Genomic DNA, 57,671 nt, shown 5'->3' with positions numbered 1-57,671 from the left:
GTCGATGGTAAGAAAATCTCAAAATTTGACGATTTGCTTGATAATATTGCTTCGAAATCTCCGGGAGAAATTGCTAAAGTTAAAGTCTTCAGGGATGGGAAGTATATAGATTTTAACTTAAAGGTTACTGCAAGACCGAGTTCTGATGAACTTGCAAAAAGATATGAGGAAGGAGATTCAAATCAATCGACACAGAAAGAGTATAAAGGCGTAATTGTTAGTAATAATCCAAATGGTAATGGAGTAGTTGTTATTGATGTTAAAGAGGATAGTAGTTTTAGCGGAATACTCCAGAAAGGAGATGTAATCATAGAAATAAATAATCAGAAAATAGATAACATAAGTGATTTTGAGAAATTTTCAAGAAATAATCAGAATCAGAAAAGATTCCTTATCAAATTTTATAGAAACGGTATGTTGATGATAAGAGGTTTTTCAATTAAATAGGAGGCAAGTTATGGATGTTAAACCTTTGAGTTTTGAGACACCAATTGTTGAAATGGAAAAAAAGATAGAAGAAATGAAAAATTCATTAGGTCTTGATGATAACGCTCCGGAAATAAAAAATTTATACAAACAGTTGGAGGACATAAAAAACAAGGTATACTCAAATCTTACGGAATGGCAAATAGTTGAGATATCGAGGCATCCTGAGAGACCTACTTTTGTTGATTATCTTAATAGCATTTTTAAGGATTTTATTGAACTTGCAGGTGATAGGTATTTTGGTGATGACAAAGCGATAATAGCAGGTTTTGGTAAGTTGGACGGGAAGAGCGTATGCATAGTTGGGCAGGAGAAGGGAAAAACAGTTGAAGAGAAAATAAAGAGGAATTTTGGTATGCCTCATCCGGAGGGATACAGAAAGGCTTTAAGGGTTATGAAGTTAGCTGAGAGATTTAGAATACCTGTTATAACATTTATAGATACTGCTGGAGCATATCCTGGTGTTGGAGCAGAGGAGAGAGGTCAAGGTGAGGCTATAGCGAGAAATCTCTTTGAGATGTCGGGACTCAAGACACCATTGATTGGAGTTGTCATTAGCGAAGGAGGTAGTGGCGGAGCTCTTGCGATAGGAGTCGTTGATAGAATTTTTATGTTGGAGTATGCTATATACTCTGTTATATCTCCAGAAGGATGTGCTTCGATACTTTGGAAAGATGCTTCGAAAGCACCTGAGGCAGCAAAAGCTCTTAAACTAACTGCAAAGTGGTGCAAAGAATTTGGTATAGTTGATAAAATTATCAAAGAACCTCTTGGAGGAGCACATAGAAATCCAGAATTTGTTTTCAACAACCTAAAGTCAGAACTAATCAAGGAAATTGATACCCTGTCTAAGTTTTCAAATGAACAACTCATAAAGATGAGATATTCGAAATTTAGGAATCTTGGAGTTTACGAGGTAAAGTAAATTTATGATAAAATATTTTACATCTGGTGAATCTCATGGTAGAGGTATATCTGTAATAGCTTATGGTTTTCCTTCAAATATACCAATAGATGTTGATTATATCAACAATGAACTCTCGAGAAGACAGAAAGGGTATGGTAGAGGCGGTAGAATGAAAATAGAGAAAGATACTGTCGATATAATAGGTGGTGTTAGAAACGGTAAAACGATAGGTAGCCCTATATCGATGGTTGTATGGAATAAGGATTGGGAAAATTGGAAGGATAAAAATCCTCCTAAAGTTACTAAACCTAGACCTGGACACGCAGATTTGATAGGAGTCTTAAAATATGGTTTTGATGATATAAGAGATGTACTTGAGAGAGCAAGTGCTAGAGAGACATCAGCAAGAGTTTGTGTAGGAGCATTGGCAAAGTATACTCTTGAGAAATTTTTTGATGTTAGAATATTTTCGCATGTTGTTGTTTTTGGTGGAATTAAGGTTGATTTAAATGGGCTTACATACAAAGATATAATTGAAAATTCTCTGTTATCTGATGTTGGTATTGGAAACCCTGAATTTGAAAATGAGATAAAATCTTACATAGACAAAGTTAAATCAGAAGGAGATACTATAGGTGGTATCATAGAAATAGTTGTCCTGAATCCTCCAATAGGTTTAGGTAGTTATACACATTGGGAAGATAAGATAGATGCCAGAATTGCGTATGCTGTTATGAGTATTCAGGCAATAAAAGGAGTTGAGTTTGGAATGGGATTTAAGATGGGTATGGTAAGTGGTAGTCAAGTGCATGATGAAATATCTTGGAATGGTAGAAGATTTGTAAGATATTCTAATAATGCTGGTGGAATAGAGGGCGGAATGACAAATGGAGAGCCTATTATATTAAGAGCAGTTATGAAACCAATTTCTACTCTCATGAAACCTAAAAAGTCTGTTGATATGGTTACGAAGGAAGAATTTCTAGCACATGTTGAAAGATCTGATGTGACTGCTGTACCCTCTGCTGGAGTTGTAATTGAGTCTGTTGTTGCTATTGAATTGCTCAATGCTTTATTGAAAAGATATGGTGGAGATGATATAAGGCTTATAAAAAACTCATTTGAGTCGGATGATATCCAGAAGCACAGAACAGGTTTGGAAGTATTAGAATCTTCTTATCATTCTTGTTATTTTGATGCTTAATTTTGAACTAGTCATAGAATTTTTCAAAGTCTATTTAATCTAAAATCCTTTGAGAGAGTTAGTGTATTTTTTGTATCAGTTAGTAAATTTTTGGATCTTAATGTATATATCTAATTAGGTTTTGGTTATTTGGGTATTAATTTTGGGGTAGTTGTTATCTGTCATTCTTAATTGTAAATCTAATTTGAAATGGTTATATATTAGCATATACTATTAATCTAGATGTCTAAGGTTGTTTTAGTTACTGGAGGAAGTATAGGTATAGGTAGAGCGATTTGTTTAAGGTTTGCTAAGTCGGGGTATAATGTAGTTTTCTCATACTATAAAGATGCAGAAGAAGCAGAAAGAGTAAAAAGAGATTGTATAGATTTAGGGGCTAAGAGCGTGTTTTTTTATTATCTCAATTTAGTTGATGATAATAGTATAAAGAAATTTGTAGCAGAGGTTATAGGTAGATACAGTAGAATTGATATATTAGTAAATAATGCTGGTGTTATTGCTTGGAAAAAACTTGAAGATCAAACGTTTGATGAGATAGCTTTGCAGGTTAGAGTTAATCTTGAAGGACTTATCAAGATAACTAAAATTTTACTTCCATATGTTAAGGATAAGATAATCAACATATCGAGTGGGGCAGGTAAAACAGGTTTTTCTGAATTGACTACATACTGTGCTACTAAGTTTGGAGTGAGAGGTTTTACTCAAGCGATTGCTAAAGAATTACATAACATAAAGGTTATATCTGTCAATCCTGATATGACGCAGACAAGAATGACTAATTTTGTTGGTAGACCACCTGAAGATGTAGCAGAGATAGTATTTAAAGTTGCTGAAAATATTATAAATGTTTCTTCTGGAGATGATGTTGATGTTTGGAAATTTGCTTGATTAGGAGGAATATATGAAAGTTTCAATAATGTATGTTAAGGCTGGTGCAGGACACATATCTGCAGCAAGAGCATTAGCAGATGAACTTAAAGCATTGTATCCTGAAGTTGAACCTTTGTTGTATGATGGGCTTACGGGTGCTCCTAATTATGTAAGAAATATAATTGAAAAGGGATATTCAACAGCATCGAATTTCTTTCCACCTATATGGAATTCTATATATGCTATAAGTAAACTCTACCTAATTAGAAAGATTGAGGTTGATTTAGTAAATCTGTACATAAAAAAGCATGTAAAAAATTATATTCTAACAGAAAAACCTGATAAGATTGTTATTGATCACTTTTTTGTAATAAAGCCTGTTTATGAGATAGTTAAAGAAGAAAAGTTGAATACAAAAGTTTTAGTTATAGCAACAGATCCATTTACTTGTCATCCAATATGGTTTACATATCCTGATATTGATCTTGTAGTGTTTAGTGAAAGGATGAAAAACTATGCGATTAGGTATGGTGTTTCACCTGATAGGATAGCAGTTTTACCAATAATCCTCAATAGAAAGTTTAACTCAAAACTTCCAGATGATGAAATTAGAAAACTCAAAGATAGATATGGTTTTTCACTAGATAAACATCTAGTTTTGATTGCTGGTGGAGGTGAAGGGTTACCAAACGGTGAGCTTTTTTTAGAAGAGATTGCTAAATCTGATCTTGATGTTGAGATAGCTATAGTTTGCGGTAGAAATGAAATTCTTAAGCAGAAAAGTGAAAATATTGCCAAGAAATATACTAACAAAAGAGTAGTAGTATATGGGTTTGTTGATTTTATGTATGACCTTATGAATATGTCTAGTGTAGTTATAACTAAAGGTGGGCCTGCAACAGTAATGGAGACACTTATTCTAGAGAAACCACTTATAATAACATCCTATATATGGGAACAGGAAAAGGGTAATGTAGAGTTTGTTGAACAAAATTCTCTAGGCTTCTATGAGACTAAGCCTAGAAAAGTTGTTGAAAAAGTGAGAAAACTTTTGTTTGATGAGGATCAGGTTAGAAGATTCCAAGAGAATATCAGAAAAGCTAATATAAAGAATGGTACCACCGACATAGCTAGGTTTATATACAATTTTTAGCTAAACAAGACCTTCTTTCTCATCAATACTCATCATAATATTCATATTCTGAACTGCTTGTCCTGATGCACCCTTGATAAGGTTATCAATTGCTGAAAATATAACTATTCTGCCATTTCTCTCAAGATATTTTACACTTATCATACAGTTATTTGTGTTTGAAACCCATTTAGTTTGAGGTATTCCATCTACTAGATGGACAAAGTATTCATTATCGTAGTATGATCTATAAAGGTCTTCCAACATTTTTTGTGATACTCCTTCTGCTGGTATGTATATAGAGGAAAATATTCCTCTATCCATAGGTATTACGTGTGGTACAAATAGAATATTTACTTTTTGATTAAACTTGAGGTATACAAACTGCTCTATTTCTGGAGTGTGTCTGTGTAACGGTAATCCATATGCGTAAAAGTTCTCGTTATGTTCTACGAATAATGAATCTTCAGATACTTTTTTGCCTTTCCCTGAGATACCTGACTTTGAGTCAATTATTATATCATTTAGATTTATTTTCTCCTTTATTTCTACGAGAGGATAAATTCCTAAAGATATACTTGTTGGATAACATCCAGGGTTTGCAATTATTTCTCCATTTTTGATTTCATTTCTGAATACTTCAGATAAACCCCAGACTGATTTAGCTAATAATTCAGGGTATGGATGGTGTATTTTATATGCTGTTTCAAATACATCTTTATTTTTGAATCTGTACGATGCACTTAAATCTATTACTTTTATACCTTTAGAATTTAGTATATGTGTTATCTCAATAGCTGGTTCGTGTGGTAGGGTCAAAAACATTACATTGACATCACTTTTAGATATACTTTTTACAATTTTTTCTGTGTCAGAGAATGTTATGTTGAGATGTGGTAACTCGGGAAAAACCTTATTTGCTTTTTCCCCTACGAGTGTTCTTGAGGTAATAAAGGATATTTCTACGTATTTATGTTTACTTAGGATTTTTAAAAGTTCAGCTCCTGTATATCCGCTAGCACCTACTACTCCAACTTTTATTTTATCCATTCGGAGAGGGTGGGATTCGAACCCACGGTTCTCCCAAAGGAGAACAGCAGATTTCGAGTCTGCCCCAATCGTCCGCTCTGGCACCTCTCCAATCAGCAAAAATTCTGAAACTGAAAAGTGATTTCTTTCTACTTGAGTGGATCAAAAGCCTTACCACCACCTCTGAAAAATTTAGTAAAGAATTCATAGAAACTTAGCCTTAGAGCTTGTATACCAACTATTAATCCTTCAAAACCTATTATGAATATTTGTCCAAAAACTATTATAAACAACGCAATGATATCACCTATAAATCCACCTTTTACAACTTCTGCTATTGAGAAGAAAGTGATCATAAGAGCAGTGTGATTAAGTGCGAAACCTGCTATTCGGATGAATGATATTGTATTGCTTACAAATGATATGAAAACTTCGAATAGCTCGAAGAATATTGCAACAGGAGATATGTCATGGTTATGTTTCTTTGCTTCGATAATACTTTCAATAACAAACATGAGCAAAGGTATTAGGATACCTAAAGCCATTAAATTTGTGTTTAAACTGCTACCAAAAACAAGAGCATAAATAGGATATCCTATCAAAAAGGTATAAAAAACTAGACCAGGAATTCCTTTACTTCCGAGTAACAGTTTAGGTAAGTTATGCTCTATTACTGTATTTACGATGTTGAATAGAAGTCCTATGAATATAACTATAAAACCTATTAGTATAGATACTTTCATTAACTTCAATACGTCGTGTAATGGAGAAGTCCACATGGCGGGTATTATTTTTTCTTCTACACCAAATACAGAACCATATAGAAATCCGAATAATGCTGCTGATAATCCAACTGCTATCCCAAGTCCTGCTACTACTCTAAAACTTTTGAATTTCCAGAAAAGTAAGGCAGATACAACTGATAAGACAAGTCCTTGTCCTACGTCACCAAACATCATCCCATAGAATATTACATACAAGACTGCAAATATTACCGTAGGATCTATTTCATAGAACCTGGGTATAGCATATAACTTTACGAGGGATTCAAATGACCTTAGCATTTTAGGGTTATTTAACTTAGTAGGTATTATTGTATTTTTATCTTCTTTAATGAGATTCTTTGCATTTTTTAACTCAATAACTGATATATCATTTGTTATTCTTTTTAGTTCTTCGACTACTGTTTTTGAGTGTTTTTCGGGGATCCAACCTGAAAATATTATAAACTTTCCTCCTTTAATTGATGCGTTTTTTATCCTCATTGAAGAGTTTACAAACCATAGTCCTTTGTAAAGAGTTAGTATCTCTTCAGTGTGTGTTTCGATGATCTTATCAAGAGTCGAGGTTAGTTTTTTCTTTTCTAGCTCTATATCCTTTAGTTTTTCTTCAATATCTTTTATGTTTACATCTTCTGTTATTACATTTGCAATATCAATAAACTTTATAAAAGAAGTAGATAGTTTTATTATTTCACTTTTATAACCCTGAGGTAGAGCAACTAGTATTATTGATAGATCTCCAAAGGTTTCAATTTCTTCTATTATACTTGGTAGAGATGATAAGTTTTTGATGATAGGTCCTGCATCATATTTGGTAACCACTATAACTGTTACAAAAAATTCTTTTGGTATATTTTTGAATGATAATTCTTTAGTTATTTGATGGTTAAGTTTCTTTATCCTAAGTTCTAGTGCTTCTTTTTCAATTTTCTCAATCGCTGATGTTACAGTATAAAAATCGTTTTCTATTTTTGAGAGTCTTCTTTCTATATCTTCTATAGATAAAGGTTCTCTTTCTTCGATTGTTAATTTTATTTTGTTTTCGTCTATCTTCATTGCAAGGGAGAGTTTATCGAGTCTTGTCTTGAGATTTGAGAATTTTTCATTTTCGTTGTTGTCTTTAGGTTTGAGTTTAAGTAGTTTAGATGCATTTTTATCTGTGACAGTTTTAACTTCAAATTCGCCGAACTTAATAAGATAATCAGATATAGGTTTCAAAAAATCATCAACAGTTAGCACAGTTATTTCTACCATTCTTTCGGGGAATAACATATCTTCCTCCTATAGTATTAACATTTGTCTAACTTTTTCAAAAGAAAAGCCGCTTTCAAAGCCACCAATTATAGAAAAGTAGTTTTTCATATCTATTTCTCTTAGTATTATCATTGCGACTATTGTTGATGGATCTAGGGGGTTTCCTATGATAATATTCTTTGCTTTGTTTTTGAGTATGATATTTTTCATCTTGTCGATATCGTCTATATCAGTTACTATAAAGTTTGGTGGTATGACTTTTAAGTCTATACATTTTTTAATGAAACTATCTCTATCAGAAACAAACAATTCGACTAATATGTTTTGTCTGTCTTCTAAGAATGTTAGAGAGTGTATATACCCTTCTACGTCGATTCCAGATAAAAACTTCATTTTAGCAAGCATTAAGGCAATTTCATAGAATGCTTTTGTAATCACAAGAGATGTGAAATTGTGCCCAAATTTAACTTTCTTTGATAAAAGGTTCTGATAGTACTCGATGCTTGAATATAGAAGTAAATCAGATACACTTGATAATGTTAAAGTTTTGACTGTGTTGTATAGATTTTTATTTTTTAGTTTGTGGTGTATCATTATCTTGATGTATAGGTTTTTTATATCTTCGATTTTTTCTAGTTTTCTTATTTCTTCTACAGAAGATGTTGAAGAGTAGTTGAATAGAAACAAATCACTTTCATTATGTCCACTTAGTTTTGCTCTTAGCATAGTGTTTAGGTTGTAGAATTCGTAGTATAATAAATATGCTTCTATTAGTTCTTTTATGTCAGGATCCCTTGTTATCTTTAGTATCTTTTTTGAGAATTCTGTCGGAAGGTTAATAATGTACTTTTTTATATCTTCGTAGTCTAGTTTTTGTTTTTCGAACATATGAAACGTTTCTAATATGTTTTCTCTACTAAAAGAGGAAAGCGTATCAATTATACTTGTATCAATTGTTTTATAAAATTCTCTTCTTATATGATACATTAACAAAGCCATTGTGGTTGAGTAACTCATAATACTGAATTATCAGCAGTATAATTGTAATATTTCAAATTACAGCGGGATAGCTTGATGAAATTTAGATTTTGTTTATATTATGAGTTTTAAGTTAATTTTTGGGGACCTATAATGTTAATATTTTTTATTTCCATCTTTTAGAATATTTGTTCGGAACTCTATAAAATACCATCATTATTAATATTTTACCGATTTAGTTACTAAACTGACTGAATATCTTGAATTCTATAGGTATATTGATTATAATAGTGAAGCATGGAAGGAGGATTCTATGGGATTGATTGTTTCTAGGAGCTACTTCTCAATGATTTCATACGTGTTATTGATACTTATGGTTAACAGTTTTTCTTTCGCAAGAGCTGGTTTAGGCACATCTTACGATTATTCATCTACTTCAACTAGGTCAGTGGTTAAGGACTATGATCCAGATTCATCTCTGAATTTAAGATCTTATGATGAGCTCAAATTGGAAATAAGAGATAATCTTCTGAAAGTAGGAGTGTTTGCTAATGCAAAAAAGAAAATAGTAATATATGTTTGGGACTTTAATAACAAGAGTGGTTACAGAGTTGGTGCTAGTAAAATAAAGGATGATATATCTACAATACTTTTAGAAACTGGTAAATTTAGATTGGTTGAGGATGTTGTTGTTGAAATGGCTCTAAAAGAGATGAATTTATCATCAACAGGTTTCATAGATCAAAATGACATAAAAGAGTTTGGTAAGAGACTGGGAGTTGAATATATTCTTTATGGTTCTATAAACAATAATCCGTTAGCTGGTGGAGAACCTAATATATCTTTGGTACTAAAACTTATAGAAATTGAAACTACTCAAGTAATTTGGTCATACGAAATAGGTATGAATAGGAAGGACTTCAAAACGAGTTTAGACGCAGTAATAGATGAAGCTATATACAAAAATCCAAATTCATTACTTAGTAGTTGGAAGTCAATAAATGAGGAGGCAATATCTTCTTATGGGAAGGGTATAAAATCTATATCTGTATTTTTCATAAATACAGGAATGGGGATAGATGATACAGCTGCTGTTGATAAAATGACTAGTGCTTTAGTGCAAGCGAATATACCTGGAGTTAGGGTTGTTGATAGGGCAAACTTGAGTAGAATAATTGATCAGATAAGTAAGGAAGGTTATAAAGAGTCAGTGTTTTTTGCGACTAGAAAAGAATTTGGTAAATTTTATAGTGTTGATGCGTTTTTGTACGGTGTGCTGGTGAAAGATGAAAAAACTGGTAGAACTGAACTAAATCTTAAGCTTGCAATGGTTGAGAGTGCTACCATAGATTGGGCTAGAAAATTCCAAGCATATATGACATCTGCTGAGAGAGAATCTATAGGCAAAATGCAGCAAAAAGAATTTTCAGAGGGTGTCTCAAAAACGGTCAGTGCTACTGTGGGAGCAGTAGGTGAGGTTCTGGGATTTATATTGTCAGCACCCGGAATAGGTGTGAGGCTTGGTGGTGGATGGTTGGGTGGTTTTACTACCCCAGGTATGACTTCAAAATCTCTATACAATAACTACGAACTATTCGAAAATGCAACTCAAATTCTATCATTTAACTTTTCTATCGACTTTCTTAGGTTAAGAATATGGGAAGGTACTTTTATTGAAACAGGTTTTAAATTATGGTTTGGGAGTTATACGCCGCTAGATGATTCATCTAAAGAGGTAAAGCTTACGTCAGCTAGTTTCAATGGTAGATTGTTATATACTGCAATTAGATATGCTGAACCATCGTTTTTTTTAAGAGTCTCTATATTTCCTTTGATCGAAGGACTCTCAATAATAAGCTCAAAGGTATCTTACCAATATGATTATATTTACAAAATATCAGATACCATTGAGACCAAGGTGCCAAATGGAGTGGTGTTCTCTCCATGGAATTGGCCTATAGAGTTTGAATTTGGAGTTAGTGTTGATGATGCTCCACCTTACATATCGTTTATATTAGGATTTTGGGATCCAGGGGATTACATGAACAACATAAGTGATCTTGAATGGGAGTTCGGTATAAATATTGTTATACCAATACTCTGGTGGCATCCTATGTCTTTTTTATATGATAAATATTTAACTAGTTACTAATGGAGCTTAGATATGAAAGTGAGTGGTTTGTTGTATTTATTGTTTATATTTATTCTTGTGACTACTCCTGAAGCAGTATCACAGGAAAATAGTAAAATTTTATCTAGCTTGAAGTTTGTGGTTTTGCCGGAAAAAGAATATCAAAATGATGACTATACATTATTAGTAGTAAGTTTGATAAATGACAAACTATCAAGTCGAAATATTGAGTATGTTGAATCTACAATTCTAGAAAAGATAAGAAAAAAGGTAACGAGCATATATGAAGAAAAAAAAGGACAAGGTATGACATTTTCACAACTTCTTGCTAGCGAGGCCGGTGGTAATGTTTATGTTGAAATATCAGCTAAGGTGGAAGATAAAGAGATGCAGCAAATGCAAAACTCTTATCCTGGTGTCCCTTCAGTAAGGGTTCGTCAATTATATGCTAGGATTGTAATAGGTGCTTATGATGTCTCAACTGCTAGAGGTTTAGGTAAAGCGATTATTTCAACTAATGTACTAATAGCGGGTAATACTTCCGAAAAGATAGAGAAAGTAATTTCAAAGCTCTCTGAAGATGGGTTTAATGAAGTTCTAAATAAAGTTGTTAAATATCTGGAGAAAGGAGAAATGGTATCTTTGAGGGTTATAGGGATTAAGAAGGTTTCTAGCGAAAAAGAGTTCTCATCTTTATTAGATAGTTTACCAAGTGTCAAAATAAAGAAGAGAAAAAGTCTTTCGGAAGGATACATAGAGTATGAGGTAGTTGTTGATCCTACAGTTGAAGAATTCATCAATGATTTAAGAGATTCACTGGAAACAACTACCTCTAAATTTGATATTACTACTTCTCAAAACCTTGTTATCGTACAATTTTGAGAAGTTATGTGAGTTAGTTTACATTTACACCATTAGTTATAAGTTATAAATTTGATATCGCTGGATTGGTAGGAAACTACAACTGTATCACCTTCTTTTATTTTGCCGCTTACAATATGTAAAGAAAGTTTGTCAAGTATTTCTCTTTGGATTGCTCTCTTGAGAGGTCTGGCTCCAAACGTCTCGTCGTATCCCACCTTAGATAGGTATTCTTTGACACTATCATCAATCTTTAGTGATATTTTCTTATCTTTTAGTCTTTCAATAACTTTCTCGAGTTGTATGTCTATAATATTGATAACATCGTTCTTACTAAGTTTTCTGAATATTAGTATTTCGTCTATTCTGTTTATGAATTCTGGTCTAAAGAATTTAGTTAGTTCTTTTACTATTTTCTCCCTAATTTCTTCGCTATTTATACTTTCTTGAGGAATAGTAGATACTAAATCAGTTAAGATGTTAGATGTCATTATTATTATTGTGTTTCTGAAATCAACAGTTCTACCCTGTCCGTCAGTTAATCTTCCATCATCAAGTATCTGTAATAGTATATTGAATACATCAGGATGTGCTTTTTCTATTTCGTCAAATAATATAACTGAGAAAGGTCTTCTTCTTACTGCTTCTGTAAGTTGTCCACCTTCTTCGTAACCTACGTATCCTGGTGGAGCACCTATAAGTCTTGCTACGGAATGTTTTTCCATATACTCTGACATATCAATTCTAATCATTGCCTTTTCAGTGTCAAACAAGAACCAAGCAAGCGTTTTGGCAAGTTCTGTTTTCCCTACGCCGGTAGGACCTAAAAACATAAATGAACCTAAAGGTCTATTTTCATCTTGGATTCCAGCTCTAGCTCTTCTTATAGCATTCGAAACTGCTATGACCGCATGATCTTGTCCTACTACTCTTTTCTTTAGTTCTTCTTCCATTTTGGTTAATCTTTCTCTTTCACTTTCCAACATTCTCTTTACAGGAATACCAGTCCATTCAGATACTATTTTAGCAACGTCTTCTTCTGTTACTTCTTCTCTTAGAAGGGACCCATCCTTTTGTAATTCTTTGAGCTTCTGAGTTAGTTCATCAACTTCTTTTTGTTTTTGGGGTTTAAGACCGTACCTTATTTCTGCTACCTTATTGTAGTTTGCTTCTCTTATGTATCTATCTTCGAGTATGGATAATTGATCGATTTCTTCCTTCAGAGATTTTATTCTAGAAATTATTTCTTTTTCTTTTTGCCACTGAGCCTTTAAGGAATTAAGTTTCTCACTAAGATCTGCAAGTTCCGCTTCTACTTTAGCCAACCTGTCTTTTGATTCAGTAGAGTTATCTTTCTCCAAAGCATGCTTCTCAATCTCAAGTCTTGCAATACTTCTGTTCAACTCGTCAATCTCCTGAGGCATACTATCAATTTCCATTCTTATTCTAGATGCGGATTCATCTATCAAGTCTATAGCTTTGTCAGGTAAAAATCTATCTGAAATATATCTATGTGATAGTGTTGCTGCTGCAACCAATGCCTTGTCTGATATTTTAACTCCATGATGTACTTCATACTTTTCTTTTATTCCCCTTAGTATTGCTATTGTGTCCTCAACAGAAGGTTCAGCAACAAAAACAGGTTGAAATCTCCTCTCAAGTGCTCTATCTTTTTCTATGTATTTTCTGTATTCATTGATTGTAGTAGCACCTATAACCTTTATTTCTCCCCTTGCTAATGCTGGCTTGAGCATATTACCTGCGTCAAGTGCTCCTTCAGCTGCGCCAGCACCTACTATCATGTGTATTTCATCTATAAATAGTATTATCTCACCGTTTGATTCTATAACTTCATTCATAACAGCTTTTAATCTTTCTTCAAACTCACCCCTAAATTTAGTACCGGCTATTAGTGCACCCAAGTCAAGAGCTAATATTCTTTTACCTTTAAGACCTTCAGGTACATCGTTATCTACTATCCTTCTAGCAATACCTTCAACTATAGCTGTTTTACCGACTCCAGCTTCACCAATCAATACAGGATTATTCTTAGTCCTTCTAAGCAATATTTGAATGGTTCTTCTTATCTCACTATCTCTGCCTATCACAGGATCTAGCTTTCCTATCCTTGCAAGTTCTGTAAGATCTTTTGTATATCTTTGCAAAGCATTGTATTTTTCTTCGGGTGTTTCATCTACTACTCTCTTATTACCTTTTGTTTCCTTGGTCAAAGTGTAGAAGTTATTGTAGGTTATACCGTATTTATCTAGGATGGATTTGAGTTGTCCATTGGAACTTCTTAAAATACCTAGCATCAAGTGTTCCGTTGATACAAACTCATCTTTCATCTTATTTGCTTCTTCTAAGGCATAATCAAGTGTTTTCTTGAAGTCTCCACCTATGTATGTTGAACTTATCCCTTGTATTTTAGGCTTTTGAGATATCAAATAATTTATCTCTTTACTGAGGTCGTCAATCCTTACCTCCATACTTTTTAGCAATGTATGAACAAAATTCTCTTTTTCAGTTATAAGTGCTAACAAAAGATGCTCGTTATTAACTTCTTGGTTATCATTCTTATCCGCTATCTCTGTTGCCTTTTGTACTGCTTCACGAGATTTTAATGTCAATTTTGATAAATTCATATATCACCTCCTAACTCTATACAATTGATACAAATATTGTGCCAATTTATTTAGTTTTGCTAATTGGTTAAACGAAGTGTATTTTATCTGGAGTTTGAGATTTTGGTACTCTATTTATTATTTATAACAAATGGGATGGTTTTGTGTTTTTCCGAAAGGCCAACAAGATTTTTTGTTCTAGATTTCTACTGTAGTTCAGAGTCATTTTTTGATACTTATAGCTAAAAAGTGTAATATTTATACGCTGTATAATACTTACACAATTTGGTAAAAAATTATACTTTATCAACTTTTAGGGGTGAGTATTGAGTCAGTGGTGATATAAGAAGTATTTCTAAATACTTGTTTGATTAGAGTTTTATATTCATTCTGTTTTTATCTACAAAAATCAATTGGTGACTTGCTATATGTTTACGGTTGTTTTTTGTTCATTCGAGTATTAAAAACTTTAGTTTGTAAAATTGTTGAAAAATTGTATATTATTCTTCACAATCTTTGACAGGAGGTAAGTTATGGAAGAAAATCTCATTGGATATTCAAGGTTTTTATTTATGGGAGATAAGGAAGATTTTGATGATGAAGATTTCGACGAGGAAGATTTTGATGATGAATTTGAGGATGTAGAGGATGAAGAGTTTGAGGATGAAGATTTATTTGAAGATTATGAAGATGAAGAGTTTGAAGAAATAGAAGAAGAGGAAGAGGATTTTGAGGATGAAGAGTTTGAGGATGAAGAGTAAACTAAAACAATATGAACGTACCAAAAATACAAAATAGGGGTTACTCCCCTACAAAAATATCAAAATCTGGAAGTTATAGAACTAATACGTTTTTTTTTGATAACCTACAACAAGAAGTTGGTAGATTGGTAAGTTCAGATTTGGATGAAATACTCAAAAAGCTTAATAAACTTGGTGAGGATACCGAAAAAGGTTTTAGAGAGGATAATATATCAACATATAGAGAGGTATTAAAAGAGCTTATAACTAAAGTACTACAAGTCGTGAGAGTTATTGAGAAGTCATCCAATAGAAATAAAGATAAAATTCTTAAAGTTTTGGTTGTAAATGATGAGAAACTAAAACAAATGTTAGAAGATGTTATATCTTCGGAGCTTAGTAAGCTCAAAGTCAAGGGTATTATAAAGGAACTAACGGGAATAATAGTGTCTCTTAAGGTATAGTTTAATCAGTATTTATTTCTATCTGTCAAGCATTTTTTGTAATGGTTGAAGAGTTGTGTGTACCTGATTAAATAGCTTTATTTGAAGAGATATTAGTCTTGAGATATTAGAGTTTATACATAAGTTTTGTGCATTTTGTAAAATGCACATGGTATGTGCTTAACATTTAATCTTTTGAGATATAAGAGTATATATACTTGGGTATAGAATCAGGTATTTCCTTATCAACAGAAAAGTTTCTGTATTTTATCATAGTTGGGTGAAGTATGAGTTTTAAGTTATATTCTGCGTTTGGGTAAATAGAATTTATCTTTTCAGCATAGTTTTTGGCTTCCCACCAACTCAGCAGAGCATTTTTTACATTATTTTTACTATCTATGAGTATGTAAGCAACTCCTTGATTATTGTATGTTCTTATTAAGAATGAAGTTAGTTCTCTATGTTTTATGATCTTGGGATTAAGAGCTGGTATTTCTTCTAGTATCTTTTGATAACCTTCTATTGATTTGTTATACTGGACTAATGCCATATCGGGTTTACCGAGTTCTAGATATATGTTACCCATAAACTGTGACAGAAGAGGATTTTGTGGATCACGTATGTAAGAGTATGAGAGGTATTTGAGAGATTCATTTAGCATACCATTGTTATAATATATCTTAGCTATGTTGTAGTTTATTGAAGATAAATAGTTTACATCTTCAGGTTCGCCTATTTTTAAACCTTCTAGATAATATCCTAAGGCTGTGGTATATTCCTTATTTTCATAAAAAATGTCACCGAGTTTGAAATATGCTTCTTTTTGTGATGGATCTATGGATATTGCTTTTTTGTAGTTTTCAATAGCAGAATTCTTATTGCCAACTAAATAATCAATATTGGCTAAAAGAATATATGATTTTGCGTGTTTTGGATTTAATTTAAGCGATGTATTGAGATTTTTGATTGATTCTCTATAGTTTTCATTCTTAAATAAGTACCTGGCAAATTCATAGTAATATTCTGGATCTTTAGGATTTATAGTTGATAACTCAAACAGAATCTTCTTAGCTCTACTCAGATCATTTTTATCAATGTAATATCTAGCCATCTCTACTCCAACTGGTTCCGAGACAGCTTTTTCGTCGAGTTTTTTTATATAATCATGTATTTCATCTACTTTTTCTTTCTGATCAAGTCTTATGTATATTGATATCAATCTAAATAGTGAAGGTATATGGACATTATCTTTTGATTTTAAGTACTTCATGTATAGTATTTCTGCATCTTTGTAATAGTTCTTCATTTTGTAGTAGTCACCCATTTTTACGTACACTTGTGCATTGAGATCAATGCCACGGAAACTGTTATCTTCTTTTCTACGAAACTCTTCAGAATATTTAAGTGCTGTTTCGAAGTTTGGTATAGGAAGTTTGGTTAAGGCTTCGACATAGTTTAGGCTAGTTTTATAGTCATAAGGCCATATCTTTAGAGCGTCCTCTAATTTTTTGACGGCTCTTTCAGGTACATTATTATATAAATATCTTTGAGCATATGTATTATACCATTCTACTTTTTTGCCACCTACTTCTTCTGCTCTGGCAAATAATTTCTCTGCTTCATCGTAGTAGCCAGCGTCTATAAGATTAAGTCCCCTATTGTAAAGGTTTTCGGAGTACATCATTCTTGAGACTGTTGTAAATACTACAAAACCAATTATTGCCATGAGACCTATTATACCAACTGCTATTACAGATCTTTTCAGGACTTTTTCAAGTGCTTCTTCAGCTTTACTTTTCTTTGCTGCTATTATAACTCTTCTTGTAGGTTGTTCTTCAAATCTGTAGAAGGGGGCTATACTTATTATGTAATTTTTCAGATCTTTGGGTTGTGGTTGACTGGAAATGAAGTTAAATAACTCTTCTATTTGTGCTTCTGTAATTATACCATTTGTTATAAGATCTTTAACTGCTCTCCTTATATCGCTTGGATACTGCTTAAGTATTGATACTACTTTCGATGGATCTAGTTCAGATGGTTTAGTAGGTTTCTCTACGGGGTAAGATTTGGGTATATATTCTTTTGATTCTTCTACTAATTCCTTAGGATATATTTTTTGTTCAGGAGCAACTTCTGTTATTCTCTCGAAAGGTTCTGCAGTTTCTCTTTGAAGTTCTTCAAAAAACTCATCTGGAGGTGAAGTTTCTGATGAAACTTCTTCGGCCTCTTCAAATCCTTTTATAATCTTTTCTGCTTCGATAAAGGAGTCTTCTGGAGTAAATCTTTCAAGTCCTAAATCTTTACTTTCTCCAAACTCGCTAGAAAACAAAAGACTTTCTTCTTGCTGACCTAGTTCGAAAGGTTTTTCAGGTTCTTCGAAACTGAATTCTATTCTTTCTTCAGGTTTGAATGTATCTTTACTTTCTTTCTCATATTGTTCCCAGGTAAGTTCAGATGTTTTTATACTTTCTTCTTCTTTATCTAAAGATTCTTCGTAGGATGTTACTTTTTCTTTTCTTTCTATTCCCAAAATACTTTCAAGCTCTTCGGATGATAGTTTTTCTTCTTCAACTTCTCCTATTTTAAAATCCTTAAGCAGATCAAGAGGTTCCGAAGATTGTTCGGGTATATAAGTCTCCTTTTCTACTTCTTGTGAGATTTGTGTTGCTTCTTCTTTAACGAACTTAGATTGTATTTCTTGTTTGATTACATCCGGTATTGTTAAATCTTTTATAGTTTCATATGTTGGCAATGGGTCATCAAATACAGATAGAAATTTATCTATTTCATCTCTTTGAGATTCATTAGGTCCTTCTGGAATAGATGATTCTATGTAAGATGTTCTTTCAGAAGATTTGCTACCTGATGTTTCTCCATAGCTTAAATTCAATTCATATGAATCAAAATACTGATTCTCTTTTTGCTGAGTCATTTCGCTAGATTCTTCGTAAGCTTGTTGTTTTGCCTCTTCTATGGACGAGAGTAACCTATCTGGAGTTATAGTGTTTTCTTTACCTAAGTATGAAAAAAGTTTATCGAAGTTCATATATACAGTAAGTATATTATAAGTATAGGTAATGTTTCTAAAATGTTAAGTCTATCAGTTAATCTTTTACAATAATTCAATATAGATTAGGGGGTTGTGATTTATGAAACCAAGGCAGCTACTTAGATTAATTGTACCTATATTTTTATTATCTATACTTGGATTAGTTTATGGTATTATCGTTAATGAAGTAATATTGTATACAATAGTTGGAGTAGTATTTGGTTTTATAACATTCTTTATTGAAAGAGTAGTGACAAATATAAAGTTTGACATAATATATTCTTTTCTTGGGGGTATAGCAGGTTTTTATCTGGGTACGCTACTGGATACAATATTAAAGGATATTTTTTCTGCTCTTGGGTATAAGTCGGATATAAAACCTTTTATCCAGCTTGCTTTTTCATACATAGGTTTCTTTACTCCTATTTTTGTTAAGGGACTAAAACCTTTTTATGCACCCTCGATAGAAAGAGAGATATCACATCAAGAGCAAGAAATATCTCCGTATAGATACAAGATACTTGACACATCAGCAATAATAGATGGTAGAATATCTGAAATCGCAAAAACTGGTTTTCTGGATGGTGTTATATATGTGCCTAAGTTTGTGCTACATGAAATACAAATGTTAGCAGATTCACAAGAAAATACTAAGAGAAATAGGGCCAGAAGAAGTCTTGATATCCTAAATGAGCTTAAAGAAATACCTCATGTAAACCTTAAGATAATCACAAGAGATTACGAAAACATTCACAAGACAGATGAAAAACTCCTTAGATTAGCAAAGGATATAAATGGTGCAATAATAACAAACGATTACAACCTAAACAAAGTTGCCAGAATAGAAGGTATAAAGGTACTTAATATAAACGATCTTGCTGTTGCATTAAGACAAATATATTTACCGGGTGAAAAGCTGACTGTTCAGATAATGAAAGAAGGAAAAGAAAAAACTCAAGGTGTAGGTTATCTGCCTGATGGAACTATGATTGTTTTAGAAAATGGTAGAGAATATATAGGTAAGGAAGTTGAAGTAAAGGTTACAAGTGTTCTTCAAACATCTTCGGGTAGAATTATATTTACACAACTAGATGATGACTTTCAACACCCAAATCAGAAAGTATCTCAAAGAACTGTAAGGAGATAAATTTACATAGAGCTATGAGTATAGAAATGCTGTACATCCTATTTTAATTTTGTGTTGGTAAAGTTGATTAGAAAATTATTGAGGAGATACTTAAGAATATTTCTTTAAGTATGAGAGTGCTTTTGGATGCAAGAAGCATAACAAGGACAGGTATAGGTAGTTATACTAGAATGTTAATATATGGGCTTCTGAATTCTGATGATATTCATTTGACACTTATGGGTAGTAAAGAGTCAATAGACAAGTTTTTTAAAAATATATCAACCATTGAAACTTCAGAATCAATATACTCGTTGAAAGAACAGATTTCTACATTCTTGGCTGAAAAAAGATCAAAAGATGTGGACTTGGTACATTATGTCAACTACAATAAGTCATTTCTTTCAGTATTACCTTATGTTGTAACAATACATGATTTGATTCAGTTTAAATTCAATTATGGCAGTACTTTGAAGAACGCGGTTGCAAAAAACTTAATGAAAAATTCGATTGAAAAAGCAAGTGCTGTGATATGTGTTTCAGAAAATACTAGAAAAGAACTTCTAGAGTTGTATCCTAATATTTCATCTAGGACTTTCGTAGTTTATAATCCTGCTTTAAATCCTTTAGTAAGTAACTATTCTTATGTTGATGTAAAAAAGAAATACGGAATAGAAAAGTATATACTTTGTGTAGGAATAAGAAAACCTCACAAAAACTTTGGTGTTGTTGTTAGAGCATTAGGAATGTTAAATAAAGATTATCCTAATTTGTATTTAGTAATTATTGGTAAGAAGTTTGAGGTATATGATTACCTTGATGAAGAAATAAAAAATGCTGGTGTTGGTAATAGGGTAGTTGCTCTAGATGGAGTATTTTATGATGAACTAATATCCTTCTATAAGGATGCAGAGATTACTGTTTTATCTTCATTAGCGGAAGGATTTGGTCTTGTACCGTTTGAATCAATACAACAGGGGACTTTGCCTTTGGTGTCTGATATACCTGTTATGAGAGAGTTGTTTTTTGAAGAGAATGAAATATTTTTTGATCCTTACTCTGCTGAGAGTCTTTCCGCTAAGTTGTCTTACTTTCTTGAAAAACCATACGAAAGAAAAAATCTAGTTAAGAAATTGGGAAAGTACTTGAGTATATACTCATTTGAGAGATTTATAACAGAGACGAAAAATATTTACCAGAAAGTTTTTTGATGATTACTTTTAGTTTTGGGTTATATATGAGAATTTTAAAGTTGAAAGGAATAAAAAAACAGGTATAAGATTAAGTTTAGAAGTATTTGGAGGAGCTATGGACTATAAGAAGTTCATAAGAGATGTTCCAGACTTTCCCATAAGTGGTATAATATTTAGAGATTTAACAACGCTATTCAAAGAAGGTAGAGTGTTTAAAAGTGCTGTTAACGATCTTTATGAGTTGGTAAAGGATATTCAAATTGATAAGATAGTTGCACCCGAAGCAAGAGGTTTTGTATTTGGTTCTTTGTTAGCATATCTCAAAGGATGCGGTTTTGTACCTGTGAGGAAGCAAGGGAAGTTGCCATATAAGACAATATCTTACAGTTATTCTCTCGAATATGGAAATGCTGTTCTTGAAATGCATGAGGATGCAATATCAAATGGTGAAAAAGTGTTAGTAGTTGATGACCTTTTAGCCACAGGTGGTACTACTAAAGCCATGATAGATATGGTGAATAAACTAGGCGGGCAAGTAGTTGGTGCTGCTTTTCTAGTTGAGCTATCCTTTCTGAAAGGAAGAGAGAATATAGGTATTCCTGTATACTCTCTTATAGTTTATTAGTTGATGATAATATTCAAACTGCTGCTCTCAAGGTACGGAAGATTAGTATCTTTGATAATATATTCATCTATATTTGTATCTCTATCGTTTATGTTTCCCAATCTATCAAGTATTATGATTCTGGTTTATTCTTTGACTGTTATCGGGATGGTTTTTTTATACAAAGCCAATTTGAGTTTAAGCAAGAATTTTCTGGTAGATTTTGTTGAAATAATTTTTACAAGAATGTACGATTTTCCTAATAGGAAAGATTTTTTCAATGTTATTAAAAGTATATTCAATACAATAGGTTTAAAGGTAAATAATGTTTCTGTTTACATGGATACTGGGCACGATTTCTACGAACTAGTAGGAACAGATTCTAAGATTAACTTCCTTAAGGGACTACCTAAAGATGGTTTGCTTATATCTGAATTTATAAGTTCCAATAAAGCTAGGTTGCCATTTATAGATACTAATAATACTACACTAGTCCCTAAAAGTGTTTTTGAGAGCTCTTATAGGCTTATGTTAGAAACCGATTCTAATTTCATTATACCGATATACTCTCCGAATTATGATCTGATTGGCTTAGTGTTCTTTAGATCTGATACAGTCAGTTTCAGAAAGCTTTTTTATATGTCACAATTTATTAATATACTTGGTATGATGTTTAAGACCATAACTGATGCTGAGAAGAAAAAAGTTCTTGAGGAAGATTTGAAAATAGCATCTCAAATACAATCCAGACTCATACCTACTAATTACATAAACAACAAGTGGTTTGAATCCTATGGGGTATACATTCCTGCTTATAACATTGGTGGTGATTACCTAGATATAATAGAAGGTGAAAATATATTCTCATTCACAATAGGAGATGTTGCAGGTAAAGGAGTATCAGCAGGACTTGTTGCTATGATGGTTAAGGCGATAATAAACTCGATACTTATAACTCCTAAAAACTTGGGTAGTGTAGTGAAGAGTGTGAATTCATTTATCTATAAACATCTGTATAGTGAAGAAAGTTTAATGACTTTTATAACCCTGTTTATCCTTACATATATTCCCAAGAGTAAAATGTTATACTACATAAATGCGGGGCATGTTCCAGGAATACTTGTTAAAAATAAAGATATAATTCTACTAAATGCGGATACAAGACCTTTGGGTATATTTGAGAAAATAGATTTTGTTAAAAAGTCTGTAACAGTTAATACTGGTGATATGCTAGTACTTTATACAGATGGCTTAATAGAACAAATCGACAGGAGGGGTAGAGAGTTTGGAATATCTAGACTTAAGGATATACTTGTGAGTTTAAATCAAGATCAACCTAAAGAAATAGTTGAGAAATTAATAGAAAATTTGAAAGAATTTTCAGACCAGGAGATAAGTGATGATGTTTGTATACTTGTAGTAAAATTCAAATAATTGTATGGATAGTTGGTTTTTTGTAAGAGTAAGTAGAATAGATTTGGAATTGACATATATAATACTCTTCGTGGGAGGGGATGGATGCCTGTTTTTCTCAAAAAGGTTGAAATCTTCGGTTTTAAGTCCTTTGCTGATAGGTGCAAAATAGAGTTTCATTCTCCAATTACCGCAATAATAGGTCCAAATGGAAGTGGTAAAAGTAATATTATTGATTCAATAAGGTGGGTACTTGGTGAGAGTAGTTTAAAAGTGCTAAGAGGTGATACATTTGAGGATATTCTTTTTTCAGGGTCTCAGTATAGATCATCATTGAGTGTTGCTGAAGTATCTTTAACGTTTGATAATACTTCAAGGATACTTCAATTGCCGTTTGATGAAATTGAGATAACTAAAAGATATTACCGATCTGGAGAGGGTAAAGTACTAATTAACGGTCAAGAAGCTAGAGTTAAAGATGTAATTAGTTTATTTCTTGGAACGGGTTTCGGTAAGGAGGGTTATGCTATTGTAGGACAGGGAGAGGTGGATAGACTTGTTGTAGGTACTCCCCAGGAGAAAAGAAACTATGTCGATGAACTTTTAGGACTTTCCAAAGTTAAATTTAAGAAAAAAGAAGCAGAAAAAAAGTTGCAAGACATTAATCACCATTTGTCTGTGCTTACTGTCAAACTAGAAGCAACTGAAAAAGAATACTTGAGGCTCAAAAATGAATCGGAAAAGCTACAAGTCTACAAGAGGCTCTCAGAAGAGTTAGAGAATTTCGAGAAAATATACATATACAAAAGAGTTAAAAGTTACCAAAATGAAATCAATCACTTGAAAAAAGAAAGAGAAAAATTACAGAGACAATTGGATGAAAGATATCATATCCGAGAGAAACTTTCGAGCCAAATAACAACTATTGATGAAAAAATACAGAATGAAAATTCAATACTTTCTATCGAGAGAGAGAGATTAAGTGAGATCGAAAAACAGATGAAGTCAAAAGAAATTGATAAAAAATCTCTTGAGTCCAAAATAGAGATGTCAAAAAAAACAATAGAATTGTATCAGGCCTCTATTAAAAAGGAAACTTTGAGAATTGAAGAACTTTTAAACGAAAAACAATTACTAATTAAGAAAATATCAGAAATTGAGAAAGAAATCGGGGATCTCAACTTTAAGCTAGAAAGCCTAAGAAGTGAGATAAGCAACCTTGAGCGTCAAAAAGCAATACTGGAAGAAGAGAAGAACAATGTAGTGGAAAGATTTCAAATTATCAAAGATGATTTAAGAGAAATTGAAAATAGTCTTCTAAGTATACGATTTTTAAATGCAAGAAATTATGAGATTGCAAAAACTATGGATGAACTAGGAGCTAATATCTCGAATCTAGATAACATGCTAAAAGAAAAAGAAAGTCAGAGAAATTCAATTTCTGAAGAATTGAATAGACTAAATTTTGATAAGGATGAGATGGCTAAGGAAATAAACTCTGTTTCAAAAATGATTCAAGAAACCGAAATAGAGATAAATAATCTACAATCTTTAATCAACACTCTTTCAAAAACTTCTGAAACTCTGTTTAAAGAGTTCTCAAATAACATAAGTAGTAGTGCATTAAGAGTTGGGGAGTTTATAAGTAAAGTTGATTTTGTATCTCAAAAGATTATTAGTATTTGTGATACAATACTAGGTATTGATATTGCAATTAACGATGTTAAAAGCAGTATTGATGAGATAAAGTCTCTGTCACTTTCTATATATGAAGATATAAAAACTCTACCATTTTTATCAAGTGCTACAGAATTTCTATCAAAAAAGATAGAGATAGATGAAAAAATGGTTGTAACAAAAAACAGAATAAATGAACTTAATCATAAACTTACGGCTTCAAAGGAAATTCTGTCACAACTTAAAGAGAAATACAAAGAAACTGTACTGGTTATTTCTGTGAAAACGGAAGAAATGAGAAGGTATGAAAAAGAAATTAATGCAACTATAAACGAAATGAAGGTATATCAAAACAGGCTATTCTCGCTCAAGAATGAAAAAAATTTGTTGGGTGATCAATTGTTAAATCTCGAAAAGAAAATAAAGAATCTTATGGAAGAGGTGAAAGAGTACTGCCCAGATATAGAAATAGATATTCAGAATGATATTGAAGATATCAATGCTTTGTTAAAAAATACTATGAAAAAGGTCTCAGAAAGGTTTTCTGTTAGTAGTATTGATTTTGAGTTACAGTCTATTAGCTCAACTTTATACCATAGAAAAAATGAGCTTACTCAAATTGAAATACAAACTAGTATTCTTTCTTCCGATAGGAATTCGTCTCTTGATAGGATCAATAAAATCGATGAAGAAATTGACAAGATTGATGTATTTATAAAATCGAGACAAGATGATATAAAGAGTGAGGAAAGTAACATAGTCAGAAATACTTCTGAAGTTGAAATATTATCGTCACAAATAAACGAACTAAGTGCCTCTAGAGATAGTCTCTTAAAATTTATTTCAGACAAATCATACACCATAAAAGAGCTGACTCAAGAATACAGAAAAGCTCTCTCAGAAAGAGATATATTGAGTGAAGAAATAAGTAAAATAGAAAAAGAACTTTCAGTTTTGGATCAAAAGATCTCGACATTAAGTGAGCATTTAGAAAACTTAGAAGAGGAGTTTTTGGAGAAATATGGAGTTAGAATTGATGAGATAGAATCGGTTGGTGTTGATCAAAGTGTTGAAGAGATAGGCAAAATTATTTTACAACTTAAGAATGAGATCAAAAGAATAGGATTTATAAATGAATCTGCTTTAGAGCAGTTCGAGAAAATAAAAGAAGAGTATAATTATCTCATGACGAACTTAAATGATATACTCCAAGGTAAGCAAAGAATAGAAGATATGATAAGGAATATTGATAATGAAATACATACTATTGTTTCAAAGTCTATTACAAGTATAAGTGATATAATAAGTAACATTTTTAAAGAAGTTTTTGCTGGTGGAGGAGTAGAAATTAAGATTAATGATGATGATTTAGTTGATGGTGGTATCGAGTTAATAGTTAATATACCAGGTAAAAAAATAAGAAACTTGTTTTTGCTCTCGGGTGGTGAAAAAGCACTTGTTGGAATAATATTCATATTTTCTGCACTTTTGATAAATAACACTCCGGTTGTTATAATGGATGAAGTTGATGCTCCGCTCGATGATGAGAACACGGAGAGGTTTAAAAAACTTATTCTTGCATTTCAAGATAGAGCACAATTCATAATTGTCTCACATAATAAATCTACCATAGAAATATGTCAAGATATCTATGGTGTCACAATGGAAGAAAAAGGTGTATCAAAGATAGTATCTTACAGACTTCAGGATGTTTTGACATAAACTGGTTTCGGAAATAGACTCTGTACTGTATTTTTTAAATTCTATTGGATATTGAGGAATTTTTGCTTTGTTGTTGTACTCAAAAAATTATTACTAAAATACTACTCTTATGTTTATACCTACTTCTATACCTGGTATATAATCAAGAAACTTTTCGTTTACCAAATCATTCTGAACGAAAACTTCTGATAATTGAGATAATAGGAATTTCAAGTATCCACTAAATCTAACAAAATCTGATAGATTAATACTTGTTTCGTGAAAGAAATTCAGCTCAAAAACTTTCCTTCTAAAACTTGTGAATTTATTATTGTTGTACCAAGGATTTTCAAGAGAAAAGTTTAGTTCTTCTTTATTTTCTATAACTGATTTTGCCTTCAGTTTTGTGAATATTATATCAAATTCTTCGTTAGAAGTATATGAAAATGTTAGTAGTAATCTTACGTTGTGAGATATTGAATTAAAGAGTGTTTGAGGTGGTACTAGTCCTATACCGAAATCTTTGTAGAAATTTGGCAAGTTTGTTATGATATCCTGGTATAGATAGGATATTGTATAGGATATTGAAAAACTATTTTGTTGCTCTAGAATCCCAGAAAAAGAAGAAGAGAAACTTGCAGTAGTTTTGAGTATCGAAGCGTTTAGATCTTCTTCTCTTATGACTGACAAAGTGGTTTGGACATCATTTACAGAGATGTTAGTTGATCGCTTGAATATAAACCAGTTTATTTTGTGGATAGGGATGTAGGAAACAGCAGAAAAAGAAGATCTATTTAGTTGTCTAAAACTACTAAGCTCTCTCACTGTAGTAGTTGAATAATCTAAAGAATAATTTCTTGGTATCAGACTCAAGAGTATGTCTTCTTGTGGTATTAGTGATAGAGAAATACCGGCTGAGGAAAATTGATTAACTATGCTTCTTAAATTATACAGGTTGGATACAAAGACTAAAGCATTGCTCAGATTTTCATATCCAAACAAACCTATGTATTCGTAGAAAGGTATTGCAATTACTCCTCTGTATAGGTTATTTGTGTAGAAATCGTACCATTTGAGATTGTAGTCGATACTATTTGCAGAAAATGTTGTGTTATGTGATGAATTGAGAGAAAGTATGCTAAATATCAATCTATTGACATTTATATCAACTTTATACGTAATTCTACCGTTCATTTGAATATCTCTTCTTATCATGTTTGAAGTGTAATTAAAATTAAAGTCTTTAAACTCATAAGATGGGGTTATATAAACATTAGCAAAGTTCATAAGATTAGCATAAGACATGGATAGTGTATCACTTTCATAGACTTCTCTTCTAATACCTCTTTCTCTAAACCCTTCGAAAAGTAAATTCAAAGAATACTGATTTCTTTGGGGTATAGAAACCTTTGATAATTCTTCAACGAAGTTTATAGGTTTGTTTTCAGATGTGTAAAAAGTCTCAGAGTGTTTGAAGTTGTTGTTTATTCCAAAAGATAGGTAGTTGATTCCACTTGAGAGTCCTAGAGTATAAACCCAATTTTGAAATGAAGGTGATGAGAATAGAAAAACATCATTGGTTTTAGTGTTAACGTTTTTAGCATTATAACTTGATGAAAGATCAAGTGTATTACGAAGTGAAAATGTGTTATTTAACAATAATAAGTTGTAAGATATACTTATGGATGAATCCAGTCCGACTTCTTCTGAGATTGTATTTTGTATGAATAGATTAGTCCCTAAGTTTATAAGACCATTTTGTGAGATAGTATTTTGTCTATCTGAGAAGGAGTAAGATAAAGTGGGTAATATAGATAGATTGTGTTTAGCATTCAAGGAATATCTAAATGCTCTTGATGTATTATTGTAGAGTAAATATTCTGGTAGTGTTGGATCTTTTACTGAGTTTTCTCTTTGTATTGAGAAAGAGTGATTTAGTCCTAGTATCTTGAATAGTTCGGAAGAGTGATAGTGAGTATATGTAAGGATATTTGCGTTTTCCTTTCCCCCAGTACCTTTGAAGTTTGGGAATATGTTTTCAATAGACATTACTATATATGGCATTGAAATGATATTAATCCCAAAGATATTTACGTCACCTGTATACTGAAGGTTAAGGGTTGAATTAATAGCGCTACTTATAGACCAATTTACATCTGTCAAGAAAAACTCATTAAACCAGATTTCTCCTATGTTAATAGGTTCGACAGAATTTTCACTAACTCTAACTCCTAGTTCCAAGGCGTTTATATCTCTAAATAAAGGAAAACCTACAACATTCGGGTAGACTGTATCATAGATATTGTTATTAAGGATGAGCTTATAATCTTCCCTTATTCTGAGTTCTAGCCTATTCCAATAATCTTTTCTAAGCCTTGAAATAGGTATGTTGAATTCAAAGTAATCTCTTTCTTTTGATATGAGTCTTACTACTATCACCTCATCCTCGAGTGTATCTCCTGATTGTTTAATCTGTTGTCCTGCTTCATTTACAGTTGGTATAAAAAGATACCATACTAGCTTTGAATAAGGTGATAAGTTTTGGGAGCTATTGAAACTTATATTAACAACACCTTCTCTTCCTCCTTCGTAAGGGACAGAATTAGTATCTATAGAGACGTTTGAAAGAAAATAAGTGATTCTTAGTGATGTTTCATCTATTGATTTTGCTTCGGAGACTGATATTGCACTTGTCCCGTGGAGATATGAGTACTCTTGTAATCGTTCTTTTTCTTCTGGTGTTTTTGCTTCTATGTTGAAAAATCTGTTTTTCAGATACAATGGGGAATCATATACGGAGATAGTAGTAGATTTTATCTGGTAAGGATCTCTGACTAGTATTCCATCGATTTTATAATTCCTTGTTGTTCTAAATTTAAATTGAATTTCATCTACTAATACTCTGCCCTTTAAACCAGCATTCTTTTTCAGTATTATTCTGGATAGATAGGTTTTCTTGAGTATTTCAATCTGAGATGGCGATAAAGAGTTTATATTTATAGACAACTTTTTCCAACCACTACCTTCGACAGTGTTAGAGAATGAGACAAAATTTTCTTCTTTGTCAAGACGTCCGTTTTTGTTAATGTCTTCAGTATCAATTCTACCATTACCTGTGCCTTTTCTGCCACTACCTATCTTAGTTATTACTGTATTAGCATTTGTTGGATCATTGAAATCAAAACCATTCTGAGATGCTGATATTTCAGTGTCTAAGAAATTGTCACCATCTATATCTTCCGAAAAGGTACCCAACTGCAAGAGCAATGTAATTTTGTTTGTATTGTTATCATCATAATTGTTATCAAAATCGTTGTCCATCTGAAGTTTGTATGAAACTATTATTTCGCTTATATCTGATAGATCAACACCTGCTGAACTTAAGAGTAACATAGCACCAACCCAGTTACCGTCAGAAAAGTCATAGTCAAAGACCAAAGAAAACTGAGATACATTAGGAAAGTCTCCAGGAGATAATCTACCGCCACTTGCTATGTAAGGTCCAGGTTTCTGTGAGTATGGTAATATCTGAGATGAAGGTAAATTCCAGGTATAAGACATGAGAGTAAAAGATTCATTTGCGTAGTACTGTCTGTAATCTTTGTAGTAGAGTTTTCCCCTGTTAGTATAAAAGCATCCATCGTTTATTGATGGTGATGATAGAATCCAAGAATCTTCATCTTTTGTCAGCAAGAATGATTTTTTATTAACTTCGAAGTCATCTATTATGACTGCACCAAAAGAATTGGGATTTACTATTGATACAGCACACTCAAAATCAAGATATGTGTTTAGATTTTTGTTTTGTATATTAAAGAGGTTTTTAAAGTCAATTCTATTTACTAGTGAAGTTATTATTCCTGTTTCAGGGGTACTAGATGTAAGTCTAGGAGCTGTTCCTCCACTTTGAGAAATCCAAAAAGCAGTTGATAGCTTACTGTTCATAAAGTCAGATAATTGATATTCCGCTATAGTGCCTAAAGATATTTTCTGGCTACCGCCAAAAAAAGGTCTATATTCATAGGATATTTCTACTCTATCTCCTTCGTTTATGAGTGTTGTATCTCTAAATATTATTCTACCGATTGGGTAAAATATGGTGTATTTGTCCTTTGGTATGAGTACTCCATTTATTCTAACTTCCTCACTACCCTCTACAATATCAAAATCTAATTGGTAAGTTGTTATGTTTTCATAGTATCTGATCCTAAATGTGTATGTTGATTCAACATCTAGAGGGTCTCTATTCAAATTGTATATATTATAGTTAGCATTTGATAAGAAAGGTTGAGGATTATTGAATCTTATGATTCCTCTGGTGACATCAATATAATAGTCAGAAGGTTTGAACTGAAGACTGGTGGATATGTTAGGATCAGAAGTCAAATATACATATATGTCAAAACCTTGAGATAGATTAATGTCGATTGTACCTATTGAGTACAAATTTTTTGCTTCGTAAGGTGAATATCCTATACTTGGTTTAAAAAGGTATAGATACTCTTTATTGTCACTGCCAGTTCCTTTGTATATGTTAGTTGAAAATGTTATAGGTTGTCCTGAACTGTGTGTGTAAAATATAGCAAGAGACTTGTTTATATCTAAGGAGTACTTAAGTTCTATTTCATTATTAAATCTGTCGTATATATACTCATTTCCGGGTATCATTTTCCTGAAAGCTATTCCGTCAATATACAAGTCAAATGGTTCTAAAGAAGACACAGACACTAAAAGTACTATAGATCCTACGTCAACGTTATTGTCAGGTAATTTGAAGAATTTTCTTTTTATAAAATCAATATCTCTTATACTTCTTTCGGATACTCTTTTAGTTCCAGAAAATGATCTTTTTGTAGGTACTGTTGTTGAAAGTGTTCCGATTGCTTCGATAGAAAACTTGTCTCTTTTACCTACAAACTTTATACCTTGTGCAGATCTTGAAATGGCAGTATAATTAACATATTTACTGCTAGATTTTGAAAAGCTTATCTCACCAAAAGTCAGTTCTCTAACAAATGATTCTTCTCTTGTCTGATTAGTTGCTTGTTGTTGAATTAATTGTGGTTGAGTTTGTGGTGATTTTTCAGGTTCTTTGTAAGATACGTTAAATCTATTTATCGCACTTTTCTGATCAAATTCAATATCTACACTGACTTTGTTACCTATCTTGCTAGTTGATAAAACTCTCATATCTTGATTGACATTAAAGTTTTCCTTTATGAAAGAGGAAACAGGAGTTGTGATGTCAGGTGTTCTTCTTATGCTACCATAAGATAAACCAAACAATACATTACCTCTAGCAAAAACTCTACTGTCGAGTTGTTCGATATCAACTGCAACTATAGGTCTTTCAAGCCTATAATATTCTCTTTTCTGTTTCTCATCTTCGATTAGTATTTCTTTGACTATTTCATTGTAGTTTGCTAATCTTTCTATATTTGAAATTGATTTTTCTAGGATGTATTCCTTATCACCATTCTGGAGGTCAAACTGTGGCATTTTTTCATCAACAACATAGTCAAAATAGTTAGGCAATGTTTCTTCTTCAATTTCCTTTACTCTTATTGAGAGTAGGCTTTCATAATCTACTTTGTAATCGTTTGTTAATTCTTTTTCTTCTTCGCTTGTTGTATTTTCTTGTTTACTTGTTTCTTGAATATGGGTATTAATATCTTGTGCTACTGTTAGTGAGAAAATAAGTAATGACGCCAAAAGTGAAAGAAAAATTGATAGAATATTTTTCATAAAGCCTCTGAAATTCTATAAATTCAAGTTATATGAATTCAAGGTTAGGGTTTGTTTTATTTTTTGCTATATATTTCTTGACATTCAATATTAGTTTATAAATAATTTACTTATACGAGAGAGGTAGGATATGAAAAAGTTAGTTGTAGTAATTATGGGTTGTCTAGTAGTATTTATAATATCAAACTATAGTCTATTTGGTGTTCACAACTACCCTGAGAGAAAAGACTTAGAAAAGTATTTTAACAGTTTGCCTGTTAATGAAAGTTCAGTAGACGAGCTATGCAATGCGGCAATGAATAGTGATGACGAAGCAGTTAAGATACTAGCAATAAGAAGATTAGGTGATATGTTTGAGAGAGGTGCTAAGAATTCCATATCTGAAAAAACTTATAAAAAGGCTATAAACACTCTTATAGCTGGTCTTGAAGAAGGTAATGATAGGATAGTTAGAATTGGTGCTAGACAAGTAAATCCATTTTGGGAAGTAAGGTCTGCTGCTGCGGATGCTCTGTCAAAAGTTAAAGATCCATCAACAATTCCAAATCTCATAAGAGCACTGAGATATGATTCTGATCCAATAGTTAAAAGAAGTGTTGCTTTAGGGCTTGGTAAAATGAAAGCTAAAGAAGCTGTACCAGCATTGATAGATGTTTTAGAGACGACTCCAGATCAAGGATTGGCAGGTGATATAGTAAAGGCACTTGGCGAAATAGGTGATAGAAAGGCTTTCGGAGCGTTGATAAAAGTTATAAGAGGGAATTTTATGCCTAAAGTAAAAGAAATAGCTCAGGAGTCTCTGGAGAAAATACAGTGGTCGGAAGAACCTGAAGAAATTATAAGATAACTATTAGTAAAGCCTTATAAACTGTAAGTCAAATTTCGGAATTTAAAATGTTTTATCGCTTCTATCTCTTGGAAATAAATGTTGCCGAAGTTCTTTACTTTGGATTTTCTCTCCAGTGATCTATAATTTCTTCGATTTTCTTAGTTAGTTTTTCGATTTTATCGTCAGTCATTTTTTCTTTCTCTTTACAAAATTTTTTGAAAAAACCGATAACGTCTGATAAATTTAGCTGATCTTTATCTTTTAAATCTCTTTCTACTTCTCTAGATTCTTTTCTTTGTTTAAGTATAATTAAGTTTTTTAACTTAGAATAAGCGGTTCTAATTAGAGATTCCGATATCGTTTCTTTATTTATTTTAATTTTAACAAAGTTTTCATTTTCTTTTTCATCTTCTATGATTTTATCAAGCTCATAATCTTCCTTTACTTCATACTCTACGAAAGTACTCTTTTGTTTTAATTCAACAAAATCCGCTTCGATATTTGATTCGGAGATATCAACAACAATTACACCCTTTTGTTGATTTTTTTCTCCGAAGTCGATCTGAACTATACTTCCTGAATAATAGATTCTATTTTTTAGTATTTCATGATATTTGTGTATATGACCAAGTCCCCAGTACAGAACTCTATTAAAATTAGGTACTTTGTAAATAGAACTGAGTACTAAAGTCTTGTCATCATATCTAACTTCGGTATTTGAGTAGTTTACTCCTTCGATAGTATCATGAGAGAGAAGTACTACGTAGCTGTTATTAACAGTTTTTATTGTATCGCGTAATATCGTTTCAAAAATATTTTGATATTCTCCTGAATACTTGAATCTTGGTATAAAGGGTATTCCAATAAATGCTAAGCCATTAAGATCAAATACTAGATTTTTGGGGTTGTAACTGCTGCCTATGTAAAAATTTTTAAATCTATTGTTAAAAACTTTAGAGAAAATATTCAAGGAATCGAGCTTTTCAATACTATCATGGTTGCCGGCTATAGAAAAAACATATTTATTCATATCTCCGCAGACGTTTGCTATGAACTTGTAAAAGACTTTTTCCACTTTTGATGAAGGTATAGGATTTTCGTATATATCACCTGATATTATCACAACATCTATGTTTCTTTCTTCTATTATTTTTTCTATTTCTTGTACTATTTTTTCTTGTTCTTCTATACGATCTTCGCCTAAGTATGGTACTTTTACTCCTAGATGCCAATCCGAAGTATGTAGTATTTTCATATCCTTCCTAATATTTTATTAATTCTAAGTTTTATGCATTCAAACATAGCTTCAAGTATTATTCTTTTATTCATTTTACTATATCCTTTTTCCCTTTCTTTGAATATGATAGGTATTTCGATTATTTTAAATCCTTTTACGTATGATCTAAACTTTAGCTCTATCTGAAATGCGTAGCCATTTGAATCAATTTTGTCCAAGCCTATTGATTTTAGAACTTCTGCTCTGTAACCATTAAAACCTCCAGTCATATCTGTTAGTTTTAATCCTGTTATTATTCTAGCATAAATTGTACCTAGTTGACTTAATATCAATCTTTTCAAATCCCAGTTTAGCACTCTTATTCCATTCAGATATCTGGATCCTACAACAACGTCGTATTCCTGTAGCTTCTTGTAGAAATTAGGTATTTCCTTAGGATCGTGTGAGAAATCAGCATCCATTCCTAGTAGGTAACCATACCCTTTCTCAATTCCCCACTTAAATCCATCAACGTAAGCTCTACCTAATCCTCTTTTGCCATGTCTTACTATTATATTAACTCTACTGTTATTAGCAAACTTAGATTTAACTATTTCAGCAGTACCATCTGGAGAATTGTCATCAACTACAAGAATATCGCATTTATCAAATGAAATTAGTATTTCTTGTATTATTTCTGAGATATTTTCTGATTCGTTGTATGTGGGAATAACAACTAATAACTTATCCTGATTCATAGTTTTGTCTTAGGTAGTGCTTTGTATATGCTGTTCATCATAACTGGTGTAAACATTTCCACTATTCTGTCAATGGATACATCAATAGTTATGTTTTTGTACTTTATCATGGCTCCACCTTCGATATCTCCTTCAGATAACTCAAATTGTATACCTATCTTTTTTATCTCTTGAGATATGTAATCTTTGTGATTCGCGTAGTCATTTCTTGAAATGATTATAGTAATAGAATCTTTGGCTTTTAACGACTTTATTGATTTATTTATTAAGCGAACTATTAGCTCTTTGTAATTATCCAGAGAAAGTATCTTCTTTTTCAGTGTATATGTTATATCATTTTGTAGTTCCCTCAAAACTTGACTTAGTACTGCGTTTATTTCTCTATTGGTCTCAGATTCTATGTAAAGTTTGTCTAGTAAAATTTTTCTGTTGTAATTATCGACTAGTTCTTTCCTTTTGGACTCAAACTCTTCGTCTATTTTAGATTTTGAGGTATTTAGAATTCTTTCGTACTCTAAGCGAGCAGAAGTGAGTATCTCGGAAATTTCTTTACTGACCTCTTCTTCAAGAACCTTTACTAAATTATCGATAGCCATACTACCCCCTATAATCTTATACCTATTGTTTCTCTTATTACTCTCTTTATCATAGTTTCGTAATCTTCGTACTTTTCTATGTTGTAAATAGGATCAACTTCTACTATTGAAGGTCTAGTGTTTGACAATACAAAATCCTCGAGATCTTTTCTTATTCTTGATGATATATTTTTAGATATAAGTACAGAAAAAATCTTTTTATCGTTTTTAATATTGCTGAGGTACTCGATAACCGTAGTGCTCAAGTTTTGATCATTTGGGTTAACTTGTATAACATCAACTCCTAAGAATTTGAAAATCTCCGAAGTATATTTATCAAATAAACCTACTATTTTCATAGATTTCGGTATTTTCAATGAAATTTGCGGTAGATTTCAAAGATTACTTTTATAAGTTTGTAGGAAGATGAGATAAGCCAGAAAGGTGGGTTGTGAGTTTGCTTGAGTAGTGGATGTCTGGTTTGATAGCCAAGGGATTGAGAATTAAATTGGAGAGAGATAGGAGTAAAGAATTCTGTGTTTTTTATATTTTTTATTACTTTCTAGTTAAGATAGGTTCTACTAGTGTTAGAGGATAAGATTTGGGAAGTACCTTAATAGTTATAAATACTAAATGTTCAGAGTATTGTTTAACGAAAAATACAAAACTCTTGATGAAACTTTAGTCAGTAAATCAGTAAATTTGACATATACTTTACGTGATCATTAAAATAATCACACATCGTATGTAAAAATAGGGTGAACATCTTATGGCTGAGTCTATTGATTTATTCAAGAATGCCTCAATAGTTGAGGGTGAAGTTGTCTTGGTTGGAGAAAGAGATGTATTTATTGATTGTGGATATAAGTCTGAAGTTGCTGTTCCTATAAGTGACTTTGATATTGTTCCGAAGATAGGAGATAAGGTTAGGATAGCAGTTGTGGAAACTTCTAATGGCATTCAAGGATCAAGGTTTGTCGCTGCAAGAAAAGAGAAGCTTGAAGAGCTTAAGAGTAAACTTTCTTCTGGTGAACCTGTTGTTGGTAAAGTTGTTAAAGTGGTGTATAGAAATGAGTCCGTTAAGGATAGTAAAATAAAAGTATTAAAAGGCTTCCTAATTGATCTGGGTACTAATTTAAAGGGATTTTTACCTGCTTCTCAAGCTGATTTAACGAGAATTAGCGTAGATCCGTCATCTTATGTTGGTAAGGAGTTTGAGTTTAAGATAATAAATAAGAAAGAAGGTCAGTTTGTTGTTTCTAGGAAGGCAATTTTGGAAGAACAACTAAAGGCTAAGAGGGAGAGTGTATTATCAAGTATTAATGTTGGAGATGAAGTAGAGGGAATAGTTAAGAAGATATCAGAGAAGTATATTATACTTGATATAGATGGTGTGAATGCTTTGTTACATGTAAGTGATCTTTCTTGGAAGAAAGTCTCGAATATAAGTGATTTAGTACATATAGGCGATAAGATGACTGTTAAGGTACTTGAAGTTGATAAAGAGAAGGGTAGGATTAGAGTTGGAAGAAAGCAGATAGAAAGAGATCCTTTCGAAGAGTTTGTTTCCTCTCACAAAGAAGGAGATATTGTTAGTGGTAAGGTTATTCTAGTTAGAGATAGGTATTGTGTTGTTGAAATAGAAGATGGAGTAAGAGGAGTAGTAAGTAACACTGATTTGTCATGGAACAGAAGACCAAGATCACTTAAAGATGAGTTTGAGGTAGGAGATACCTTGAAAGGTAAGATAATATCCTTTGACAATCAAAGGAGAATTGTAAGGATAGGTGTCAAACAGCTCTTACCAGATCCTTGGGAAAATATTGAAGAAAGGTATAAGAAGGGACAAATTATAAGAGGGAGGGTTAATGCTATAGTAGATAATGCTGTATTTGTTGGTATAGCAGATGGGGTTGAAGGATTGATAAGAAAGAATGAGATTTCATGGAAGGAAGAAGATGTAAATCTAAGAAAACTTTATTCAAAGGGTCAGATGGTAGAAGCACTAATAATGAAAGTTGATAAGAGAGAAAGGTTGTTGATATTGAGTGTTAAAAGGCTTGAAGGTAATCCTTGGGAAAGATTCGCTGAAATGAATCCTAGAGGTAGTGTTGTAAGTGGTGTGGTTAAAGAAATTAGAGATGATAGAATTGTGGTTGATTTGGGTAGTGAAGTGGAAGGTTATATAATGTCTTCACAAGTTTCCCTTGAGAAGGGGATTGATCATAAAGAAAAGTTCAAAGTAGGAGATAGTGTAACTGCTATAGTTACTAAAGTTGTACCTTCGGAAAAGATAGTGGAATTAAGTATAAAGGCTCTCGAAAAAAAGCAAATAGAAGAAGCGAAAAAAGAATTTGTTGTTTCGGAGCCAACAGAAATTAAGAAAGGTACCTTAGCAGATTTACTGAAAACCAAAGGACTTACAATAAAGTCTTCCGACAAGAAAACAAAGAAGAAGTCGAAATAGGGGAATAATAATGGAAAATATAATCAAGATCTTCTACGAGTTAGTTGAGTTTGTTGAGAAAAATTGGGTTTACTTTTTGGTAGGTCTGGGAATTTTAGTTGTGGTATTGGTAATTTCGTTAATATTTTTTGAATCAAGAAAAGCTGAAGAAAGAGCGTTAAAAGATAAATTTGATGTTGCTTATTTTAGTTATGTAAATTCAAGAGATAGTCAAACTTTGGAGCAAAGCTTTCAGAACTTTGTATCTGTATTGCAAGAGATATCTGAGACAAAAAAAGACTACGATATAGTTTCTATTGCAAATATAATATTAGGAGATATCTATTTCAATGACCAGAGAAGACTTTTGGATACAGCATTATCTTATTACTCAAAGTCTACTAATTCGAGATCCGAATTTTTAAGAGTAGTTGCTTTATTCAATGTAGCACAGACTTATGAAGAGATGGGAATGTTTGATAATGCTCTGAAATTTTATAAGGTTATATACGAAAATTATCCGAAGTCTTTCTTATCTCCTATGTCGGTTAGTAAATCTGCTGAGATATATATTTACTTAAATAGAGTTGAGGAAGCAAAACAAATGCTATCTATTATGAGTAATAGGTATTCTGATTCTGAAGCTACAAAGATTGCTAATCTTATAGATTTACTTTTACAAAGCTATAAATAGTTTTATGAACAGAAAAAAGCAGGTCCTTCTAATAGGTGATAGCGGAGAGTTTGAAGATAAGAATAGAGTTGCATATGAAATAGGTAAGTTTGTTGCTAGGAATGGATGGATTTTGATAACAGGTGGTAGAGATGGAGTTATGGACTGGGCTAGTAAAGGGGCTTTTGAGGAAGGAGGAATAGTAGTTGCAATAACTCCTTACGATAGTTTGGATAACGCTACTAAATTTGCTACTATAGTTATACCAACAGGTATGGGATTTGCTAGGAATTATATAAATGTTCTTTCTGCGGATGTAGTTGTTGTAGTAGGTGGTGGAGCAGGCACACTTTCAGAGATTGCTTACGCGTGGCAATTCAACAAACCTATAATCTCTTGTAGCTTTGTTGAAGGATGGAGTAAAGAAGTAGCTGGTAAAAAAATAGATTACAGACAAAGAGAACCTATAATTGAAGCAGGATCTGTTGATGAGGTTTTTAGAAAACTAAGTAAGATTTTAGGATATTAGATTTTGCTTTAAGGTTAAAAACTAAAGGTTTAGGAAAAAGTAACGACAATAATACTGAAATGCTAGGCAAGGATGCCTAGTAAAAACATCAAGGAGGATGTGTATGATAATCAACCATAACATTAGTTCAATTTTTGCCAACCGAATGGTAAAAACCAAAGGTTGGGATGTTGATGCTAATATTGAAAAATTATCCTCGGGTATGAAAATAAACAAGGCCGGGGATGATGCTGCAGGTTTAGCTGTTTCTGAAAAAATGAGATCTCAAATCAGAGGGCTTAGAAGAGCCGAGATGAACGCTGAAGATGGAATTTCGTTTATTCAAGTTGCTGAAGGGTATCTTGAACAAACTACAAATGTACTTCAGAGATTAAGGGAACTTGCAGTTCAGGCATCAAACGGTATATACACCGATGAAGATAGGCTATATATCCAAGTTGAAGTATCGGCGCTTATAGCTGAAATTGACAGGATAGCATCTCATGCTCAGTTTAACGGTATGAACTTGTTGACAGGTAGATTTGCGAAATTCACTGGTGAAAATAATATTACTGGTAGTATGTGGTTACACATAGGTGCTAATATGGATCAGAGAATCCAAATTTATATTGGTACTATGAATTCACAAGGACTTGGTCTCAAAAACCCTGTTGGTAATCCTTTGACAGCTTCGTTCATATCGTTATCTACTCCAGATAAAGCAAATGCTGTTATAGGATTAGTTGATAAGGCCTTAACTAGGGTTAACAAACAAAGAGCAGATTTAGGTGCATATCAAAATAGGCTTATGTATGCTGCTAAATCACTACTAACAGGATACGAAAATATGCAAGCAGCAGAATCTAGAATTAGGGATACAGATATGGCTAACGAAATGAGTGACTTTACAAAGAATCAGATATTGCTTAATGCAAGTATAGCACTTTTAGCACAGGCTAATGCAAGACCTCAAGCAATATTGTCTCTATTGAGGGGATAACAATTAAGGGGCGTTAGCCCCTTTTTAAATTACTTCTTAGTACACTTTAGTTTTTAAGAGAATTTTGGTAAGGATTAATTTAAAAAGAGATATAAGTAGTTGGGATGAATATGAGCTTACGAAAAGGTATAAATGAGTTTGAAGTTGGGATTTTGAAGAATTTCATTTACAATCGAGCTCTTGACAGCATACATCTCAGAGTTTCAGTAGTTGAAAAGGTAGCAATAATAATTTTACACTAATCATTACAATGGAAATTGACATTCAGCAGGAATTGCTCGAGAAATACATAAATCTCATCCATTCTTGGAGTGGTATATATTTTACTAATAGTAACATTTCAGTGCTTAAGAGAAAGATAATCTCTCAGGCAAAACATGAAGGAGTATCATTGGAAGATTATTTATCTGTGATTACAAGGGATGAAGAAAAAATGATGGAATTTGTTGATAGTATAACGACGAACTTTACGAAGTTTTTTAGACATTACGAACAGTTTGAGTTTATAAAGAATAAGATTATACCTGAGCTCTCTCTGAAAAGAGAACAACAGGGAATATATAAGATAAAGGCGTGGAGTGCAGGTTGTGCAACGGGGGAAGAACCCTATTCGATGCTTATTTCATTTCTTGAGTCTTTTGAGGAAAATAATATTAAATCAAGATTAGAGGTAATAGCATCTGATATAAGTCTCAAATGTCTGGAGATAGCGCAGAAAGGTATTTATAATATTGAGAAGCTTCAGGATGTACCCCAATATATTGTGAGTAAGTACTTTTCAAAGTTTGATCAAAATAAAGTTGCTGTAAAAGAAGAGCTAAAGAAATATTTGAGATTTGATTATCATAATCTTTTACACGATAACGGTATAAGAAATGTTGATATAGTAATGTGCAGAAATGTACTAATATACATGGATGAGGAATCAGTTAAAAAGGTTATTGAGAATATATATCTATCTATGAACCCAGATGGATATCTTTTCTTAAGCCCTACTGAGAGTCTTTTTGGAGTGACGGATAAGTTTAAATCTCTAAAGGATGGAAATGTTTTCTTCTACCAAAAGAAAGTCTAAGTTTTTTTTTTGAATTTTTAGAAAAAGTGAACATTCCGAATATTTTTATATGATTAGATTACTTATTTTGGTGCTTTACATAATTCTATTTTCCATTATACCGTTTATAACAAAATCTCAAGAAATAGTTTTCCTAACAAACTATAATCCATATACAAATAGAACTTACTTGATCACAAACTTTACTTATAGAGGTATATCGATTGGAATGATGAGAAGTAATGTTGAGAAAATTATCGAAGAAGATGAGTTTCTTGAAGTCGATGAAACTAGTTATCTAGGTTTGTTTGATAAAGACAAACCATTTGTACTAAAGGCAGTAGCTCTTCCTTATGTTAGGAGTGCTTATTTTTCATTTGACAAAGGGATTTTATTTAACATGATAATTAATTTCAATCCAGCGATATATTCATATTCAGAATTACTCGCAGATGCAAAGAAAAAATATGATTTGCCAACAGATGAGTATCCTAATTTTGCTGTGTGGAGTTTCCCACCGTATGAATTAAGAGTTGAAAAACCATCTACTGTCAAGTTTTTCTTGACAAAAGAGATATCAAACATAATAATAAGAGAGTATGAATCTAGCAAGAAAATAAAAGAGCGAGCTGAATATAGTAAGAAAGAACTTTCACCTTTTAGGTAATTATGATACCAAAAAACCACCGTCAACTGGTATTATAGCTCCGTAAACGTAAGAGAATAAATCACTTACAATAGCAAGTATAACTTTTCCCACGTCTTCAGGTTTTCCTACCCTTTTGGAAGGCAATCTGTTCCAAAACTTAATGCCAGATATAAGTTTTTTTACATCAAATTCAATTATCGCGTTTTTTGCACTAACTTTGGTTCCTCTAGTTACAATACCGCCTGGGAGTATAGCGTTAATTCTAAAACCTTTATTGCTGTATTCTTTAGCTAGTGCTCTGGTTATTGCTATTACTCCTGCTTTAGATGAAGTATAGTGAACAAGTCCTTCTACAAAAGGTATTAGTGCTTCTATTGAAGATACATTTACTATTATTCCTCCCTTACCTCTTTTAATGTTTGATTTTATCATTTTCTGGCACATCCAAAAACATGATTTAAGATTAACACTTATGGTTTTATCTAAAATTTCTTCGTCTACTTCAAGGAAATCTCTAAAAGGATATATACCAACATTATTTACTAATATGTCAGGTTCTCTGTTACGTAAACTTTGCCATAAGTTATCTATTTCTTCCTTTACTGATAAATCACACTTAAATACTTCTATTTCTATCCCTTTAGTACTAAAGTCCTTTTTCATTTTATCAAGTTTGTCTTCTCTAATGTCAACAGCGTAGATTTTGGCACCAGCACTACCCAAAATCTCGGCTGTAGCAATTCCTATACCATCTCCAGCGCCAGTTACCATACATGTTTTACCGGACAAGGAAATTAAAGTCTCTAAGTTTTTCATAATTATCACCTCCATAAAGACATTTGTATAACAAATGTTAACTAACTAACTAACTAACTAACTAGTAGGTTTAACTAACTAGTTAATATAATAAACTAAAATATAAGATTTGTCAAGTTTATATAAAGTAAGGGAATTCAAAAAATTGTGAGATAATTGTATGAGTAGATCAATAAGAAGTTTGTATGGAGTACTAGAATACACCTAATCTGGGATATTAAACATTATACCATTTTTGATACTCTTTTCGACAATCAACGTAGGATGCAGAGAAAACTAATTATCAAGAATTACTACAAAGGCAGAGACATAAAACAAAAGTATGGTAATTGTATTTGTAGATATTGTGATGGTATAAATAGGTTTTTGTAGTGGATTTGGGATAAAACATAATCTGTAGCTTGTGAGGATGTTGAGAATATGAGAATTGATAGAGTCAGAGAGGCTATCAAAGTTATTATGATAGTAATAGCTATGAATAAGATACACAACAAGATAAAAACACACTTTTAGAAAGGGTTGTGAAAAAGATTTTATGGATTACGGATATTAACATAAACAACTACAAGGTTAGTGTGTTGATTAGTAATCTGGGTACTGAGTGGGAAAATAGTTAAGTGTTGAGTATACAAATGTCATTAAAGGATTTGAAGAATTCGTGGTTGTTTATGTTCGTTGGATGTAGGTGTAAAAATTTTATCTTTTGTTTGTTCTTTGTTTCATGAGTAGAGGAATAATTTTAGAGAATTATACATTACAGATGGTTTTTGAGTGCTGTCTGTTGTAATTTGACTAAATCATAGTTATATTATATAAAATTCGGAGAAACTTATAGGAGGAGTAGAGCAATGAAAGTGTTAATAAAAGTACCTGCTCCACTGAGGGTTTATGTTGAGAACAAGAAGGAAATAGCTATAGAAGTAAAGGGGCAAACCCTTAGGGATGCGCTGTTGGAATTGACAGAAATTTATCCAAATTTGAAAGATAGGTTATTTGATGAAGTCGGTAATATGAGAAAATTCTTAACTATATTTATAAATAACACTAATGCTAAAGACTTTGAAGGTGAAAATACAAGATTAAAGGATGGGGATACTATAACAATATTACCAGCAATAGCGGGAGGAAATCTAAGTAATTAATCTGTGATGAACTACGATTACTTGAGACCTCTAATTTCGACTATAGATTATGAAATCTATCTTGTCAGGAGACTTCTGGATTCTGATTACAGGTATTATATTCCCTATATTATTACTTCTATGCTTAAGCATTTTTCTGATCTTATAATGTCATACGAAACAGGTACTCCGACAGTTTCTTACAGGTATACAGAAATTTTGAAATCAAAATTATTGGAACGAATAAATAGCATAACTTACAGTTTAATCACTGAATGTATAGAAGTTTCTCGTAAGAAGGATAGTTTGATTTGTAATATATCGAGGATAGATGTTAATAAACTACTAGATATAGTGAATATTGTTGAAAAGTACCTTATAGATTTTGTCCAAAGGTACGAAAACAAAGGATAATTACTGTGATAATTGTGTAAAGGTTCGGCAGAATATTCTTTAAGTTGATTTTATTTGAGATCTTATATTTTTGTAGGTTTTGATGTTTGAAAGATCGCTTTAAATTAGATGTCTAACAGTGTTAGTGTTTCTAGCTATTTCATTTTTTGGTGTGATGGTTAATTCATTTTTGTGTTGTATATTGTTTAGAATACTATTTATGAAACTTTTGTTAGTGATTTTTTTATTAATATTAGCTTTGGATGCTTTTCCGAATTATATCCTTATACCTATGGATTCTAGACAAGTTGATCACCTTAAACCTTATGGTGTTGTGTATAATACACTATTGCAAGGTATTGAATCGTATTGGATTTTAAACTATAGGGGAGGTAGTTTTGTGATACCGTACAATGAATTTTCAATTTCCTACTTAAGGCGGGAAAAAGTTTTATATGAGTTTATATCAAGCTTCTCTTGGAAACAGATAAATGATCTTACAAATACTGAGAACATAAATGTAATAAGACTTACCAAAGCTCCTAAAATTGGATTGTACAGGTTGAAGATAGAACTTCCTTATGATGATGCTGTTGAAATTGCTTTAAAGTATGCTGATATTCCATTTACTGAACTGACTGATGAGGATATACTAGATGATAAATTGAAGTTTCTCGAGATAGACTGGCTTCATTTTGATCATGAAGATTTTACAGGACAGTTTGGTAAATTTTGGTCAAGTTATAGTAGGGATCCTTGGTATGTTAGAATGGTAGAATATCTTGAGTCAATGTCTAGAAGAAAGGGATTCAATAGTGTAGCAGATATGAAAAAACAAGTTGCTTTGAAAATTAGGAGATTTATAGAAGATGGAGGTTTTTTATTCGGTATGTGTGCAGGTACCGATACACTTGATATTGCTCTGTCGTCTGTTAATACAGATATAGTTCCAGAGATCTTTGATAGAACACCTGTGGATAAAGATTATGAATCTAGGCTGGATTTTAACTTAACTATGGCTTTCAAAAACTTCAGACTTATTTTAGATCCTTACATGTATGAATACTCTGATATTGACTACCCAAACTATCTAATTAGTACTTTTGATCATCCAGAGTATTTTTACCTTAGGGAGTTTTCCGCTAAATATGATCCTGTTAGTAGTATGTTAGTTCAAAATCATACTTTGGAAATAAAAGAATTTTTGGGACAAACAACAGCTTTTAACAAATCCAAACTCAAAGAGAACATAGTTGTACTTGCTGAGTATCTAGACACAAAATTATCAGGATACGCTAAGTACATAAGAGGAGAAATAGGTAGAGGAGCTTTTTGTTTTCTCGGAGGTCATGATCCTGAAGACTTTGCACATTACATTGGAGATCCTCCTACCGATATCTCGTTAAATCCAAATTCTCCGGGGTATAGGCTTATACTGAACAATGTTTTGTTTCCTGCTTCAGAGAAGAAGAAAAGAAAGACTTGATAGTTTTAAATGAGATAATTTACCAGAGTTATAGTAATAATGAAGTTGATTTTTTAGGAGTTTAAGTAAATTTGATTTGTGATAGTGATTATACCATAATTATAGCATGTTTAGGATGAAGTTTTTGCTAGTTATTGTTGCTTCTATGATCAGCGGATGTGTTATTGGTGCAATGCAATATAACTTTCCATTGAATCCACCATTAGGTGTATACTTGAAGCAAGTATCGACAAATCAGATAGAAATTAGATGGTGGGGTAATAATAGTGAGAACTATTTTTCTGGGTATGTAGTGTTTATAACAACTAATTCTAATGAAATTTATAGGGATAGAAATTCAACAAATCAATTTGATAAACCTTATCTGAAAGGTAATTTTGGAGATATACCAACTGTATTTGCTCCAGTATCATCTGTAACGAGAGAGTATTATTACATCATAACCAATTTACCAGATGGAAGCAAATTAACGACTAGTACACTATATTATATCGCTGTTGCTTCTTATTCATCATCAAAGAGAGTTTTTAGTCCTTTAAGTAACATTACAAATATAACTTTAACAAATTAAAATCTTCTCTGGATTTCGTCATTGTAGTCATTTTCTGTAGGTAAAGTAAATCTATTTTTCCTTAGTATAGCAGGTGTAGAAGGATCTAACATATCAGTTTCAAAATCATCTTGTGGTTTAGGGATCCTACGCCTTGATAAAAAGTCTTGTCTTGATATTATTTTACCTATTCCTGGTACTACTCTAACTTCACCTTCTCTAAGTTTTTGAGTTTCCTTATCTTCAGTGATACTAACATTCTGGTTACTTGAAATGCTTGAAGTATTTGTTTCTGAAGATAGTCCTGTTGCTATAACAACTACTCTTATGCTATCGTCGTGAGTGTTTTCATCGATAGTTGCCCCCATTATTATATTTGCTTCTTTATCAGCTGTTTCGTTTATTACCTCCATAATCATACTTACATCATCTAATGACATCTTCTTTGAACCAGATATATTAACAAGTACTGCTTTAGCTCCTTTAAAGGATATATTATCAACTATAGGATTATTTATCGCTTTTTGTGCTGCGGTTTTTGGATCTGTATCAACACCTATTCCCATAAGGGCTTCTCCACCTTCTTTTAGTACAGTTCTTACATCTGCAAAATCGACGTTTATCAATCCTGGTTTAGTTATTATATCTGACATACCTTGTATAGCATGCATGAGTACTTCGTCGGATTTACGAAATGCTTCTTCTATAGGTACTTTTTTATCAACAACTTTGAATAAGTTTTGATTTGATATAACAATTAGTGTATCTACATACTGTTTTAGCTTTTTTATACCTTCTTCGGCCTTTTCCATCCTTTTTTTGCCTTCAAATAGGAATGGTTTTGTAACTACAGCTACTGTGAGAGCACCTAGACTTCTAGCTATTTGTGCTACTACAGGTGAAGCACCAGTACCTGTTCCCCCTCCCATACCACAAGTTATAAATACCATATCAGATCCTCTAAGAGCATCTTCTATAATATCCCTATCTTCATTGGCTGCTTCTTCAGCAACTTTAGGATTTGCTCCTGCTCCTAGACCTCTAGTTAGTTTTTGTCCTATCTGAATCTTTGAAGGTGCTGGATTATTAGCCAAAACCTGTGAGTCAGTGTTAATTGCTATAAAGTCTACGTTTTTAATGTTAGCTTCTATCATTCTTTTTACAGCATTACATCCACCCCCACCAACACCTACAACTTTTATGTTAGTAGGGTTTTCATCAAATTCATACATACATTCCCCTCCCACATAGATAATATAAGTTGTATTTTAAAATAAGAATGGTTTCCTTTCAATAAAGTTTATTTTTTGACTAGTAATTTTAATGAGAATAAGTTTAAAAAGCATAATTCAATAATTGTTGATATTGATTCAAGATGAGAAACAAACTAAAATTTAACTTCGGTAAGATAACAAAAGTTTTCTGTTTTTTGTAATAACTTTATTTCGTTATTAGACTCCAAATACTTTTTGTGTAAATTAATAGGAAGATTTTATATAATAATCATAGATTAGCTAGCTTAGATTTGGGAGGTAGAAATGGGTAGATATCTTATTACTGCTGCGTTACCTTATGCAAATGGGCCTATACATATAGGGCATATTGCAGGTGCTTATCTTCCTGCTGATATATATTATAGGTACAGGAAAATGAAGGGAGATGATGTTATCTTTATATGTGGTACTGATGAACATGGAGTACCTATAACTATACGAGCAATACAGGAAAATACTACTCCTGAGGAAGTTGTTAAGAAGTATCATGAGAATATAAAAGAAAGTTTTAGGAAAATGAGTATAGAATTCGATAACTTTTCGGGTACTCATAGAGAAGTTCATTTCAAAATATCACAAGAATTTTTCTTAAATCTTGTTAATAATGGTTATACTGTTGTAAAGGAGCAGGAACAATTTTATTGCGATAATGAGAAGATGTTTTTACCTGATAGATATATAACTGGTAAATGCCCAAAGTGTAGTTATGAATATGCTAAAGGAGATCAATGTGAGAGATGTGGTTCTACACTTGATCCTACAGATCTTGTAGATCCTAAGTGTGCTATATGTAATAGTAAACCTGTTATGAAAACTACAAAGCATTGGTATTTTGTACTAAAACAATTTGAAAAACAACTAAGAGAATATCTTGAGTCAAAGTTGGATTGGAAACCTAATGTAAGAGATTTTGCTTTATCTTGGATAAATGAAGGTTTGAAAGATAGACCTATATCAAGAGATCTGGACTGGGGTATACCTATACCATTAGAAGAAGCGAAAGGTAAAGTTATGTATGTGTGGTTTGAGGCACCTATAGGCTATATATCTTCAACGGTAGAGTGGGCACAAAAAATAGGACAGCCTGATAAATGGAAAGAATATTGGCTTAATCCAGAGACTAAACTAATACATTTTATAGGTAAGGATAATATCCCATTTCATGCCATAATATGGCCTGCTACATTACTTGCACAAAAAGGTGGTTGGATATTACCTTACAATATACCTGCAAACGAATTTATGAACTTAGAAGGTGAAAAAATATCAACATCAAGAAACTGGGCTATATGGGTTGATGATATAGTTAGCGAATTCAATCCTGATGCAGTTAGATATTATCTTTGTCTAAATATGCCTGAAACAAAAGATGCTAATTTCTACTGGCGTGAGTTTCAAGAAAAGGTAAATGAAGAACTAGCTAATGCTTTTGGTAATCTTGTTTCAAGGGTTTTAAAGTTTTTGAACTCTAAAAATGATGGTATAATACCATCACCTAATACCAATAAGTATTCATCTCTTGAGCAAAGTATTCTAAAAAATCTGGAAGAAATACCACAAACTATAGGTAAGTTGCTTGATAAGTTTGAGTTTAGGCAAGCTATAAAATATCTGAGAGAAATTGCATTTCTTGGCAACAAATATGTTGATGAAGCTAAGATTTGGACTCTAATGCCAGATACTGATGAATTTAACACTAAGTTGTTTGTTGCTGTGCAAGTGATATTCACTCTAGGGCTTGCTATGTATCCATTTATGCCTACTTCTTCAAAAAGGCTTCTTATGATGTTAGGGTATCCAGCGGATTATGTGAAGAAAATTAATTGGGATGAGATAGGTATAACTAAAGTTAAAACTGGTGTAAGAATATCCAAAGATATAGAACCATTATTCACAAAAATACCTGATGAAGTGATTGAAAAACAGGTAAGTAAGCTAAAGTACTCAGCACAAAAAGAGAATATAGAGACTATACCTACTGATGAGCTTATTGATATAGATTATTTCAAAAAAATTGATTTAAGAGTTGCTAGAGTTAAGGAAGCATCAAGGTTACCCAAATCTAAAAAACTGCTAAAGCTCTTGATAGAAGTAGGAAATATGGAGAAACAGATAATAGCAGGTATAGGACAATACTATAATCCGGAAGATGTTGTAGGTAAAGAGATAATAATAGTTAACAATCTGAAACCCGCAACTATTATGGGAGAAACATCTTATGGTATGCTTCTTGCGGCAAAAGATGATAAAGGTAAGCTTGTATTAATAACCGTTGATGAGGAAATAGATAGTGGTTCGAGAATTTCCTAGATATTTATTGAAAAATTGAATTCAAAATCGCCTATTATATATCATTAACTGCTAGAGGTGGGTTATGGAAGACAAGAACTTCAGTTTGCCAATGGATGAAATACAGAAGCTCTCTGAAATTTTTAAAGAAAACAATCTTGAAGAGTTAACAGTAGAAACTAAGGAAATGTACATAAAGTTTTCAAAGGAGAGAAAAGTAATACCATCTGTACATCTGATTCCTAGTATCCAGCAAGGGAGTACTCATTCTAGTACCTCAGTTACACATCAACAGGCTAAACAACAAGCTAAACCTTCAAGGGTATCTGATGCTAAACCTAAAGATGATTTTTCTGACGATACTAAGTATCACAAAGTTAAATCACCGATAAATGGAACTATGTATAGATCTTCTTCCCCTGGGGCAGAACCTTTTGTAAAGGAAGGAGAGCATGTAAATGCTGGTCAAACTTTATGTATAGTTGAAGCAATGAAAGTTATGAATGAGATAAAGTCTCCTGTATCAGGTAAGCTAATAAAAATAGTCAAAAATAATGCTGAAGTCGTCAAGGCTGGCGATGTATTAATGATAATTGAAATGGTTTAAAACTATGAAAAAGATTTGGTATATATACAAAAAAGAACTTATAGTTTATTTTACAACGCCTGTTGCTTATGTTTTGATGTTTGGGTTTTTAGTTATTTCGGGTTATCTATTTCATTTTTATATATCATACACTCGTATATCTGATATGAGTAGAGTTTTGAATAACATGATAATAGCTGGTATGTTGATTTCTCCTCTGCTAACGATGAGACTTTTGGCGGAAGAAAAAAAAGCGGGAACTTATGAGCTATTGAGAACTGCTCCTATAAAAATCTATCAAGTAGTTATAGGTAAGTACCTTGCTAGCTTGACAATATTCCTGAGTGGATTATTCTTGACACTAGTATATGTAATCATAATATCCATTTATGGAAAACCCGATTATGGTACTATAATTTCGGGATATATTGGTTTTATACTCACTATGAGTGCTTTTCTATCAGTTGGTTTGTTTGCTTCATCTTTGTCTCAAAATCAAATGGTTTCTGGAATAATAGGTTTTGCTGTTGTTTTTCTGTTGTGGTTTATAGATGTATTAAGTGGTATAGTTGCAGATGATTTGTTATCGAATATTTTATCAGAGTTGTCTTTTCTTAACCATTACACAAACTTCCTAACTGGTGTAATAGATACGAAAGATTTGGCGTTCTTTATATTTTGGATAATATTATTCTTAACGCTAACTACAAAAGTTATAGAAATTAGATCATGGAAGAATTAGTATTACCAGACCCACTTATTCTTTTCTTCTTGGATAAATGGTTCTACTTGTTTTTTGAAGATATCGTTTAGGATGTCTGATGAAACTCTATTGAATTTCCCTCTAAATCTTGCTCCTTCATCTATTAGTATTTTTTGAGATGTCAGATCTCCTATGACTTTTGATGTACTTAGAAGTATTATTTGTTTTGTGGCAAATACATTACCTTTTACGCTCCCACCTATGATTACGATCTCACCGTATAAGTTACCCTTAACTTTTCCGAAAGAACCTATTATTATCATATCAAGAGATTTTATATCTCCTTCGTAATTTCCATCCACTCTCAAGGGGCCTTCTACTACAAAATTTCCCCTAAAAACAGTATTTATTCCTATTATTGTATTTACTTTTTTTACTGGTAATCTCTCTTCCTTTATTATTCTAGATATATCATCAGACATATCACTAAATTTTACCTCCAATCAAAACATTTTTAACTAGGATATGCGGCCCTCCATCACCAACAGGTAAAGGTGATTGTCCACCTTTACCGCATCCACCCATGGTACTGTGAAGTTTAAGATTGTTACCTATGGCAACTATATTGTTAAGTGTGTCAAAAACATTTCCAGTTAGTGTTATATCTCTAAGTAATTTTGTAGGTTTACCATTTTCAACCTTGTATCCGTACGCAGCAGAAAATGTAAACATTTCAAGGTTTGTTTGCCCTCCAAGGAAATCTATAACATATATTCCATTACCTAGTTTATCGAATAGTTCATCGACAGGTGTATCACCATTGTCAATATAGGTATTTGTCATTCTAACAATAGGTGGGTATTCATAAGAGAGAGCTCTTGAATTTCCAGAAACTGGTTCATTCATAACCTTTGAAGTAAGTCTTGAGTGAAGACGAGCATTTAAAACTCCGTTTTTAACTAAATGTGTTCTTTGAGCTGGTATTCCGTCATCATCATAAGGTGTGTATCCTACAATTCCTTTTATGTTACCATCATCGATTATATTCAAAAATTCAGGACCAAATCTTCTACCTATTTTCATTACGTCCATAATTTTGTTATTTCCATAAACATGGTCAGCTTCTGATAAGTGTCCAAATGCTTCGTGGGCGAATACTCCCGTAAGTCTAGGATCTATTATTACATCGTATACCCCACCTACAATTTGCTCTGCATAGAGTAAATCAACGGCTCTCTTTGAAACCTCCTCGGCTAAACTGTCCAAATTGTTTACTACTTCGAATCCACCGTATCTTGCTATAGATTCAGCACTCCTTTGAACATTAGTCCCTTCAACTCCATATGCTACAAGTGATATACCACTGTATATAAACTCCATTTCAATACAACTACCTTCAGAGTTAACATAGTACTTTTTTAGGTTGTAGTCTAGATACCGAACTCTAACACTTCTAATCTTTGGATTACTTTTTAGTATCTGGGAATACCTTTTACAGACTTCAACTTTTTCCTCGAGAGATATATCCCTAGGATCTATTTGATAATCTGTTTTAACACTATCAGTTATTGCTTGGTAACTTGATAGAGATATTTTTGATTTTGATCCTATCAATTTTGCTGATTGCTTTGTATTCTTTAGAATATCTTTTATTTTCTCAATAGAATTGAATGATGCAAAAGCAAGACCACCATTATCGAGAATTCTTACTGCTCCACCAGAGCTCTTTTTTTTTGAAACTTCCTCAATTCCCGTTTCTGAAACTATTATTTGAGTGCCATCATATATCTCAAATCTAATGTCACAAAATTCACTACTTATCTTGCTTATATCATCTCTTAGTATCTCAATCATAATAATTATCCTCAGAGGATGATAGAATAATATAACATAATGTCCCAAACCAAATCAAGTTTCAGAAATGTCTAGAGAGGTATGATCTATTGTATGTGAGTTTGATAAGAGTTGTTTAATCCATGATGAAGATTTTGAAATGCATGAAGTTTGGAAATTTCTTAATAAAAGAATTAAGGTTGCACTAAGAAATGTAATTGCTTGGAAAGGTAAGGTTATTATATCTTATAATAATAGTAGGAATTGGTGATGAACTATGAAGTTTTTTATAGAAACTTACGGTTGCCAAATGAATTTATCAGATTCTTTTGAAGTAAAAAAAATACTTAAAAATACTGGACTTTCCGAGGCTGAAAAAGAGGACGATGCTGATGTTGTTATAATAAACACTTGCAGTGTAAGAAATACTGCAGAAGAGAGAGTATTAGGTAGACTTGGTTACTTTAAAGGGCTAAAATCAAAGAAGCCTAATCTTAAGATATACATAACAGGATGTATGGCTCAGAGTTGGGGGCATAAGTTATTTGAGGTTGCTCCCCATATAGATGGAGTCTTTGGTACCTACAATAGGAGTAGGATGATAAGTCATATTCTAAATAGAGACAGTTATGTTGTTGATGTTAGAATGGATAAGTATGAATTTTTACCTCCTGCGATAGATTACCAGTTTCCGTTCAAGGCTTCTGTAACTGTGATACATGGGTGTAATCACTCGTGTACATATTGTATAGTGCCTAAGACGAGAGGTAAAGAAGTTAGTAGGCCAATTAAGGATATAATAGATGACATCAGAAGGTTAGTTGATGAAGGAGTTGTTGAAGTTTTACTATTAGGGCAAAATATAAACTCCTACGGTAGAGATATAGGAACGAGTTTTAAAGAGTTATTGACAGAGGTTAATAAAATAGAAGGACTTAAAAGAATAAGATTTTTAACCTCTCATCCTATAAACTTCAAAGAAGATCTAATAGACAGGATTTCTGAGCTTGATAAGGTGTGCAGGTACTTCCATTTACCAGTTCAAAGTGGTTCAAATAGGATTCTTAAGCTTATGAAACGAGGATATACTTATGAGTATTATGTTAAGATGATAGAGTACGTTAGGAATAAAATGCCAGATGCTTCAATTTCAACAGATATAATAGTTGGTTTTCCATCAGAGACAGAGGAAGATTTTAATATGACACTTAATTTAGTTAATGAAGTAAGATTTGATTTTTCTTATATGTTTATATTCAATCCCAAGAAAGGAACGCCGGCAGAGACTTTTTCAGAGCAAGTCCCAGAAGATGTTAAAGTTGAGAGGATACAAAGGCTTATAAAGCTACAACATTCAATAAGTAAGGAGAGTAATTTAAAAGATGTGGGTAAAGAATTTGAAGTACTTGTAGAAGAAAGAGGTAAATATAAAAATCAGCTGGTGGGTAGAACAGAGTACAATAAAGTAGTTGCTTTTGAGGGAGATGAAAGTCTTATAGGTAAGTTTGTGAAAGTTAGAGTTGAAAAGTTGATAGGTAATACATTAATAGGTAGTCTTCTACAAAAAACACCTGTATAATCTACCTTGCTCTGAACTACTTTGATTCTAAGAGATATTGAAGTGCTTAGTTGTGTTTAGGTTAATTTCTTTATGGAATTTTGTTTTTGGTTGTAGAATGCTTTTTCCCTAAATTTTGACAGTATATATGGGAACTCTTCAGTTATACTAAGAATATAGACTTTAGAATGTTTTTTCTTAGTTTATATCCTCCTAGTAGTGATATGTATTTCATGTATTTGGGTACATAATTTCTTTTACTTAGATTGTCGTAATTTGAAAATCTTACTGAGTTAAGTATTTCGAGATACCATAATCCGGCAAGGTGTATTGACCTTCTAACGTCTTTTCTGAGGTAATTAATAGAAGATACGTTTTCAAAAAACATTTTTTCTGCTATTTCCATAAGATCTTCGATTAGTTTCTTGTAATTTGTGGTTACTATTCCATTTCTCAAGTTGTCAATACTTATGTTGTACTGTGTAATCATATCTTTGGGTAGGTATATTCTATTTCTATTCTTCAAATCTTCTCCAACATCTCTTATTATGTTAACTATCTGCATGAAAGTACCGTAATTGTATGCGTGATTGTAGATTTTATCAGGTTGGTTTGAAATTATTGGTAATAGCATTGCTCCTACTGATCCTGCGACAAGTTTTGAGTATTCTAAGAGATCTTCCAATGTTTTTATCTCTTTTGATGTTAAATCCCAAATAGCTCCTTCTATAAGTTCTAAAAAGGGATCTATGTTAAACTTATAATTTTCAAATGTTTTATTTAATGCTAAGAATATAAGGTTGGTACCTGAATATTTTTGGTTGAAAGATAATATAAGAGAATTTTTTATATTTTGAAGTTCTTTTATTCCTTGGTTGGTATCTTTTAGGAAGTATTCATCTGCTATATCATCTACTGTTCTACAATATGCGTATATGCTCCAAAAGTGTTTTTGTTCTTCGTATGGTAATTTCTGAGCTGCCATGTAGAAAGTTTTAGCGTGTTTTTGCATTATAAATTTACAGTACTCAAAAGCTTTGTCTAACTGCTCCATAATTTAATACCTCTTGATATTGAGTAGAGTATTAATACAGCAACACCTCCTATAGTAAGAAATCCGGGTATAATACCACCGTAGAATAGTGAAAATAAGGATGAAAATAGTGTTATTAGGAGATAGTTGAAAAAAGCGTATTCGCAGTATTGTATATTTTCACCATCTTCTTTGTACATAATCCAGTAGATAGAATATATTACCAAAGCAGTAAGAAACCAGCCAAACCAATTTTCTATAGGCATTGTGTAGAAGAAGCCTTCTTCCCATATCCAGAATTTTTTGATATAGCTTGCAAAATATTCTAGAGACAAATCCCATATTAGAACAAGTATTGAGCTGAATAAGACTACAGGATATCCTCTAAAACCTAATTTGTAGGATATAACGAGAGAAGGTAGTATTATAGAAAACCAAGACAGAGGTATCAGAAAAGGAACTTCACCTAATAATTTAAATCCCATTTTATCAGAATACTTGTAAAGTCCATAAGGGAAACCATTGTAGGTTGAGGATAATTCGAGAATAAAGGATACAATAAAAGTTATTATTAAAAGTATTGTTGTTTTGCTAACACCGAGAGAAATAATTCCAACTAAAAAAGATGTAAAAAGCGTAAGTAATATAAATATATGTGGTATCAACTCTTCTATTGTATTAGTTTTTATATCAGTAGGTAATCCTATGTAAGTTTTTAGAACATAACCTAATATGCTAAAAATACCAACTGCTAGTCCTACAAAAAATATGTGTTTTGTTATTTTCTTATAACTTATAGTCATTTTTGATTCTTTCTTTTACTAATTCTCCTGATATTATTACCATTGGTATTCCGCTTCCAGGTATGGTTGAAGAGCCAACGTAGTATATACCCCTTTCGTGTTTTTCGTAGTTTTTAGGTCTAAAGTATGCCGATTGGAATAAAACGTGAGATAGACCGAAGGTACTACCGTATTGTAGGTTATATAGATTTTTCCAATCAACAGGTGTTCTTTTCAAAACGAATCTAACTTTGTTTCTTCGGAAGCTTGTTCTTTTTTCTAGTCTATCATATACTAGATTGAGTACTTCATCAGAAATTTTAGTGAAATCTTCTTTCGAAACATTAAGGTTAGAGACAGGAACAAGGATATATATATTTTCACTTCCTGGAGGAGCATGGTGCTTATCTGTTTTTGATGATACGTGAACATAGAAAGATATATCACTATTGAATTTACCTGTTTTGAATATATCGTCGAGTACTTCTTTAAACTTTGTACCAAAAAATACGTTGTGATGTAGGAGTTCTGTTTCTCCATCATAACCTATATAGTACATAAGTGTTGAACAAGAGTATTTGTATTTTGGTATTTTTTTACCTAGTAGTTTCTCCTTTGCGTATGGTAGATCTGCGTTTATAACGACTATATCTGTTTCAATTTCACCTTTATTTGTTACCAAGACTTTTTTATCTTTGAGAGATCTTATTTGTAATACTTCAGTATTAGTGGTGATTTTTACTCCAAGTTCTTCTGCTAATCTTTTAACGGCTTCTGCTACCTTGTACATACCTCCAAGTGCATAGTATACACCTTCTACACTCTCCATATAGTTGACAACAGCATAAGCGAAGGGAGCTTCGTATGGAGAAACACCTAGATACATTGATTGAAAAGTATTAAGCCATTTCATCCTATAGTCTTTGAAATAACTAGAAGTTTTTGAGTATAGATTTGATAGAAAACCAAACTTTAAAGCGTTTATAGCACCTTTTAAAGTTATCATATCAAATATAGTATTAAAGTTTTTGTACACAAGGTTATCTATTACAAATTGATACATGTTTGATATATCACCAAAAAATTTCAGTAGATTTCCTATTTCGTTAGGTATTTGTTTTAGATATTCAGGTATAACTACGGATGGTTCGATTATACTTTTGTCTTTTTCAAAGTAAACTCTATAAGTTGGGTCTATGAGTTTTACTTTTATGTAATCTTCAAGTTTTCTGTTATTGCTTTCGAAAAGTTTTTTAAGAGGATTGAGCATTATGAGTAAAGAAGGTCCTGTATCAAAGTAAAAGTCATCCTTTTCTATGAAATTCATCCTACCTCCAACATGTGAGTTCTTTTCAACAATTTCAACATCCAATCCTAAGCTTTTTAAATTGATGGCTGCAGATAAACCCCCTAAACCACTACCTACCACTATTACTTTCATAACTACCTCTCTATTTGAATTTGATGTTTAATTTAAAAAGTTAGCAAAAATATCTAGAATTGTCAAATTACTCAAAAATATACAAAGAGTTACTTAGTGTCTTAATTATATTAATTTTGAGGTAGGGAGTTTGGTGAAGTGTGTTAGGG

At 32.1% G+C, this 57,671-nt stretch carries 46 protein-coding genes and 1 tRNA gene (1 of these 47 running past the window's edge); 29 read left to right on the top strand and 18 right to left on the bottom strand.

Going from position 1 to position 57,671, the window contains the following annotated elements:
• The 5 genes from N2712_04255 to N2712_04235 all read left to right on the top strand — a co-directional run.
• Positions 1-447 carry the 3' end of a Do family serine endopeptidase gene (locus N2712_04255; protein MCX8029190.1) on the top strand. Its footprint begins 1,086 nt before the window's first position, so the window shows 447 of its 1,533 coding nt (coding positions 1,087-1,533); its start codon lies beyond the left edge, outside the window; it ends in the stop codon at positions 445-447.
• Between the two features lie 10 nt (positions 448-457).
• The gene (locus tag N2712_04250; GenBank protein ID MCX8029189.1) at positions 458-1,411 is read left to right on the top strand and encodes an acetyl-CoA carboxylase carboxyltransferase subunit alpha; all 954 of its coding nucleotides are present in this window, start codon (positions 458-460) and stop codon (positions 1,409-1,411) included.
• Positions 1,412-1,415: 4 nt separating this feature from the next.
• Positions 1,416-2,597, top strand: coding sequence for a chorismate synthase (gene aroC, locus N2712_04245; GenBank protein ID MCX8029188.1), 1,182 nt, complete (start codon positions 1,416-1,418; stop codon positions 2,595-2,597).
• 222 nt (positions 2,598-2,819) lie between these two features.
• A complete protein-coding gene (locus N2712_04240) occupies positions 2,820-3,485 on the top strand; it encodes an SDR family oxidoreductase (GenBank protein ID MCX8029187.1) in 666 nt (221 codons plus the stop codon).
• A gap of 13 nt (positions 3,486-3,498) precedes the next feature.
• On the top strand, positions 3,499-4,620 hold the full coding sequence (locus N2712_04235) for a glycosyltransferase (GenBank protein MCX8029186.1): 1,122 nt from the start codon (positions 3,499-3,501) through the stop codon (positions 4,618-4,620).
• Here the strand turns inward: N2712_04235 and argC are convergent, their stop codons facing one another.
• From argC to N2712_04215, 4 genes are all read right to left on the bottom strand, one after another.
• Complete coding sequence (argC, locus tag N2712_04230) at positions 4,621-5,649, bottom strand: N-acetyl-gamma-glutamyl-phosphate reductase (GenBank protein ID MCX8029185.1); 1,029 nt, start codon at positions 5,647-5,649, stop codon at positions 4,621-4,623. It lies immediately after the preceding gene.
• A gap of 1 nt (position 5,650) precedes the next feature.
• A tRNA-Ser gene (locus tag N2712_04225) sits at positions 5,651-5,739 on the bottom strand.
• Positions 5,740-5,777: 38 nt separating this feature from the next.
• The gene (locus tag N2712_04220; GenBank protein MCX8029184.1) at positions 5,778-7,682 is read right to left on the bottom strand and encodes a hypothetical protein; all 1,905 of its coding nucleotides are present in this window, start codon (positions 7,680-7,682) and stop codon (positions 5,778-5,780) included.
• 9 nt (positions 7,683-7,691) lie between these two features.
• Positions 7,692-8,681 carry a V-type ATPase subunit gene (locus N2712_04215; GenBank protein MCX8029183.1) on the bottom strand — a complete coding sequence of 330 codons (990 nt, stop codon included), beginning with the start codon at positions 8,679-8,681 and terminating at the stop codon, positions 7,692-7,694.
• Positions 8,682-8,955: 274 nt separating this feature from the next.
• Between N2712_04215 and N2712_04210 the strand changes: the two genes are divergently transcribed.
• Together N2712_04210 and N2712_04205 are read left to right on the top strand one after the other, a co-directional pair.
• A complete protein-coding gene (locus tag N2712_04210) occupies positions 8,956-10,794 on the top strand; it encodes a penicillin-binding protein activator LpoB (protein ID MCX8029182.1) in 1,839 nt (612 codons plus the stop codon).
• A 12-nt stretch (positions 10,795-10,806) separates the two neighbouring features.
• On the top strand, positions 10,807-11,655 hold the full coding sequence (locus tag N2712_04205) for a hypothetical protein (protein MCX8029181.1): 849 nt from the start codon (positions 10,807-10,809) through the stop codon (positions 11,653-11,655).
• A gap of 32 nt (positions 11,656-11,687) precedes the next feature.
• Here the strand turns inward: N2712_04205 and clpB are convergent, their stop codons facing one another.
• Positions 11,688-14,279, bottom strand: a complete 2,592-nt coding sequence (gene clpB, locus N2712_04200) for an ATP-dependent chaperone ClpB (protein ID MCX8029180.1) — start codon at positions 14,277-14,279, stop codon at positions 11,688-11,690.
• 512 nt (positions 14,280-14,791) lie between these two features.
• Here clpB and N2712_04195 point away from each other — a divergent pair.
• Together N2712_04195 and N2712_04190 are read left to right on the top strand one after the other, a co-directional pair.
• Positions 14,792-15,019 (top strand): hypothetical protein, encoded by a 228-nt coding sequence (locus tag N2712_04195; GenBank protein MCX8029179.1) that lies wholly within the window; start codon positions 14,792-14,794, stop codon positions 15,017-15,019.
• Between the two features lie 11 nt (positions 15,020-15,030).
• Entirely contained in the window at positions 15,031-15,462 is a 432-nt protein-coding gene (locus tag N2712_04190; GenBank protein ID MCX8029178.1) for a DUF327 family protein, read from the top strand.
• 166 nt (positions 15,463-15,628) lie between these two features.
• Here the strand turns inward: N2712_04190 and N2712_04185 are convergent, their stop codons facing one another.
• Positions 15,629-18,487, bottom strand: coding sequence for a tetratricopeptide repeat protein (locus tag N2712_04185; protein MCX8029177.1), 2,859 nt, complete (start codon positions 18,485-18,487; stop codon positions 15,629-15,631).
• 103 nt (positions 18,488-18,590) lie between these two features.
• Here N2712_04185 and N2712_04180 point away from each other — a divergent pair, with 103 nt between their 5' ends.
• The 5 genes from N2712_04180 (at position 18,591) to N2712_04160 (ending at position 26,225) form a co-directional block, all read left to right on the top strand.
• Positions 18,591-19,637, top strand: a complete 1,047-nt coding sequence (locus N2712_04180) for a TRAM domain-containing protein (GenBank protein MCX8029176.1) — start codon at positions 18,591-18,593, stop codon at positions 19,635-19,637.
• A gap of 110 nt (positions 19,638-19,747) precedes the next feature.
• Positions 19,748-20,827 (top strand): glycosyltransferase family 4 protein, encoded by a 1,080-nt coding sequence (locus tag N2712_04175; GenBank protein ID MCX8029175.1) that lies wholly within the window; start codon positions 19,748-19,750, stop codon positions 20,825-20,827.
• Positions 20,828-20,924: 97 nt separating this feature from the next.
• Positions 20,925-21,434 carry an adenine phosphoribosyltransferase gene (locus N2712_04170; GenBank protein ID MCX8029174.1) on the top strand — a complete coding sequence of 170 codons (510 nt, stop codon included), beginning with the start codon at positions 20,925-20,927 and terminating at the stop codon, positions 21,432-21,434.
• A 90-nt stretch (positions 21,435-21,524) separates the two neighbouring features.
• A complete protein-coding gene (locus N2712_04165) occupies positions 21,525-22,847 on the top strand; it encodes a serine/threonine-protein phosphatase (protein ID MCX8029173.1) in 1,323 nt (440 codons plus the stop codon).
• An 84-nt stretch (positions 22,848-22,931) separates the two neighbouring features.
• Positions 22,932-26,225, top strand: coding sequence for an AAA family ATPase (locus N2712_04160; GenBank protein ID MCX8029172.1), 3,294 nt, complete (start codon positions 22,932-22,934; stop codon positions 26,223-26,225).
• Between the two features lie 93 nt (positions 26,226-26,318).
• Here N2712_04160 and N2712_04155 read toward each other — a convergent pair whose 3' ends face one another.
• Positions 26,319-31,949 carry a hypothetical protein gene (locus tag N2712_04155; protein MCX8029171.1) on the bottom strand — a complete coding sequence of 1,877 codons (5,631 nt, stop codon included), beginning with the start codon at positions 31,947-31,949 and terminating at the stop codon, positions 26,319-26,321.
• 130 nt (positions 31,950-32,079) lie between these two features.
• Here N2712_04155 and N2712_04150 point away from each other — a divergent pair, with 130 nt between their 5' ends.
• Entirely contained in the window at positions 32,080-32,796 is a 717-nt protein-coding gene (locus N2712_04150; protein MCX8029170.1) for a HEAT repeat domain-containing protein, read from the top strand.
• A 94-nt stretch (positions 32,797-32,890) separates the two neighbouring features.
• Here N2712_04150 and N2712_04145 read toward each other — a convergent pair whose 3' ends face one another.
• Genes N2712_04145 through N2712_04130 form a run of 4 tightly spaced genes read right to left on the bottom strand, consistent with a single transcriptional unit; the run spans position 32,891 to position 35,686 of the window.
• The gene (locus tag N2712_04145; protein ID MCX8029169.1) at positions 32,891-34,033 is read right to left on the bottom strand and encodes an exonuclease SbcCD subunit D; all 1,143 of its coding nucleotides are present in this window, start codon (positions 34,031-34,033) and stop codon (positions 32,891-32,893) included.
• Entirely contained in the window at positions 34,030-34,752 is a 723-nt protein-coding gene (locus N2712_04140; protein MCX8029168.1) for a polyprenol monophosphomannose synthase, read from the bottom strand. The genes N2712_04145 and N2712_04140 overlap by 4 nt, the downstream gene beginning before the upstream one ends.
• Positions 34,749-35,348, bottom strand: coding sequence for a hypothetical protein (locus N2712_04135; GenBank protein MCX8029167.1), 600 nt, complete (start codon positions 35,346-35,348; stop codon positions 34,749-34,751). Before N2712_04135 ends, N2712_04140 begins: the two co-directional genes overlap by 4 nt.
• Positions 35,349-35,356: 8 nt before the next feature.
• Positions 35,357-35,686, bottom strand: a complete 330-nt coding sequence (locus N2712_04130; protein MCX8029166.1) for a hypothetical protein — start codon at positions 35,684-35,686, stop codon at positions 35,357-35,359.
• Between the two features lie 410 nt (positions 35,687-36,096).
• Between N2712_04130 and N2712_04125 the strand changes: the two genes are divergently transcribed.
• The 6 genes from N2712_04125 to N2712_04100 all read left to right on the top strand — a co-directional run bounded on the left by N2712_04125 (position 36,097) and on the right by N2712_04100 (position 41,675).
• Positions 36,097-37,794: a S1 RNA-binding domain-containing protein gene (locus N2712_04125; GenBank protein ID MCX8029165.1), complete on the top strand. Its 1,698-nt coding sequence runs from the start codon at positions 36,097-36,099 to the stop codon at positions 37,792-37,794.
• A gap of 10 nt (positions 37,795-37,804) precedes the next feature.
• Positions 37,805-38,467 (top strand): tetratricopeptide repeat protein, encoded by a 663-nt coding sequence (locus N2712_04120; GenBank protein ID MCX8029164.1) that lies wholly within the window; start codon positions 37,805-37,807, stop codon positions 38,465-38,467.
• 4 nt (positions 38,468-38,471) lie between these two features.
• On the top strand, positions 38,472-38,975 hold the full coding sequence (locus N2712_04115; GenBank protein ID MCX8029163.1) for a TIGR00725 family protein: 504 nt from the start codon (positions 38,472-38,474) through the stop codon (positions 38,973-38,975).
• A gap of 103 nt (positions 38,976-39,078) precedes the next feature.
• Entirely contained in the window at positions 39,079-39,954 is an 876-nt protein-coding gene (locus tag N2712_04110; GenBank protein ID MCX8029162.1) for a flagellin, read from the top strand.
• A gap of 250 nt (positions 39,955-40,204) precedes the next feature.
• Positions 40,205-41,029: a protein-glutamate O-methyltransferase CheR gene (locus N2712_04105; GenBank protein MCX8029161.1), complete on the top strand. Its 825-nt coding sequence runs from the start codon at positions 40,205-40,207 to the stop codon at positions 41,027-41,029.
• A gap of 49 nt (positions 41,030-41,078) precedes the next feature.
• Positions 41,079-41,675: a hypothetical protein gene (locus N2712_04100; protein ID MCX8029160.1), complete on the top strand. Its 597-nt coding sequence runs from the start codon at positions 41,079-41,081 to the stop codon at positions 41,673-41,675.
• Here N2712_04100 and N2712_04095 read toward each other — a convergent pair whose 3' ends face one another.
• On the bottom strand, positions 41,676-42,473 hold the full coding sequence (locus N2712_04095) for an SDR family oxidoreductase (protein MCX8029159.1): 798 nt from the start codon (positions 42,471-42,473) through the stop codon (positions 41,676-41,678).
• 848 nt (positions 42,474-43,321) lie between these two features.
• Here N2712_04095 and N2712_04090 point away from each other — a divergent pair.
• The 4 genes from N2712_04090 to N2712_04075 all read left to right on the top strand — a co-directional run bounded on the left by N2712_04090 (position 43,322) and on the right by N2712_04075 (position 46,044).
• On the top strand, positions 43,322-43,615 hold the full coding sequence (locus N2712_04090; protein ID MCX8029158.1) for a MoaD family protein: 294 nt from the start codon (positions 43,322-43,324) through the stop codon (positions 43,613-43,615).
• Between the two features lie 6 nt (positions 43,616-43,621).
• Positions 43,622-44,008, top strand: coding sequence for a hypothetical protein (locus N2712_04085; GenBank protein MCX8029157.1), 387 nt, complete (start codon positions 43,622-43,624; stop codon positions 44,006-44,008).
• A 199-nt stretch (positions 44,009-44,207) separates the two neighbouring features.
• Positions 44,208-45,473 (top strand): hypothetical protein, encoded by a 1,266-nt coding sequence (locus N2712_04080; protein ID MCX8029156.1) that lies wholly within the window; start codon positions 44,208-44,210, stop codon positions 45,471-45,473.
• Between the two features lie 115 nt (positions 45,474-45,588).
• Positions 45,589-46,044 (top strand): hypothetical protein, encoded by a 456-nt coding sequence (locus tag N2712_04075; GenBank protein MCX8029155.1) that lies wholly within the window; start codon positions 45,589-45,591, stop codon positions 46,042-46,044.
• Here N2712_04075 and ftsZ read toward each other — a convergent pair.
• Complete coding sequence (gene ftsZ / locus N2712_04070; protein ID MCX8029154.1) at positions 46,041-47,255, bottom strand: cell division protein FtsZ; 1,215 nt, start codon at positions 47,253-47,255, stop codon at positions 46,041-46,043. The genes N2712_04075 and ftsZ overlap by 4 nt on opposite strands.
• Positions 47,256-47,561: 306 nt before the next feature.
• Between ftsZ and metG the strand changes: the two genes are divergently transcribed.
• The 3 genes from metG (at position 47,562) to N2712_04055 (ending at position 50,914) form a co-directional block, all read left to right on the top strand.
• Entirely contained in the window at positions 47,562-49,607 is a 2,046-nt protein-coding gene (gene metG, locus N2712_04065) for a methionine--tRNA ligase (GenBank protein ID MCX8029153.1), read from the top strand.
• A 64-nt stretch (positions 49,608-49,671) separates the two neighbouring features.
• Complete coding sequence (gene accB, locus N2712_04060) at positions 49,672-50,193, top strand: acetyl-CoA carboxylase biotin carboxyl carrier protein (GenBank protein MCX8029152.1); 522 nt, start codon at positions 49,672-49,674, stop codon at positions 50,191-50,193.
• 4 nt (positions 50,194-50,197) lie between these two features.
• On the top strand, positions 50,198-50,914 hold the full coding sequence (locus N2712_04055) for an ABC transporter permease subunit (protein MCX8029151.1): 717 nt from the start codon (positions 50,198-50,200) through the stop codon (positions 50,912-50,914).
• A 2-nt stretch (positions 50,915-50,916) separates the two neighbouring features.
• Here N2712_04055 and N2712_04050 read toward each other — a convergent pair whose 3' ends face one another.
• Positions 50,917-51,357: a polymer-forming cytoskeletal protein gene (locus tag N2712_04050; protein MCX8029150.1), complete on the bottom strand. Its 441-nt coding sequence runs from the start codon at positions 51,355-51,357 to the stop codon at positions 50,917-50,919.
• A gap of 4 nt (positions 51,358-51,361) precedes the next feature.
• A complete protein-coding gene (locus tag N2712_04045; GenBank protein MCX8029149.1) occupies positions 51,362-52,729 on the bottom strand; it encodes a TldD/PmbA family protein in 1,368 nt (455 codons plus the stop codon).
• A gap of 256 nt (positions 52,730-52,985) precedes the next feature.
• Between N2712_04045 and miaB the strand changes: the two genes are divergently transcribed.
• Positions 52,986-54,287: a tRNA (N6-isopentenyl adenosine(37)-C2)-methylthiotransferase MiaB gene (gene miaB, locus N2712_04040; GenBank protein MCX8029148.1), complete on the top strand. Its 1,302-nt coding sequence runs from the start codon at positions 52,986-52,988 to the stop codon at positions 54,285-54,287.
• Between the two features lie 142 nt (positions 54,288-54,429).
• Here the strand turns inward: miaB and N2712_04035 are convergent, their stop codons facing one another.
• Genes N2712_04035 through crtI form a run of 3 tightly spaced genes read right to left on the bottom strand, consistent with a single transcriptional unit; the run spans position 54,430 to position 57,522 of the window.
• On the bottom strand, positions 54,430-55,320 hold the full coding sequence (locus N2712_04035) for a phytoene/squalene synthase family protein (protein MCX8029147.1): 891 nt from the start codon (positions 55,318-55,320) through the stop codon (positions 54,430-54,432).
• Positions 55,308-56,102, bottom strand: coding sequence for a carotenoid biosynthesis protein (locus N2712_04030; GenBank protein MCX8029146.1), 795 nt, complete (start codon positions 56,100-56,102; stop codon positions 55,308-55,310). Before N2712_04030 ends, N2712_04035 begins: the two co-directional genes overlap by 13 nt.
• Positions 56,086-57,522, bottom strand: a complete 1,437-nt coding sequence (gene crtI / locus N2712_04025) for a phytoene desaturase family protein (GenBank protein MCX8029145.1) — start codon at positions 57,520-57,522, stop codon at positions 56,086-56,088. The genes N2712_04030 and crtI overlap by 17 nt, the downstream gene beginning before the upstream one ends.
• Between the last annotated feature and the right edge of the window lie 149 nt (positions 57,523-57,671).

This window comes from Brevinematales bacterium (assembly GCA_026415355.1).
Lineage (GTDB): Bacteria > Spirochaetota > Brevinematia > DTOW01 > DTOW01 > SKYB106.
The sequence above is the reverse complement of the archived record's forward strand: the minus strand, read 5'-3'. Positions and strand labels throughout refer to the sequence as shown.

Excerpts from the sequence above, each read along its gene's own strand:
- N2712_04090 (MCX8029158.1), top strand. The coding sequence starts at position 43,322 with ATGAAAGTGTTAATAAAAGTACCTGCTCCACTGAGGGTTTATGTTGAG.
- N2712_04235 (MCX8029186.1), top strand. The coding sequence starts at position 3,499 with ATGAAAGTTTCAATAATGTATGTTAAGGCTGGTGCAGGACACATATCT.
- crtI (MCX8029145.1), bottom strand. The coding sequence starts at position 57,522 with ATGAAAGTAATAGTGGTAGGTAGTGGTTTAGGGGGTTTATCTGCAGCC.
- miaB (MCX8029148.1), top strand. The coding sequence starts at position 52,986 with ATGAAGTTTTTTATAGAAACTTACGGTTGCCAAATGAATTTATCAGAT.
- N2712_04030 (MCX8029146.1), bottom strand. The coding sequence starts at position 56,102 with ATGACTATAAGTTATAAGAAAATAACAAAACACATATTTTTTGTAGGA.
- N2712_04205 (MCX8029181.1), top strand. The coding sequence starts at position 10,807 with ATGAAAGTGAGTGGTTTGTTGTATTTATTGTTTATATTTATTCTTGTG.
- N2712_04130 (MCX8029166.1), bottom strand. The coding sequence starts at position 35,686 with ATGAAAATAGTAGGTTTATTTGATAAATATACTTCGGAGATTTTCAAA.
- N2712_04075 (MCX8029155.1), top strand. The coding sequence starts at position 45,589 with ATGAAGTTTTTGCTAGTTATTGTTGCTTCTATGATCAGCGGATGTGTT.
- ftsZ (MCX8029154.1), bottom strand. The coding sequence starts at position 47,255 with ATGTATGAATTTGATGAAAACCCTACTAACATAAAAGTTGTAGGTGTT.
- N2712_04220 (MCX8029184.1), bottom strand. The coding sequence starts at position 7,682 with ATGTTATTCCCCGAAAGAATGGTAGAAATAACTGTGCTAACTGTTGAT.
- N2712_04215 (MCX8029183.1), bottom strand. The coding sequence starts at position 8,681 with ATGAGTTACTCAACCACAATGGCTTTGTTAATGTATCATATAAGAAGA.
- N2712_04125 (MCX8029165.1), top strand. The coding sequence starts at position 36,097 with ATGGCTGAGTCTATTGATTTATTCAAGAATGCCTCAATAGTTGAGGGT.
- N2712_04195 (MCX8029179.1), top strand. The coding sequence starts at position 14,792 with ATGGAAGAAAATCTCATTGGATATTCAAGGTTTTTATTTATGGGAGAT.
- N2712_04095 (MCX8029159.1), bottom strand. The coding sequence starts at position 42,473 with ATGAAAAACTTAGAGACTTTAATTTCCTTGTCCGGTAAAACATGTATG.
- N2712_04145 (MCX8029169.1), bottom strand. The coding sequence starts at position 34,033 with ATGAAAATACTACATACTTCGGATTGGCATCTAGGAGTAAAAGTACCA.
- N2712_04085 (MCX8029157.1), top strand. The coding sequence starts at position 43,622 with ATGAACTACGATTACTTGAGACCTCTAATTTCGACTATAGATTATGAA.
- N2712_04055 (MCX8029151.1), top strand. The coding sequence starts at position 50,198 with ATGAAAAAGATTTGGTATATATACAAAAAAGAACTTATAGTTTATTTT.
- N2712_04150 (MCX8029170.1), top strand. The coding sequence starts at position 32,080 with ATGAAAAAGTTAGTTGTAGTAATTATGGGTTGTCTAGTAGTATTTATA.
- N2712_04170 (MCX8029174.1), top strand. The coding sequence starts at position 20,925 with ATGGACTATAAGAAGTTCATAAGAGATGTTCCAGACTTTCCCATAAGT.
- N2712_04180 (MCX8029176.1), top strand. The coding sequence starts at position 18,591 with ATGAAACCAAGGCAGCTACTTAGATTAATTGTACCTATATTTTTATTA.
- N2712_04035 (MCX8029147.1), bottom strand. The coding sequence starts at position 55,320 with ATGGAGCAGTTAGACAAAGCTTTTGAGTACTGTAAATTTATAATGCAA.
- N2712_04185 (MCX8029177.1), bottom strand. The coding sequence starts at position 18,487 with ATGAACTTCGATAAACTTTTTTCATACTTAGGTAAAGAAAACACTATA.
- accB (MCX8029152.1), top strand. The coding sequence starts at position 49,672 with ATGGAAGACAAGAACTTCAGTTTGCCAATGGATGAAATACAGAAGCTC.
- N2712_04105 (MCX8029161.1), top strand. The coding sequence starts at position 40,205 with ATGGAAATTGACATTCAGCAGGAATTGCTCGAGAAATACATAAATCTC.
- N2712_04080 (MCX8029156.1), top strand. The coding sequence starts at position 44,208 with ATGAAACTTTTGTTAGTGATTTTTTTATTAATATTAGCTTTGGATGCT.
- N2712_04250 (MCX8029189.1), top strand. The coding sequence starts at position 458 with ATGGATGTTAAACCTTTGAGTTTTGAGACACCAATTGTTGAAATGGAA.
- N2712_04140 (MCX8029168.1), bottom strand. The coding sequence starts at position 34,752 with ATGAATCAGGATAAGTTATTAGTTGTTATTCCCACATACAACGAATCA.
- N2712_04110 (MCX8029162.1), top strand. The coding sequence starts at position 39,079 with ATGATAATCAACCATAACATTAGTTCAATTTTTGCCAACCGAATGGTA.
- N2712_04190 (MCX8029178.1), top strand. The coding sequence starts at position 15,031 with ATGAACGTACCAAAAATACAAAATAGGGGTTACTCCCCTACAAAAATA.
- N2712_04240 (MCX8029187.1), top strand. The coding sequence starts at position 2,820 with ATGTCTAAGGTTGTTTTAGTTACTGGAGGAAGTATAGGTATAGGTAGA.
- clpB (MCX8029180.1), bottom strand. The coding sequence starts at position 14,279 with ATGAATTTATCAAAATTGACATTAAAATCTCGTGAAGCAGTACAAAAG.
- N2712_04155 (MCX8029171.1), bottom strand. The coding sequence starts at position 31,949 with ATGAAAAATATTCTATCAATTTTTCTTTCACTTTTGGCGTCATTACTT.
- N2712_04120 (MCX8029164.1), top strand. The coding sequence starts at position 37,805 with ATGGAAAATATAATCAAGATCTTCTACGAGTTAGTTGAGTTTGTTGAG.
- N2712_04045 (MCX8029149.1), bottom strand. The coding sequence starts at position 52,729 with ATGATTGAGATACTAAGAGATGATATAAGCAAGATAAGTAGTGAATTT.
- aroC (MCX8029188.1), top strand. The coding sequence starts at position 1,416 with ATGATAAAATATTTTACATCTGGTGAATCTCATGGTAGAGGTATATCT.
- N2712_04160 (MCX8029172.1), top strand. The coding sequence starts at position 22,932 with ATGCCTGTTTTTCTCAAAAAGGTTGAAATCTTCGGTTTTAAGTCCTTT.
- N2712_04100 (MCX8029160.1), top strand. The coding sequence starts at position 41,079 with ATGATTAGATTACTTATTTTGGTGCTTTACATAATTCTATTTTCCATT.
- N2712_04210 (MCX8029182.1), top strand. The coding sequence starts at position 8,956 with ATGGGATTGATTGTTTCTAGGAGCTACTTCTCAATGATTTCATACGTG.
- N2712_04165 (MCX8029173.1), top strand. The coding sequence starts at position 21,525 with ATGTTTCCCAATCTATCAAGTATTATGATTCTGGTTTATTCTTTGACT.
- N2712_04050 (MCX8029150.1), bottom strand. The coding sequence starts at position 51,357 with ATGTCTGATGATATATCTAGAATAATAAAGGAAGAGAGATTACCAGTA.
- metG (MCX8029153.1), top strand. The coding sequence starts at position 47,562 with ATGGGTAGATATCTTATTACTGCTGCGTTACCTTATGCAAATGGGCCT.
- N2712_04115 (MCX8029163.1), top strand. The coding sequence starts at position 38,472 with ATGAACAGAAAAAAGCAGGTCCTTCTAATAGGTGATAGCGGAGAGTTT.
- argC (MCX8029185.1), bottom strand. The coding sequence starts at position 5,649 with ATGGATAAAATAAAAGTTGGAGTAGTAGGTGCTAGCGGATATACAGGA.
- N2712_04175 (MCX8029175.1), top strand. The coding sequence starts at position 19,748 with ATGAGAGTGCTTTTGGATGCAAGAAGCATAACAAGGACAGGTATAGGT.
- N2712_04135 (MCX8029167.1), bottom strand. The coding sequence starts at position 35,348 with ATGGCTATCGATAATTTAGTAAAGGTTCTTGAAGAAGAGGTCAGTAAA.